Genomic DNA, 57,671 nt, shown 5'->3' on the forward strand with positions numbered 1-57,671 from the left:
TGACCCCTGCCACAATCCCACTGTGGTCAATATCTTGTACTCTAATCTCAGATGCACTCATGCATCAAAAATACAATAACTCCATGCCAAAACCTGCGGAATATGGGTTATAGCTAATTTCCCGGATAGGGAAAAGCCAAGGCGATCGCTTTCTTGGTAACTGCATACTACAAAGGATTTTACAAGGGTAGGATTACACAAATTTGGTAATTCTGGGCACACAGATGAAATCAACACCGTCTCAGTGTGGAACAACACATTTTCGGGTTATTTGTTGTTTGCCAGTATACTTAAAATGAAAAATAAGCAAATTTCCGCTAAGGTTTTCACGGCACTGGCGATAGTGGCAACGATTGGTATTTCTGCAATGCCGAGGTCTCAAGCCGTATCTCAGCCACCTATCACTCCAATCTCCACCTTAACTGCTCAAGCACCCACCAACACTTGGCAAAATGTGCGACCGATTCGCAGCGTAGAGGCACATTCAGGGAGCGTAGGAGCGATCGCGATCGCTGGCAATGGACAGGTAATGGCGAGTGGAAGCGATGATGGCACAATCAAAGTATGGAATCCGCAAACGGGCCAGCTAATTCGCGCCCTAACAGGGCATACTGACACCATTTGGGGGCTGGCGATTAGCCCGAATGGACAAACCCTCGCCAGCAGTAGCGCCACCAATGATGGATCGCTAAAACTATGGAATTTAAAAACTGGCAAGGTAATTCGGACTATCAAGCGGGATTTATATGTTAAATCTCTCGCCTTTAGCCCAGATGGAGAACGCCTTGCAATTGGTAGCTGGAACCCGACTGCGCGAAACGCAGAGATTGAAGTGTGGAATGCACGCACGGGTAAATCAATCTATAGCTTCCAGGGATCTCCTCAGTCGAATTTAATGGTCGCCTTCAGCCCGGATGGAAAAACTCTCGTCAGTGGGAATGAAGACAGTACCATCCAAATATGGGATCTTAGGACAGGCAAACCCATTCGCACCCTCAATAATGGAGAGGCTGTCAGAGCGATCGCTTTTGGTCAGGATAACAAAACCCTCATCAGCGAAAGTTATAACCAAATCGTCAAAATCTGGAATCTGCAAACCGGCGAACTCATCTCTACACCGATTAAAGATTCAGGCACCGTTTTTGTGAATGCTGTGGCTTTGCATCCGAATGGTCGGGTACTGGCGAGTGCATTAGGCGGATTAGAGGGCACTCTAAACTTATTTGATTTGCAAACTGGCAATGTAATCAATCCTCTTATCGGGTCTTTTAACGTCGTCTCCTCACTCGCTTTCGCCCCAAACGGTCAGACTCTTATTAGTGGGAATTTTGACGGAACAATTACCTTCTGGGAACCCCAGTAATTATATTTTTTCACCTTTACCAGTATGAAGATTGGAATCCCTCTAGACTTCAGGATATTTATTCTTGAGGCCGCAAAATCTAACTTCCCAGATGGCTACTTCTTTCTTCTCAATTCATGGGAGGCGGAGGGATCAAAATGTAAGCAAATCACGTTAGATCCCTCCTCCCCCAATAAATGGCTACCGTCTACACACAAGTCTTCTAATGTTTCTTCACAATGTTTTGATCCCCCCAACCCCCCTTAAAAAGGGGGGAAATCCAATCAAAGTCCCCCTTTTTACTAGCGTAGCGGCGCTCTCTTCGTGGGGATGCAAGGGGGATCGGACAGCGTTTCGCATTCTGTACGAGATATGTGTACACGGTAGCCAATAAATGGGGGAGAGAAACTCCCTATCTTTGCATTTGCTGTTCCAACAGTTTTTGCGCCCTTGGCTTGTAAATTAAGTAAAACAACGCCTCAATGTAACGCAGTAAATCCTCGCGGTTTTCCTTAGAGGTATAATTCCAGAAACCGTAAATCCGAGCTAAAGATAGCAGTTTGGTTGTGTGAATCTTCCACGTATAGGTACTATAAACTCGGTCGATAGCTCGCGTGGAAATTTCATACCAGTAGTTAGGATTCTGGTCGCACTTAGAAACAAACTCCAGAATTTTTTCTGCCATCTCTTCAAGATTCGTTGGGTTAATATAGAACCCATTAAACTTATCCTGAATAATCTCTAAGGGACCACCAAACTGAGTCGCGAATGTCGGTAAACCAGAAATCATCGCCTCCAAAATTGTCAAACCAAAAGCTTCAAACAGCGCTGGTTGAACAAAGACACCTTGGCGATCGGCAATTACACGATAAATTTCACCGGAATCAGTTTTAGAAAGGCGTACACCCAGCCAGCGAATTTTGCCTTGTAGATTGTACTGTTCAATGATTTGGTAAAGCTTGACAATTTCATCTTTTTCTTCGTTATCGGTTGATTCCTCAACGCGCAACTTCCCGGCAACTAAAATTAAGTTGCAATGTTCTTGTAACGCTTCGTTTTTACCAAAACACTCAGCCAAGCCGGTGAGGTTTTTAATTCGGTCAAGACGTGCCATTGAGAAGAGGGGACGCTTGCTGGGGTCGTCCAATTTCCCAAATATCTGAGATGGATCTTCGAGGGTAAAGAGCATCTCATCGATCCGGGCGCGATCGCTCGGTGTGCGCTCTTCGGTACGCGAATAGGGAAAATAAGCTTTCTCATTTACTCCCGGCGGCACCACGTTGAATTTGGGGCTAAACAGCTCAACTCCACTCACGACATGGTACAAATCCGGCATTGTGAAACACTTATAAGATTCATACTGTCCTACACTATCCGGTGTTCCGACAATTTCTTGATAAGTGCTGCTAATGATGAAATTCGCCGCATTCATTGCAATTAAATCAGCGGTGAATTGCAGAGAGAAATGATACTTGTCTTCCAAGTCGTTCCAGTAGAGGTTACTGAAAAGATATTTAGATTTTTCTAAAGCGTGGGCAATGTTGCACTGAGTCACCTTCAAGCGACGTGCCAGTAAAAATGCTACCAAATTACCGTCAGAATAATTTCCGACAATTAAGTCGGGCTTCCCTTGAAATTCTGCCAGTAGTTCTTTTTCCGAATCCAAGGCATAACTTTCTAGATAAGGCCAAAACTCAAATCGCGAGATCCAGTTTTGAGTCACAGTGGGATTAAACTCGCGCAAAGGCACCCGCAAAATCCAGGCATTTTCTGTACCGTGGACTTTTTCTAAGCGTTGGTTACACAAAGTGCCATCGCTATTAGGAATTAGGCGAGAAAGAATAATCACCTTCGGCTCAACACCCAAGATATCCAACCCAGCTAGCGAGAGGTCTTCTTGCATTTGCTGTTCGAGACTCTTGGCTTGGTCGAGGACGTAAACGACCTGTCCACCAGTATCTGGACGTCCTAAAACGCCTTCTTGCCCAAACCAACCGTGGGGAGAGACTAGGACAATCCGGAAGACCATTGGAATCCGGGAAAGAAAGGCTTCTAGAGTCTGGTGATCGGGGGAGTCAAGGAGTTCATCAAGAATTTCCAAGGTTTCCCGCACCCGTCCGGCGGTGTTCCCCCACCCAGGCTCAAAGCCCATTGCTTGCAAATCATACCGAAATTCATCGTAGCTTTGCTCTGAAGGACGGTTGCCTAAAAATGTCAAAGCTTGCTTAACCCGGTTAGAAAGTTCCTGCTGCGATTGAATTCGCCCGTTGATCAGCAGTTGTAGATTGTTGTAGGAGTGAACGCTTAAAAATTGAAACAAGCTCTCCAGCCATTGTCCGGGGTCTTGAAAGAGTTTGCTCGATAAATAACGGTTGAGATATTGCACCCCCTTCCCAATATTTTTAGGATCGCGAATGGTCGGGGTATAGTCGTAAAACGGCTGAAAATCAAGTTCTAAGATGTCGCCTTCTTGGGGATGGAAGCGATTCACCAGGCGATCGCGTACATCCAACAGTTCTTGTACCGTCATTGGTTCGACAAGCAAATCTTCCGTCAACCGATAGATTTCTTGAGAAGCAATGGTTGGGCGGACGATCAAACAGATGTTTCCATCCTCTCGAATAATTTCTTGAGTGTAGTAAATTAATTTTCCTAAATGGGAGGATTGATCAAAATGTTCAGGCTTCTGGTGATTCGTACAATATTCGGAAAAAGCGTTGAGAATGTCGTTTCTCAGTAAATATGCTTTATCTTGTTGACGTAACTCACTAACAAATTGGCGCAGATCGATTTTTTCATCACTCTGTAAAACAGCCTGAATCAGATCGGACATGACAACTCCCTAAATTAATTCAATTACATTCACAAAGACTAAATTACAAAATGTTTTTACTGGTGACGCCCTTCGGAAGGTGGAAGGAGTAAGTTGCAAGGCAAAATTAATCCGCCATTCATCTTTCTTAAGAGTGAATCGGCTAGGTTATGCCTAGCCTAACTTCTTTTGACGCCCTTGTGTATCACAAAGCGTAAATTTCTCCGTATTTTTGCTGAATATAACGAATGAAGGGATTAATGCTCAAACAATTGCCAGTGACACGCTCGATAATTTCAGCGGCGGTATACTTCTGTCCATGCTGGTAAATATTCTCTCTCAGCCAATTATGTAGAGTGCTGAACTTCCCTTGCTCTATTTCGGCAGGAATTTGGGGATTCGCTTTGAGTGCAGCTTCAAAAAACTGGGCGCTCATCATGTTGCCAAGAGTGTATCCCTGAAACATTCCGCCGATGTTGCCAGTGTACCAATGGACATCCTGCATGACCCCAACACTGTCGCTAGAGGGGACAACACCCAAGTCTGATTTGTAGCGTTCGTTCCAAGCTTCCGGGAGATCGCGCACTGCCAGCTTGCCTTCGAGTAGCGCCAATTCCAAGTCAAAGCGAATCATGACGTGCAGGTTGTAGGTGACTTCGTCGGCATCGGTGCGGATGAGCGATCGCTCGACTTTATTAATCCCTCGGTAGAATGTCTCCAGCGGTACATTACTGAGTTGATTTGGGAAAGCTGCTTGCAGTTGCGGATAGCAGAATTTCCAGAAGTTGCGGCTGCGTCCCACCTGATTTTCCCACAGCCGTGATTGGCTTTCATGCACGCCCGATGAGGTGCCACTGGCTAAAGGCGTCCCTTCATATTCTGGGTTAATTCCTTGCTCATACAAGGCGTGTCCCATCTCGTGAATGGTGCTAAACAGTGCCTCATTTAGATCGTTCTCTCTGACGCGGGTAGTAATTCGCACATCCCCAATCGAGAAATTGGTCATAAATGGGTGCAGTGTTTTATCTTGCCGTCCCCGTTGAAAGTCATACCCAATCTGTTCGATGACCTTTAAGCTAAATGCTAGCTGTTCGGCTTCTGGGAAGGTTTGGTGTAAGCAAGTATCATCGGCAATCGGTTGGGAAGCGATCGCATTTACAATTGGAACCAGTTCTTGACGGAGTTCCGCAAAGAGCGATCGCACGGTTGAAGCCTTCATCCCATAATCGGCACCGTCAATCAGCGGATCTGCAATATGCTCGTAGCTAGAGAAAAAGCTGGCATAGTCGCGGCACAGATCCAGCGTTTTTTCCAGATAAGGCTGCACAGCGGCAAAGTTATTTTCCGGACGCGCTTTTGCCCAAGCACCATAAGACTGAGTTCGGTGGAGAGACATTTTTGCCATAAAATCTGCTGGCACCCGCACCGCGCGGTCGTAGCTGCGTCTGGTGACACGAATGAGGCTGGCTTCATCAGAGTCATAAGACAAACTTTCCTCATAGGGGCGCAAATCTTCCAACAGTTGCGCGATCGCTGGATCGCTAAACTTAGTATGAGCAATTTGCCGCAGAGTTGCCATCTGCCGCCCTCTCGCCGCTGCACCCCCAGGAGGCATATAGGTTGCTTGATCCCAGTAGAGTAAGGACGACGCTGCATTAATGTCGTCGATTTCGGTGAGGCGGGTTTTGAGTTCTTGAAGTTTGGGGTGAGTCTTGTCCAGAGTCTGCATGATTCGCTGTTGATACTCGTTTCCTATAGTGTGGCGCAGGACGAGCAAATATCAGTCTAACCACTGTTCGCGATATGTCACTTTCCCCAGCTTGCTCAAGAGCAAAAGTGACGACCGTTTCCCTCAGTCGGATACTTCTATTTCTCATGCGTTCAATCGCTTGCTGCATTGAAACTAGATACCCTTCCCGCTTGGCACGCAGCAAAATGCCGATGGAATCTGTTAGAGAAAGACCGCTTAATCTAGAAATCCGCCTACGAACAACTGTGTCGATGCAGACGGTTTGGATACCTTCATTCGTTGCCAATTGAATGACAGCTTAGAGCAATACGATAACTGTAGTGTTCAGCTAAGCAGAGATGTCTGCTGCTGTCGTCCGCTTGGCACATTTATGACGCTAGGATGCGCCAAGAAGAAGATAGTGGGGTGTCTTTGGACGACTTTGAGGAAATGGTGAATTAACTACTGAGGCGAACAGGTAATCCTAGAAAACAAGCTGTGGCGGTTGGAGAATGCACCTGTAATCAAACCCAAAGTAGACGATATAGGATACTTAACGTCCTTCACATGGTCGGAGATAGCGGCAAGACCTTATACAGTAAAAGCAATTGGTAGCGATCGCTAAAGAATACCGCGCTCCAATAGATGTAGGTAGGGTGGAGGGGTCTGTCTCCAACCCTACATTGAAAGGGAATGAGCAATAAAACTGGATCAAAACCTGGGTGCTTCCAGCATCGCCTCAAACAAATCCCGATCGCGAACCGCGTCAAAATCTGGGTCGTATTTCGCCATTTCCAGATATTTTTCCGGACTCAGACGAATCGCTTGTTGCAAGTTATGGACTGTCTGCTCGACATTACCCAGCAAAGCATAGTAGCAAGCTTTGTTATACCAAGCGGTGGGGTATTCAGACTGAAGTTCTAACGCCTTATCGCAAGCAGCGATCGCTTCTTCGTAGCGAGCTAATTTCCCTAGCGCGATCGCCTGGTTAAACCAAGCTTTGTGGTATTCCGAATTAATTTCCAGACTTCTCTGGAAACTGGAAATTGCCTTCTCATAAAGACCGCAGTCATTTAGGGTAATGCCCCGGTTGTACCAAGCATTGCAGGAATCTGGTTTAAACTCAATCGCTCGGTCATAGCTGTGAATCGCCTGTTCGTAATGATTGAGTTGGGCAAGAGCATTGCCTCGGTTGTACCATGCCCAGTAGGCGTCTGGACGCAGCTTCAGGGTACGGTCAAAGCTGGCAACCGCTTTTTCATATAAACCCCAGTCAATCAAGGTAATGCCCCGGTTGTGCCACGCAGCGGAAGCATCCGGGTTAAATTCAATGGCGCGATCAAAGCTATTAAGCGCCTGTTCGTAGCGACATAATTTCCCCAGCGCAATCCCCCGGTTGAACCAAACCCAAGAAGCATCGGGTTGAATTAACAAGGCGTTGTCGAAACTGGCGATCGCTTCTTCGTGGCGACCTAAATTTCCTAGGGCAAAACCCCGCTGCGATAGGGCATCGGGGTAATTGGGTTCGCACTTGAGGGCGTTGTCTAAACAAGCGATCGCCGCTTCATATTTTGCCGACTGAAGCTGGCGTAGTCCTTGCTGGAAAAAGAATTCTGCTTCGAGAGTAATAGTGTGACCCATAGAATTTTGCATCTGGCTTTAGGAGTATCTTGTATTTAAGATTCCCAAAACAATAACATAACTCAACATCAAGACGGTAAATCCCTTCCTAAAATAGATCCACAGCAAGAACAATAAATTCCAGATAACTGCTGTGTAAGGCATTCAGCCGCTGTAGGCAATAAAAAATTTCTTTGAGCAGTTGGTACGGTAATCCTTATTTAACCTCTGTCTAAGCCACTTGGTGCCAAGGGAGGGGTAATAAATATCCTCTTCTAGAAAAAATTGACTCCACTTCCCTCTCTCTTAGGGCAGGATTAGGAACCCTGGGCAGGGGTTATCCCATTTTAGATTTGGGATTTCAGATTCTGGATGACACCAGTCTTGTCAGTAGACACTTCCAACAATTTATTTGTGCCGACCTTTAAGTGAAATGGTATTTAGGCGGATCTTTTCTCAGAAGGATTGCGCCGGTATTACGTAATTCTTCTGAGAAAAGAATGCTGCCAAATCTGAAGCCTGACTCATCGAATCCCCCAGCTAGACATGGGATGATCTCATCTAAAAGAATCCATCGACAACTAACATGACTGAACAGATAGGTAGAACCTACCGCATCGAACGCGATTCAATGGGCGATCGCCAAATCTTAGATAACGTTTACTACGGGATTCAGACGCTACGGGCGATTGAAAATTTCCCGATTAGCGGAATTAAGCCGTTACCCACTTATATTGATGCTTGCGTGCTGATTAAGAAAGCAGCAGCGATCGCAAATGGGGAACTTGGCTGCATTCCCCAAGAAATCAGTCAGGTGATTGTCCAGGCGACGGATGAAGTGCTTTCCGGGAAGTTTCGCGATCAGTTTGTCGTGGATGTCTACCAGGCGGGTGCGGGGACTTCGCACCACATGAATATCAACGAAGTGTTGGCTAATCGGGCGCTGGAACTGCTGGGCGATCAAAAAGGCAATTACAAGCGCGTCAGTCCCAACGATCATGTTAATTACGGTCAATCGACGAACGATGTAATTCCCACGGCGATTCGGATTGGGGCGCTGGTGGCGCTGGAGAGGACGCTGTACCCAGCTTTATCCGATGCGATCGCTACTTTGGATAACAAGGCTGAGGAATTTCAGGATGTCGTCAAATCTGGAAGAACCCATCTGCAAGACGCCGTACCTGTACGGCTGGGTGAAAACTTCCGCGCTTGGGGGCAAATTCTCGCAGAACACATGATTCGCATCGAGAGGGCGTCTGAAGATTTAATGGCGCTGGGCTTGGGTGGAAGTGCGGCGGGAACTGGGTTAAATACTCATCCTCAATATTGCGATCGCGTTGCCCAATTATTATCAGAATTAATCGATCAGCCCTTGCGCCCAGCCCCTCATCTGATGGCGGCAATGCAGAGTATGGCACCTTTTGTCAGCGTTTCCGGTAGCCTGCGGAACTTAGCGCAGGATTGTGTCAAGATATCCCATGACTTACGGCTGATGGATTCGGGGCCAAAAACAGGTTTAAAGGAAATTCAGCTACCGCCAGTACAGCCTGGATCGTCGATTATGCCAGGGAAATATAACCCAGTGATGGCAGAGATGACTTCGATGGTGTGTTTTCAGGTAATGGGGTACGATTCGGCAATCGCTTTAGCCGCCCAAGCGGGACAGCTAGAGTTAAATGTGATGATGCCGCTGATTGCCTATAACTTGATTCACAGTATTGAAATTTTGGGCAATACCTTAAGCGCACTGACGCAGCGTTGTTTGGAGGGAATTACCGCCAACCGCGATCGCTGTCTTGCCTATGCAGAAGGAAGCCTCGCCCTCGTCACCGCCCTCAATCCCCACATCGGCTATCTCAATGCGGCTGCTGTTGCCAAAGAATCTCTCGAAACTGGCAAATCCTTGCGGCAAATTGTCCTAGAACGAGGGTTGATGAGTTCCGAAGAACTAGCCAAAGTCTTAGACTTGGAAGAAATGAGTGCGATGTCAGGGGTGCAGCGTCCGGAGTTGTAGATACACCAAAATTTGCATCTATCCAAAACTCAAAACTCAAAACTTTCTAACCAGGAGTCTCTTTCAATGCATAGTCATGATGGTTTGACCCAGTTGACTTTTCACTATATTGATGGGCACACAGAATCTTTTACCGTCTATGAATCAGTAGAGGAAGGCTTAGAAACGAAGCAGGAAATTCGGCAAGAAATCCGTCGGCTTTTAGATAAATCCTGGTGGATTCTCCACTTACCTGAAGAAACGGTTTTTATTAACACCTCCAATATTGCCAAAGTTGAGGTAAAGCCCCCGATTCCCCACCTCCAGGGAGAAGATGTCTTCTCGAATGCCCAGCGGGTAACTGCCTTGACTCGTGGCAGCAATCGCTGAGAATTTGAGGTTTTAGATTAGGAATTGCCAGGTCTTCATAGAGAATTGGAGACTGGCAATTCTCGCTTTAATTGATTCAAAATTCTTGTCTTGACTCAATCCTTAATCCCAAATATAGAATATGAAACCTTCCGTTAGTTTAATTCGTGCGAATTCCTACAATCGGCAATTATTGCGAGAATCGGTGGAAAGTTTGCTGGAACCGTTGGGAGGAATCAAAGCTTTTGTCAAAGCAGGCGATCGCGTTCTCCTTAAGCCCAATTTACTCACTGGTGGGCATCCGAGTAAAGAATGCGTCACCCGTCCCGAACTGGTTCACTGTGTTGCCAAACTGGTACAAGAAGCCGGTGGAAAGCCTTTCCTGGGAGACAGTCCCGCGTTTGGCAGCGCGATGGGTGTGGCAAAGGCAAATGGTTATCTTCCCCTCATGGAAGAACTCAATTTGCCGCTAGTGGAATTTACAGGGAAGCGTTACGAAACCGTTAGCGAAGGGTTCAACCATCTGTTGTTGTGCAAAGAAGCAATGGATGCAGATGTAGTAATCAACCTGCCTAAACTGAAATCCCACTGTCAGCTAACGATGACAATGGGGGTCAAAAACTTATTCGGTTGCGTACCGGGAAAAATGAAAGCCTGGTGGCACATGGAAGCGGGGAAAGATAGTGCCCGATTTGGGGAAATGTTAGTAGAAACTGCAAGGGCAATTAATCCTACCCTAACGATTTTAGATGCAATTATCGGGCATGAAGGGAACGGCCCTAGCGGTGGCGAACCTCGCTTCCTAGGAATTTTAGCGGCATCGGCTGATGTATTTGCCCTGGATCGGGCGATTGTGGAAATTCTCAATGTAGATCCTCTCAACGTCCCTACTATGGCGGCTTCGATGAGGTTAGGACTATGCACAAATGTGGAGGAAATTGACTTTCCCCAACTGCATCCGGATGATCTAAAGGTGCTGGATTGGCAACTTCCTACTAACATGATGCCTATCGACTTTGCAATGCCTCGCGTGATTAAGTCTACGTTTAGGCATCTTTATATCCGGTTTATCAAGGAACCGATGAATGCTTACGCAGGACGGTAAGAGTTTATCGATAAAAAAACTTGGTTTTTATCAAAACTGGGTTTGGAAAGCTATCAAATAAACAACTTTGAGGCAGATTCGGTAAATTCTGTTACAGTAGGATACAAAATCATCAGCGTAATCTATTATCTACCCTCCGATTGCTTAGGAAGACCGCCCTGACTCATGCTAGAGGCGGTTTTTTTCTGTCTGCCAAATGATGGAGTGTTAGCAGCGCTGCGCGGACGGTATATTTTTAAAAACGAGTCTGATGTGTTTTCTAGATTAAAGATCGAAATAACGCCGGAACCGAGGATCTAAATGGTTGGTTTTGCGCTGGTTACAGGGGAGACAGAGGGTTTGTAGGTTGCTAATGTCATTGGAACCGCCACGAGAGAGCGGTATGATGTGGTCAATCGTGAGGTTTGCTTCTAGTGCCGTTTTGCCGCAACTTTGGCACTGACAGCGATCGCGCTGGAATACATACTTCCTCACTTCTGGCGGGATGCGAATTCTGGGCGTTTTAGTCATAAAATGCTCTTGTAAACACGATCCCACGCTGCAATGACTTCAGAGAATCAAACAACTACAGGCGCTGATGCGATTGATGTAGCGATCGCGCAGGGAATTGATTTTGACGGTTCCCCAATTCCGACACCCAAACTAGAATTATACACAAAAGTAATGGGGCTGGAAGCTGGACGGCAGCGCAGCGGTGTATCCAATACTATGCGTTCTAGAATTGTTCGCATCGGCGCTAAGCATATTTCCCAAGAAGAACTCAACCAGATGTTGCTTGATGCCGACTTTGCACCACTGAAAGATAAAGAAATTGCTTTTTACTATAGCGGAAAGTAGTCTTAGTAATTTTAAACTTCCCCTAGATTAATGAAACTCTAGGGGATTTTTTTATAAATTTTATTGCTTATTTTCTTGGTGTCTTATCTTACGGATCTCATCGAGTGGTGACCCGGTTTGGAGTATTTCTGATTCATCACTTGCTGGTTCTTCTGAAATTTCTGGCTCATCAGCTATAAACTCTACAGTGAGTTTCAGCTTAATTTTTCCTTTTTGCCAGCCCTTCGCACCAATTCTTAGAATTTCACAATCTTTACCTTCTTGAAACCACTTCCTATTAGCCTTATATGCGGCACCTCTATTGGGAACTTCATACATATGTGCATCTGTTATTCCATAGGCTTCTAGCGATTCAATTATTGCCTCTGCTACTTTTTCTATTGACGATGCGAATCCAGGCTTTACTTTACCAATTTTGTAAAGTCCAGACCCGAATGATATAACATCATTGTCGTCGCAATTTTCCAGATAAGAGTCATATTCCATGTCACTTTCTATCCTTGGAATGTTATTATGAATAATTTTACAGTTTGCCTTCCCCTATCCTGCCTTGATCAAGTTGAATACAGGATAGCCCTCTTCTGTCACTCTCCGAAAACATTTGCCATTTCTGAACTCTAGAGCCTTTGTATACGAAGCGATCGCTAGGTTTTTTCTAACAACAAATACAGCTACCAACTTTTTCTAATAGGATAGCTTGTATTGATTGACTGATAAGGCTTCTGGAGATTGCCTTCCCGGAGAGTGACAGAAGAGGGATAGGGGGAAGGCAGTTGCCGAAGCACCTGCAAACTGTTGGCAAATTAGTAATAATAACTCTAAAACTTCGTTCCATCCAAGTCTGCACCAGCTAGGTCTATACCGCTTAAAATTGCACCAATCAAGGTTGCTCCACTAAGGTTCGCACTACTGAAATCTGCTCGATTAAGGTCTGCACTGCTTAGGTTTGCTTTACTTAGGTTTGCATTACTTAAATCTGCTTGGCTAAGAACCGATCCGCTCAAATTAGCCTTACTCATATCTGCTCCATTAAGCTCAGCTTTTGTTAGATTTGCACCGTTGAGAATTGCTTTACTCAAATTTGCATTATCTAGATGTGCCTCGCTTAGATTAGCCCCAGATAAGTCGGCTCCACTCAAGTTAGCACCACCTAAATTCGCACCCTTTAAATTTGCATGGCTGAGTTTTGCCTTACTTAAATCCGCATAATTTAAATCTGCTTCACTAAGATTAGCTCCGTTCATATTTGCCCAACTAAGATTAGCTGAAGCCAAGTTAGAATTAGCAAAATTAATTTCAGTTAAATCAATTTTACTGAAGTCTGCATCACTTAAATCTTTGGAGCTAAAATCTCTTTGTCCTGAATTGTACTTTTTTTTAACTTCATCAGCTTCCATATCATTCTCTCTTCTTAGTAGTACATAATTTTACTGTTATCTCTTTCTCAGGCTCCAGTGTGGAAAACTCCAGCCTCTCGCTCAGCTTGGACTGGAGGCTGGAACCTCCTAAATTGTTCCCAGGCTCAAGCTGGGAACAATTTAGGTTGACAGGTATCAGATAGGGTCATTTTAACCTAGCTCGAATTCTTCTGGCTCACGTAGAGGTGTAAAATCAGCAATGACAGGCAGTTGACGAGCGTACAATCCTATTGCCTGCAAACAACTGTTGATACTTTTAACCGCAGAGTTATAAGCAGAATTTTTTTGCTCAACTGTACTTTTTCGCCGACGATTATTAGCAATTTTATCCTCAACTTCTTGTTCTAGTGTTTGCTCTAAATAAGCACGAGCTTGAGTGTAATGCTGCAACATTTCATCAGCTTTATGGGCTGCCATTGTCAATAAATTAGTCGTAAAAATTTGATTAACGGTTACCGGAAAACCGATACTAATTGCAGCCTTCACTTTTGGCTCAAAAGCTAACTTCAACAACTGACGAATTGCAGGTTCTGCTGCTACCATACTTTACAATCGTAGCTTTGGGAAGTTCGCAACAACGTTTGCCGGAATTGATAGATTGAGAACGTAACCCTACAATGCCGCTAATTCTTTTCGCATAGATAAAGGCGAATATCCTAATTCAAAAGCTTTTGAACTATCTAAAGACACATCCGCTGGTCTTGGCGCAGCCATTTTTACATCTTCTTGTCGGCAAGATTTAAGCCCAGCTCCGGGAAGTTGCAGCACTTCAACTAATAATCGTCCAAACTCATAGCGCGATATCCGCTCTTTTCCGCCCAAATGGATGCGTCCGTTTACTTTTTCTAATGCTAATAAAAGTCCTCGTGCTGCCGTTGTTCCGCTAACTGGCGTTCGGAATTCATCGATGAATAAACTTAGCTCTTTTTCCTCTCTCAATATTTGGATAAAGGGCTGCATGAAACTTGTAGCCGTAGGCGTTGCCATCCCAAACATTAAAGGCATTCGGCAAACAGCGGTCATAGGATAACGCTCCAACATCCCTTCCTCCGCCATCACTTTTTGCTCTCCATAAACATTGACAGGAGACACGGGATCTGTTTCCCGATAGGGAGGGTTTAAACCATCGAAAACTAAATCAGTTGAAGTGAAAACGCAAGGAATCGAAGCATCCGCACACAGCCCAGCAATATTACCTGATGCAGTAACATTTATGGGGAAAGATTCATCAGGATATTTCTGGCAAAAATTAGGTTGCGATCGCGCGGCGGTATGAATCACTCCATCTGGCTGAATTTCTTGGAACAGATGCTTGAGTTCCTGAAAATCTTTTAAGTCAACTTTCAGCAAATTTACGCCAGGAATCGCTAGAGAATGAGAAAAATAAGTTCCATAAACGTCCCATTCTTGTTGTGCTAACTGGCAAAGATGCCATCCTAAAAAACCGCTGGCACCTGTAACTAAGAGTTTTTTCATCAGAAATTCCCCAAACCTCTCAGATAAGCCCGCAGACTTCAGCTAGGGGCTAAGTAAACTAATCCTGCCGCCGCTGGCGAAAATCTCCTGAAGCTGTAACAGCAGCCAAAGTCCGCCAAAGCTGCACCTTTGAGAGTGACGGCTGCTAACTCAAAACAAAAGTATCGTAACTCATCCCTTAAGATACTAAGGGCAGTTTTGTAGAACCTGACCCTAAGTGTATCGTTCATCACTTGTGAGTACGCGCTATGCAGTGGCTAAGCGAGCGATCGCTCATGGCAGTCCCGACAGTCACAGGCAGCGAGAATCAGGGAAATGTTGCTGAATTAGTCATTTTTCTGATCGTCTTGTTGTTGGTTGCCACGGGAGTTGCCTTACTATCTCGACGATTTCGGATTCCCTACATTACAGGGCTAGTGTTGGCAGGATTAGCGATTACTGAGCTTTTGCCAGGTCGCATCCGTCTCGATTCCTCCTTGATTTTTAATCTTTTTTTGCCGATTCTACTCTTTGAATCGGCAATTAATACCGATATCAGTCGCCTACGCAGCACGTTTAAACCCATTGCCTTGCTAGCAGGCGTGGGCTTTCCCCTCTGCGCTGCCATCACCTCAGTCTTGCTGAAACTAGAACTGGGGTTAGAGTGGGTGCCTGCCTTGCTAGTTGGGGTCATTTTGTCAATTACGGATACCGCCTTGGTGATTGCGGTTTTCAAGGAAGTATCTGTTCCCCACCGACTGATTACCCTCGTAGAAGGTGAAAGCTTAGTCAACGATGATGTGGCGCTGGTTTTATTTAGCCTGATCTTGACTGCAAATTCAACCGGATCGTTAACGCCCCTCGATGTCGTACAGGCATTTTTGTTCGTGATTGTCGGCGGAATCTTAGTTGGCTTAGCTTTGGGCTATCTCAGTATTGGTTTATTTAGCCAAGCAGACGATCCTCTCAGCGTGATTTTACTCACGGTTGCCGTCGCGCTGGGAGCTTTCCAATTAGGCGAATTTTTCCACGTATCCGGCGTGGTTGCCGTCGTGGTGGCAGGACTGATTGTGGGCAACCTGGGGGTTTCTCGCAGTACCTCTGCTTCCACTCAAGTCACCTTGTTTAGTTTCTGGGAATTTGCCGGGTTTGGTGTCAATACCTTTATTTTCTTACTCATCGGCTTAGAGATTAATCTCATCACCCTTTGGCAGACGCTTCCAGCCGTTCTTCTCGCACTGATTGCCTACCAAGTCGGGAGGGCGCTCACCGTTTATCCACTCTTGGACTTGGTGCGTTTTTTTGATAAACCCATTCCTTTGAAATGGCGGCACGTTCTCTTTCTGGGCAATATTAAAGGCTCGCTTTCAACCGCCTTAGCGTTAAGCTTACCGGCTAATTTGCCAGGGCGAGATAAGTTGGTTGTCATTGTCTTAGGGATTGTGCTGCTATCGTTGGTGGGACAGGGAGTAAGTTTACCTGGATTTGTAAGACGTTTAAAACTCGATCAGCATTCAAAATCACGGCAGCAGATCGAAGAATTGCAAGCTCAATTAATGACTGCCAAAGCAGCGCAGGATGAATTAGAGAGTCTTCTGAAATCAGGAGTTTTACCCAAATCAATCTACGAAGAGATGCGAGCCGCTTATCAGGTGCGAGTGGCAGCTTCTGAAAGAACCTTGCGGGAGATATATAATCAGCGTCCCGAAGATGCTGCTGATGAAAGTAGCGATCGCCTAAAATTAGACCCGATTCGTCGGCAATTACTATTGGCAGAAAAGCAGGTACTCAATGACGCCCTCCGCAGGCGAATTCTCTCAGAAGAAGTAGTGCAAGAACGCATCAAAACCATTAACGAGCAACTTCTAAGTTTGGAAGATGACTAGAACACAACCCTAGGAAATCAATCACCTGATGTAACTTTTCCGATTTCGTGACGACTAGCACGGTTGCTCCCGCCTCTAGCACTGTCTTTCCATTGGGAATGACGAGATCAGTTTGAGAATGGGATTGATAGCCAATAATTAAAGAACCACTGGGAAACCGGGAATCCTGAGCGACTTGGGACACGGTATGCCCCGCAATGTCAGACTCCGGTGGCACTTTGAGTTTGAAGACTTCTACCTGACCCTGCTCAAAATGCATCATCGATTCTACTTGGGGATATTCGACAGCATTCACCATTGTGGTCACGGCTAAGTCAACCGTACTGATGACATGATGCGCTCCAGCAATTCGATAAGGTTCGGCAAAATCACTTTGGCGCATCCGAGTCACGATATGGGAGACGCCATAGTGCTTGGCAAGTGTCACCATTGCCAAATTTAAAGCATCATTGCGGAGGGCAGCAACAACCGCATCTGCCTTACGAATTCCTGCTTCCATTAGCACTTGTGTACTGACGGCACTGCCTTCAAAAGCCATCGCTCCGACTTGTTCGCGAGCATAGCCGCAGGCGGTGGGATTGGTATCGATGACGGCAACCGTGTGTCCCAATTCTACTAATTGTTGGGCTAAGTTCAGCCCGACCAGTCCTGCTCCACCAATCAATACGTACATGACTCACCTCTGTTGCAGGTATTTACGTCTGACCCTCAAAATCTACAGTGTAGTTGCTGGCGATGAGAGCCGTAAATTATCCAATAAATTATCCAAATTGTTACTCAGGGCGATCGCTTCTTTGAATTAGAACCGCAAAGGATAACGGAGCAACCGTGTCAAAAATAAGCACGTTAGCCAGTTGAAATTTTTAATCTGAAAAACTTTCCTTGTCATTCTTGAGCAGGCACCTGCCAAATCTTAATGCTGCCATCATGACTGCCACTGGCTAAAGTTTGTCCATCGGGATTGAAAGCGAAGGAATTTACTTGGCTGTCATCTCCGGCTAGGGTGCTTTTGAGTTCGCCAGTGCGGGGATTCCACAGCTGAATCGTATTGTCCAAACTGCCGCTGGCGATTGTCTGTCCCTTGGGGCTGAAAGCAACGGAATTAATTAAAGTGGCATTTCCCTTCAAAGTAGCGATCGCTTCCCCGTTGCGATGATTCCACAGCTTGATGGTGCCGTCATTACTGCCACTAGCGAGGAGTTTTCCATCGGGACTGAAGGCGACGGAATTCACCCAGTCAGAATGCCCTTCTAGGGTGCGGATGCGGATGCCCGTACGCGGATTCCATAGCTGGATGGAGCGATCGGCGCTACCACTCGCTAAGGTTTGTCCATCCGGGCTAAAGGTAACGCAATTCACAGCATCTAAATTCCCTGTCAGGGTGTGGGTGAGTTCCCCATTACTAAGCTGCCAAAGCTTGATTGTCTTGTCTAAACCAGCACTGGCTAAAGTTTTGCCATCGGGACTGATGGCAATGGATAAAACTGAGGTGGAATCCCCGCTAAGGGTGTGGATGAGTTCCCCGTTACTGAGTTGCCATATCTTGATAGTGCCGTCATAACTGCCACTGGCGACAAGTTTTTTATCCCGACTAATGGCAACGGCATGAATGGGTTTGATATGTCCTTCTAAGGTACGGATGCGGATACCTTTGGGTAAATTCCACAACTTGATAGTGCCATCTTCACCGCCACTGGCAAGAATCTGCCCATCGGTACTGATGGCGATCGCTTGCACATAGTTAGAATGCCCTGTAAGCGTGTTGAGCGGTTGGCCTGACTGGGATGCTGTAGTTAATGTAGATGCTAAGGTTAAATCCTCAGTTAAATCCTCCCCTTTTACAGGGTTGGCAGAAGATTCGAGCGAACTGCATCCAGTCAAAGTCGTCACTGCACCCAAAGCGATCACCACGAAAAATTTTCCGAACTTTGATGGATGTGTCATAGATAGTCACCGCAGAAAACATCACGTCTATCCAGGATGGATACAATATAAATTTGGAGCTGTCATCATCCAGTCGGATGAGCATATCTGGTTATGTCCCTGCCTGTTGTCGCTATTATCGGTCGCCCAAATGTGGGCAAATCTACTCTTGTCAATCGCTTGGCAGGTGTACAAGACGCCATTGTGCATGATGAACCTGGAGTCACGCGCGATCGCACCTATCGTTCTGCCTTCTGGGAAGACCGGGAGTTTGTCATCGTCGATACCGGCGGCTTGGTGTTTAATGATGACACCGAGTTTTTACCCCTGATTCGGGAACAGGCAATGTTGGCACTCTCAGAAGCGAGTGCAGCAATCTTTGTCGTCGATGGTCAAAGTGGGTTAACAGCAGCGGATGAAACGATCGCCGACTGGTTGCGTCAACAACCCGTGCCCGTCCTGCTAGCTGTCAATAAATGCGAATCCTCCGAACAAGGTCTCACCCAAGCAATTGAGTTTTGGGAACTGGGATTGGGCGAACCCTTCCCCGTCTCAGGCATTCATGGGAGTGGCACCGGCGAATTGCTCGATGCCCTGATTACCTATATCGTGCCAGCGGAAGAAATTCCCCAAACTGAAGAAATTAAAGTCGCCATTGTGGGACGCCCCAATGTCGGTAAATCCAGCTTGTTGAACGCCTTTGTCGGCGAAAACCGTTCTATCGTTAGCCCCATCTCTGGCACGACTCGCGATGCTATCGATATGCTTGTAGAACGCAACGGCAAAACTTACCGATTGATTGATACCGCTGGGATTCGCAAAAAGAAAAACGTTGAATACGGCCCAGAATTTTTTGGAATTAATCGCGCCTTTAAAGCGATTCGTCGTGCCGACGTAGTTTTATTAGTCATCGACGCAGTCGATGGCATCACCGAACAAGACCAAAAACTGGCTGGGCGGATTGATGAAGAAGGTCGCGCTTGTGTAATCGTCATCAATAAGTGGGATGCTGTTGAGAAGGATTCCTACACCATCTATGAGTTTGAACGCAACTTTAAAGGACGGTTGAACTTTATCGATTGGGCAGAAACGATTTTTGTCAGCGCTCAAACAGGTCAGCGGGTGGAAAAAATTCTGGATTTAGTGAATACAGCCGCCGAACAACACAAACGCCGCGTCACGACTGCTGTAATTAATGAAGTGCTACAAGAAGCAATTTCTTGGGTTTCCCCGCCCACGACCCGCCAAGGGCGTCAGGGCAAGATTTATTACGGCACCCAAGTGAGCAGCCAACCCCCAGCGATCGCGCTATTTGTCAACGACCCCAAACGATTCAATGACAACTATCGCCGCTACATCGAAGGTCAATTCCGAAAACAGTTGGGTTTTACTGGAACTCCAGTGCGCTTATTCTGGAGAGGGAAAAAAGTCCGCGAGATGGAAGCGGGCAGTCGTAGTAACCGAGCCACTCGCGTTTAATCAATTAAAAATTAAAAATGTAAAATAAATTTTTGCATTTTTAATTTTTAATGTTTAATTTTTAATTTTCTATGGATTTACTGCGATCGCTACCGCTGGGGCTGTACCTTGAACAACCAATCACTTGGCTGCATCACCTCGACCCCAGGGTGAAAATAGCTTGGTTGATGAGCTTTCTCATTGCTCCAGTCCTGGCAAATCCCATCTGGCGCATCGCCCTGGCGGTGCTGCTAGTTGCTATTACTTTGACGGCGGCGATTCCATTGCGCGTGTGGAAGCAACAAATGGGTTGGCTGTTAATGCTGTGCTTTTTTGTCTTCATCCTGAGCATGGTTGCCCCCGATGGACTTGGATCGGACTCTCAGCCCCGTCTCCCAGCCGATGAGATATCTTTTCAACAACCCCCCCCTACTCCGAAACCAGGAGTTGTTAAAGAATCCGCTTCAACTCAAAAACCAAAGGCGACAAAACCAGTCCCGACTGAAAACCCTTCAAAATACCGCTACGTCCTATTTAATCAAGGGCCAGTCAAAATTACTCGCAAGTCCTTGGATCTTGCAATTAACGTCAGTACCTTACTATTTACCTTAATTTACAGCACCAACCTGTTTTTGCTGACCACAGCTCCAGAGGAAATTACTGCGGGGATCGAGAGTTTGATGCGACCGCTGCGAGCATTCAAATTTCCCGTGACAGAAGTTGCTCTAACCTTAACTTTATCGCTGCGCTTTATTCCTCTGGTTTTAGAAGAAGTGCAGAATTTAGTTCGTTCCGTGCGGACACGGGCAATCAACTGGAAAAAATTGGGCATCCGAAAAAGCCTGCAACTTTGGTTGATGGTCGCCGAACGGTTGCTCGAAAATCTCCTTTTAAGAGCCGAGCAAATTGCGAGCGCTATGAAGGTTCGCGGCTTTACCAGTCCCGATCGCCATCGCGTTCAATGGCACCAGTTGCGTCTCAAGAAGAGCGACTGGGCGGGGCTAGTGAGTTTAGTTGTACTTTGGGGGGCACGGCTGATCTGGGGATGGGAGACTTAAAAATTAAAAATTAATATGAAACCTTGGTTTTGGCGATCGCTTCCTCTTCAACATCGAACTGGCTCAGAAGTATTCGCCGCTCTGTTTCTGGACGCCGGTAAAATTGCCACCCTACTCGAAAGCCCCTACAATCCGCTCCTTCAACACTCACCTGAAGCCAAGAATGCGATCGCCAGATATTCGATTTGTGCCGGTGCGCCGCGCTTTATAGATGGCGTGCAGGCAGTATGGACTCCACCCGTTGGCGAGATCCTCCCCTTCCTAAGTCGCTTGCGGCAACGTTCTGCCTTCAGGGATGAGTCTCTACAGCCCTCAGACCTGCCTTTCACTGGCGGCTGGCTAGGATGGCTGGGTTATGACCTGGCTTGGGAGATTGAGCAGCTACCCCATTTAAACTCTGACCCCCTACCATTCCCGGTTGCTTATTGGTATGAACCGGCATCCTTTGCCGTCCTCGATCACTGGGAACAAACCCTATGGCTAGCCGCTAGCGATGAAGCCGAACTCGATTCCTTGCAAAACCTGCTAGAAAGCCGAACGCAGGACGAAGTCGTAGAAGAGCCAGTAGAGTCTTCAATCCAAAATCAAAAATCCCCTCATTTCCATTTTTGGACGCCCCAAACTGATTACGAAGATGCGGTGCGGCAAGCGAAAAAGTATATCCAAGCTGGAGATATCTTTCAAGCAAATCTTTCCCTACGCTTTGAAAGCCGTGTAACTGCCCGTCCTTGGGCAATTTATCAAGCGTTACACCAAATCAATCCTTCTCCCTTTGCTAGCTATTGGCAGACCCCGTGGGGGGCACTCATCAGCTGTTCTCCAGAAAGATTGGTTCAGATGCAAAGAGATGGAGATGCGAAATTTTGTGTCTCTACGCGACCGATTGCAGGAACGCGATCGCGCGGCAGCACCCCCGCCCTCGACGAGCATCTGGCGCAAGACTTGATTGCCAATTCCAAAGAAAGAGCGGAACACATTATGTTGGTGGATTTAGAGCGGAACGACTTGGGGCGTGTGTGCGAGTGGGGTTCTGTAGAAGTCAACGAACTTTTCACCGTTGAGCGCTACAGCCATGTCATGCACCTCGTGAGCAACGTCATCGGCAAAATTCGCCCAAACTACGACGCTGTTGACCTGATTCGCGCCTTCTTCCCCGGCGGTACTATCACTGGCTGTCCGAAAGTCCGTTGCATGGAAATCATTGAAGAACTCGAACCCGTGCGTCGCAATTTGTTCTATGGTTCCTGTGGCTTTCTCGATTGGCGCGGGCACCTAGATTTAAATATCCTGATCCGCACCCTCCTCTATCCCAATCATGCCGATGCAGCGATGATTTATGGGCAAGTCGGGGCGGGAATCGTTGCCGATAGCGATCCAGAGCGAGAATGGCATGAGTCTCTACACAAAGCTCAAGCTCTCCTGGCAGCCCTGGGAAGTTTTAATGTTATTAGTGATTAGTTCTGGGTCATCAGTCAAGTGCCATTGGCGAGTGGCTGTCAGGCAGGGTTTTGAAGAGCCACTCTTATGAGCAACTAGCAACAGAATGATTCGGCTGGGAACGGATATTGTTTATATGCCTCGGATTAAAGCCGCTGTTGAACGCTTTGGCGATCGCTTCTTGCAGCGCGTCTATACTTTTGATGAACAACAAGATTGCGGCTACACTCAGGATGATAGCAGTCGCCTCTCTATCAACCAGCTAGCAGGGCGCTGGGCGGCAAAAGAAGCCGTTGCTAAAGCACTGGGAACTGGATGGCGGGGAGTCAGCTACACCGATATTGAAATTCGACGTTTACCTACAGGTGCGCCGCAAGTGTTTCTCCATCATTCAGCCGCCGCCCAGACAGCAGGCTGGGGAGATTGTCAGTGGCAACTAAGCATCAGCCATGATGGCGATTATTCAGTAGCCACCGCTATCCTCGTTTGCTCACCCTGAAAAACGTCGCCAATTCCCAAACATTCTCTCTGAGGTGCCCGAATACAAGCTATCATCTGCATAGTTTGAACTAGAGTGAAACATCTTGGGTTTCAACAGAGAGCGGCTGGCGTGAGTCGCACTGCCGCTTAAACTCTTCGACTTTTCCCAATCCCTCCCTTAGGGATGGGCATTCTTCGCGTGGATGTTAATGAGCAGCGAAACCTATTTAAATCACCCTACATTTGGCTTACTTTACAGAGTATGTCTGCTTGAGGACAGCCAGGAACTATTTACGACCCTTTATGCCCAACGTCTCTTCTTTTTGGTGAATACCAGTCCTACGGGCATCACGTTTGAACCGATTACCCGCAGTGATGGTCGCCTCATGGTGGAAAACCGTTTGCGGATGCTCCGTCGCAACGGTCAAATGGAGGAGTACACCCAACTTCAGGCTATTCATAAGCGAACATTTCAATAGGGGTAAGCGATTAAAAATTAAAAAATCCTTTTTAATGCAAGCATTTTTAATTTTTGCTTCCCTGCCTATTTTCAAGTGAAGTTAAATGACTGGAGCGATCGCCCAACGCCTTTCTGAAATTCGTCAGCAACTGCCGGAATCTGTCCGCCTCATCGCCGTCACGAAACAGGTTTCCCCTGAAGCCATGCGCGAAGCTTATGCAGCGGGAGTAAGGGATTTCGGTGAAAGTCGCATCTCTGAAGCTGAACTCAAACAAGCGCAACTGCAAGATTTACCAGACATCACCTGGCACCTGATTGGACACCTCCAGAGTAATAAAGCTCGAAAAGCCCTAGAACAATTTCAGTGGATTCACTCGATAGATAGTTTAAAATTAGCCCAACGATTAAACGAACTGGCGCTTGAGCTGTCGCGCTCGCCCTTCATCTGCCTCCAAGTGAAACTGCTGCCAGATCCCAATAAGTACGGGTGGACAGTTCCTCAACTGCTTGCCGATTTACCAGCCCTGAATGAGTGCTACAATCTGCAAATTCAAGGTTTGATGACAATCCCGCCTTTCGATCTCAAGGCTTCTGAAATCCTGTCAGTTTTCGATAGAACCCGCAAACTAGCCGATGAGATCAGACAGCAAAACTGGTCAAATATTCAAATGCAGCAGCTATCAATGGGAATGTCAGGTGATTACCCACTAGCTGTGCAATCTGGGGCAACAATGATACGTTTGGGGCGAATTCTTTTTGGAGAACGGGCATCCTGAAAAGCCCCACTCCGCTTACAGATGTCAACATCTATTCCGAATAGATGAGTAGGGTAATTAAGAGGCATCGGATATTATATTGCCAGCACGACTATATGATTGTTATTGTCGTTTCCTTAAACTAGGACTGCTGCCTCAAGGGTGCCCTGCGATCCCAGCCCCAAAGTCTAACCTTAAATCGTGATGGAGCGTGAACTGTGAATAATATTTTTTCTAAGCTACGAGATTTCGTGGGCCTCAATGAGCCAGCTCACTACGAGTATGACGAGTACGAAGAAGCCGAGGGAGAAGAGTACCAAAATCTCTATCAAGAACAGCATCCTCAACCGACGACAGCAGAAGAAGAACGTCGCCAGAGCCGTCGGGCGCGGACAAGCACACCTGTTGCACGAGAAATAGAAATGGGGACAACAATGAATAATGTAATTGGGATGCCCGGTTCGGTGAATGGTATTTCAGAAGTGGTTGTGATGGAGCCACGTTCTTTTGAAGAAATGCCCCAAGCGATTCAAGCTTTGCGCGAGCGGAAGTCAGTCGTGCTAAACCTGACGATTATGGACCCAGATCAGGCGCAACGGGCTGTAGACTTTGTTGCCGGTGGCACTTATGCGATCGATGGGCACCAAGAGCGAATCGGCGAAAGTATCTTTCTGTTTACACCGAGCTGTGTTCAAGTCAGTACCCAGACTGGCGTGGTTCACGAAGTGCCTCAACCACAAGTCCGGATTCCCCGTCCCTCTGCCCCTTCCCCAGCTTGGTCAAACGAACCGACCCGGATGGCGCAGTAAAATTTCTGAATCGAGACGCTTGTTAGCGGTCAATGGTCAGTCGTAACGACGAAAAACAACTGACCGCCGACAACTGACTTTTCATGCTGATAGGGATTGGGGGACGAGGTTGGCTACTAAATTCGGCATGATTGGTGGCGGGGTAATGGGAGAAGCTCTATTATCCCGCCTGATGCAAAAACAGCTTTATGCCACAGAAGAAGTCTTGGTGAGTGAGCCGCAAAGAGAGCGGCGAGACTTTTTGGCGCAGCAGTACGGCATCCAGGTGACGGCAGAGAATCGGGCGGTAGCGGCGGCAAAGGAGGTGCTGTTACTGGCGATTAAACCTCAAGTGTTTGCAGCGGTGGCGGCAGACTTGGAGAAGGAAATTTCTGCCCAAGCGTCGCCGCCGGTGGTGATTTCGATTATGGCGGGTGTTTCTTTGAGTCAACTGGAAGCAGCTTTTCCCCAAGCTCCAGTGATTCGGGCGATGCCGAACACCCCAGCGACGGTAGGGGCCGGAATGAGTGCGATCGCGCTGGGTCAGTACGCTACCCAGCAGCACCTAGAACAGGCAAAGGAGATCTTCCAGGCGGTGGGAGAGGTCGTTGAGGTGCCAGAATCCTTAATGGATGCGGTGACAGGACTTTCGGGTTCGGGTCCCGCCTATGTGGCGCTGATGGTGGAAGCACTTGCAGATGGTGGGGTGGCGTCTGGATTGCCAAGAGCGATCGCGTCTTCGTTAGCCCTACAAACTGTCTTGGGGACTGCCCATCTGTTGCACGAATCGGGAATGCATCCCGCTCAACTCAAAGACCGCGTGACTAGCCCTGGAGGTACAACTATCGCTGGGATTGCCCAGTTAGAGCGGGCTGGTTTCCGCTCAGCTTTGATTGAAGCAGTGGTGGCGGCTTCTCAGCGCTCTCAGGAGCTGGGTCGTTGATAGGTAGTCTTGATGGGCAAGTAAATGTTTTATTCCTGCTGCCAGAAGTAAAATGATTTATTAACAATACTTTATGTGGCAAAAATGGGCGAATAGAGTCTTTATTTTTAGCCTTTTACTGATACTAGCTGTTACACTCTTTCCTTATGATTTTGCCTTTAAAGAGAATGCTAGTAAAATAAACTATCGCTTTCTCACTTCAGAATTTTTTAAATTAAGAAATTTTTACGACTTAATCATTAACGTTTTATTATTTTTCCCCTTTGGTTTTACCTTTTCCTGTTTGACACAGCGAAAAAGATTTCCAGAATTAAAGACACTTGGTTTCACCTTATTAATTTCTTTTTGTTTAAGTTTTATAATCGAGGTTTTGCAATTATTTATCCCTTCCCGAAGTTCCTCCCTATTTGATATTGGTTCCAGTATTTTAGGTGCTTTTATCGGCTTTCTATGCTTTCGTGTGGGGAAAGAGAAAATCCAGGAAGCAACCTTAAATCTTGTTAGAAGCAATAAGAGCTTTCTTTCAATCAAAAAGTTAACGGCTGCTTTTATTGGATATATTCTATTAATTTTTATAATGACCCTTGTTTGGCAAGATGCTGGAAACCTCAGCGGTTGGAATCAAACTTTCCCGCTGAGTCTTGGCAACGAACCAACAGGAACTAGACCTTGGAAAGGCTATATTTCCGAGCTATATATCGCGAATAAAGCAGTTTCAGACCAAGAAGCAGAGTCCGCCTTTTCCTCGGAAGTTCCATTTTCTGCAATCAAAAAAGACCTAGTAGCTGTATATCAATTGACAGGTACAGGCAGTTATCCCGATTTAACGGGGCACCTTCCAGATTTATCTTGGCGAGAAAACTCTCCAACCACTCAGGATCAAAGGGGTGTTTCTCTCGATTCCAATCATTGGCTAGAGACAAAAAGCTCTGTAGCTTTGATTACACAAAAGATTGCCGCAACTTCTGAATTTACGCTAGGTGCCGTTGTCGCTACTGCTGACACAATGCAGCATGGTCCTGCCCGGATTATTTCACTTTCAGCAGATGATGAAAACCGCAATTTTACCCTTGGACAAAAGGGAGCAAATTTGGTGTTTCGAGTGCGAACTCCAGCCACTGGCAAAAACGCCACAAGTTATCAACTAAATGTTCCAGATGTTTTTGGAGACACCAACAATCATCAGCTGCTTCTCACCTATAAAGGGTCAATTCTTCAAATTTACATAGATGGAGTAAAACAACCCTACTCCCTGAAACTGATTCCAGAAGTGATGACTTTTCAGCTATTACCTTTTGATGCTAATAGTATCAATCTAGGAATCTACAAGATTTTGTATTATGGATTAATCTTTATCCCTCTGGGTTTATGTTTAGCACTCATTCGTGCCAAAGCCAGGGGAAAAGTTATTTTTTATGCCTTGTTGCTTTGTGGAGGGATTTTAGTCCCCGCTTTAATATTGGAAGTCATGTTAGCAACTGGAACCCAGCGAGCAATTAGGCTAGAGAATCTACTTTTTAGCATGGCACTTGCTGTTAGCACCATGCTAATCGTGAAAAGGTGGGCTGAATCTTGGTTACGAGGCGAGATAGCAGCATAAAAACGAGCAGAGACGCGAAATGGCATTGAGTACCAGAACGCTTACGCATCTCTACTCTTAGGAATTTTGTTCGGGTTCTGTTGATAATTTTTGACCGATTTGGGGTTCGGTACCGGCAAGTAAACGCTCAATGTTGCTGCGGTGTCGCCAGACGACGTAGACACCGCCAGCGATCGCAAATAGTAGATAAGGTAACGGCTGCTGAAAAATCAGCATTAAAATAGAAACCGCGATCGCACCCGCAATCGAGCCGAGAGAGACAATTCGAGAAACGGCGACAACCACGCCAAACACTACCGCCGTTCCCAACGCTACAGGTAAGGACATGGCGAATAAAACGCCTAGGCTCGTGGCAACTGATTTCCCACCCGTGAAGTTCAACCAGACAGATTTACTGTGACCGATGCTGGCAGCGAAGCCGGTGCCAGCGACTAACCAAGATTGCCAGGTGGCAGGCAGGACAAGAGTTGGCGCAAAGGTTGGTGCAAAGATATACAAAGCATAAACCAAAGCGATCGCGCCGACTCCTTTAAACAGATCGATCAGTAACACCCCGATGGCTGGCCCTTTTCCCAAGGTTCTGAGAACATTAGTGGCACCCGTAGAACCAGATCCCTGCTCTCGAATATCAATCCCTTTGAGCCAGCGTCCTGCCAAATAACCCGTAGGAATCGAGCCTAAGAGGTAGGCTGCGATTAACAATGCCCCACTTAAAGCCAGTTGTAGACCCATCTAACGCCTCTTGCTTGTAGCTCAATTAGTCTGTCGCTAATATCTCATATCAGCGGACATCTGCTGAGGATCGGGTGCAAAAGCTAACCACAAGGGAAATTGCAGCAGCGATAGATTAATCTGATCTTCTGTCTCATCAATGATAATCAGCGGCATCTGGCGTTCCTTGACGAGACGCTCTGCCTTTTGCACAACTGCTTCTGAAGATTCAAACAAAACAATTCCCTGTTCTGGCCCAAAATCAGAGCGGGAAATCCCCAGACAGTCTTGCAAACCCCGCCGCCATTCGCCAAGTCGTTCTGGGGAGTTGGCGAGAATCAGGGCGCGAACGCGATCGCCATACAGTGTGCTTAATACCGAGATGACGGAAGAAGAAATCAGGATATTTTGCAGGCGACTGCCCATCGTCCGCAAAGCGCCTCTTCCCCCTTGCGTGAAAAACCAGTTCGCGACTCGCTCCGCATGAACTGGCTCAAAGGTACGACGCAATTGCCAGGGCGGGCCATAATAGTCAGGTCGCGTCCGGTACTGGTCTAAAATACTGCGAATTTGTTTTGCAGTTGATTGAAAGCTCTGTTCTGTAAATTTGGGGTTTACAGGCGATGCAGCCTTCGACTCTTCCACGACTGGAACTGCCTTTGGGGGTTCTGGTTCCTTCTGGAGTTGCAATTCTTCTGCTGCTACCACCAAATCTTGTAAGCTACCGACCAAATAATCTTTAAAGCCTTGCACCCGAATGGCTAATTCTTGGGAGGTACCAGCAAAGGTTCTTCGCATTTCCTCTCGGATGCGTTCCCGTCGTCGTTCCAGCTGTTCAACGGAAATTTGTAGTGTTTGTCTGCGTTGTTCCAGCTCGTTCAAAGACTCCTGCACCAGGCGATTTAAAGCCGCTTGAGTTTGGGCCATCTGGTCTTGCAGGATTTTATTATGAGAAGCTTGCAGGGCGGCAATTTCCTGAATTAATGCCTCTTCCTGCTGTTGTAAATCAGCCACCCGTTGCTCTAAAACAGAGACGGAATTTTCCACCGCTAAAGTAACATTTGGCTCCTCAGGCTCCTCAGAATTCTCTGATTCCTCAACAACGGAGACTAAAGTTACATTTAGCTCCTCAGGCTCCTCAGAATTCTCTGATTCCTCAACAACGGCGGCAATTTCCGCTTCTGAATCATCAAATGCCTCCACAACAGCGGCAATTTGTAATGCTACAAGATTGTCTGAGGCTGGATCGGCAGTTACAGTTTCCTCTTCTGGCGCTTCTAAATTGTCCGATGCTTCAACAACTGGCTGTTGCTTTTGTTCTTGCTCTTGTTCTTGTTCTTGGGTTTGAGGTTCGTCTGAATTCATCTAACAATTAACAATTAACAACTAACAATTAACTACTCATCTGTAGGGACGCGCATCTGGGTATCCCTACGCACTTGCTTTTGGACAGCGTTGCTCCAGGCAAGTTTTTAGCATTTTGGGATCGAAGAGAACCGGCAAAAAGTGAATGCTTTTGACTTCTTTGAAGTAAAACAGAATCGGCACTGGAGTCCAGAATATCTGCCAATTTTGCCATTCCTGATAAGGAAAACGCCGAATTAAGCTTTGGGAGCGATAAACATCTAATGCTGTTTCGGTGAATTGTAGGCGAATCGTTGCCGCCTGAAACAGTAGGAACAACCCAAATGCAGCGATCGCTAAACTCACCCAAGGTTGAACGAATAACAGCCCAATCGAAGCCGCCACTAACACCAAAGGAATTGCGTAGCTGGGTGCCAGTTCAACAGTTTGTGACGGTAAAGAAGACGTAGTAGTAGTCACAGGCATAAACCCGATATTGTAAACTATCGTACTAGACCTACCCACTTTCTTAGCGTTCAAGCTGAAGTGGGGCGGCAGTTCAAATCCTGATTCGAGATTCAAGCTCAGGATTGCAACTTTATTTATTTTAAAGGTTTTCCGCCTCAGACCCCTTTAAGTACGGCACTGCCCGTTCCCTGAAACATCAACCACGATAAGAAAAAGTTAGAAATAAAGATAGCTAACAAAGCTGTGACGACTGCTGTGGTGGTCGATTGTCCAACACCTTTTGCTCCCCCAGTGGTTGTTAAGCCCCAACTGCAACCAATTACGGCAATCAGCGCCCCAAAGAAAAATGCCTTAATTAAGGCACTACACAAATCCCAGACTTGCAGGAAATTTCGGGCAGACTCTAAAAATACATTTGGGGCAATTCCGTAGAGATTTCTGGCAATGAGCAATCCCCCTGCCATGCCAGTGAGGATAGACAAAATGGTTAAAACTGGCAGCATTAAGCAGCAGGCGATCGCGCGGGGAATCACTAGGTAATCAATCGGGTCGGTTTTCAGCATATAGAGGGCGTCTATTTGCTCGGTGACGCGCATCGTGCCAATTTCAGCGGCAAACGCCGAACCGACTCGTCCCGCCAAAATTACGGCAGTCAGGACAGGGCCAAGTTCGCGGCATAAAGAAAGGGCTAGGACTCCGCCCACAGCACTGCCCGCACCCAAGTTGACAAATTCTCGCGCCACTTGAATGGTGAATACCATGCCGACAAAACCGGCTGTGACTAGAGCAATCAAGAGCGATTCTGGGCCAACCATCGCCATTTGGTCGAGGGTGTTGCGCCGATGGATTTTTTTTGTCAGGAGGTGAACCACCACCTGCCCACCCAACAAAATCGCCGCCAGCAACCGCTGACCCCATAACTCTAAGCTGGAACCGGAAGAAGTCTCGCTCAAGGTTGCCCTGCTGACTCAATGACTGTATAAAGCATAGATGTGTAAAGCATAGCTGATGAGCGGCGAGCTACAAGAATCTCTTTTGTACTATATTATGTTGTGCTGATTTGTGTTGTGACTCAGCATTCTAGGGCTACCGTACACACACAAGTGACTTATTTCGCCCAACAATTTTGCTTAACAGAATTCCCAGACCGAACCCCTAGCCCCGTAGAAAAAGCTACCGCATACACACAAGCCTGCCTTGTCAAGGGTTTCGTCGCTTCTAAGGGACTCCTCTAGAAGCAATATAAGGGACTCCTCTAGAAGGACTGAATGAATTTCTGAGATATGTTTACGGACTTTAAACAAGATTTTTAAGGTTTATTTAAGATTTCTGACAGATCGGGATAGTGTGAGCGATCGCTTCTATTGTATATAGAGGTTGTAAAGTATCCTTCCCGATTCCACGCTCGGCAGTTCATTCACACTCACAGTTTCATGAACATTTTCCCTAACTATTTCCGTTCCCTAATCCTGACGAGTTTTCTCAGCTTCACTGCCCCGATACTCCTGTTCGCGAGTGTGTTGGCAAGCCTGTCCATACTGGGTTACATTCCCCTCCTCGAAGCAGTCAGTCAGTGTGGCAGAGCGGTAATTTTGGAGTTTCTCACCGTCTTCGGCAGCGGATGTTCCATCGAAGGTCTCTTAGTAATTGGCTTGACCTGTAGCGTTGCCGGAGCCATGTTTGACACCTACGCTTTTTATCGTTACCAAAATTTACGTGGAAATTAATCTTCCGCGATCGCTTTCGTCGTTGCCAAATCCCTAAGCATCAACAAGGCATCAACAAGAGTTCTGTTGCGCGATCGCAGTTCTGACAGAATTTGTTAGAGAATGCCGTCTGCACCCAAGTTAGGTAAGATTGTGCCCCTAAAAGCGAGGCACAACCGCAAAAGACTTACTTCAAGATTCCAGCGACCACAATTTCGCTTCACGTGTGTCGGATCTGGTCGTAAATCTTCAAATATTCCGCCCCTGGATTTTTCCACGAGTAGTCATACTCCATACCCTGAAGGACAAGCTGGCGAAACTCTTCGGGATGGTTGTACCACAGCTTAAAAGCCCGCTCCATTGCTGACTCAAACGCAGGCTCATCACTGTGATCGAACACAAAGCCATTCCGTTTTTCCGGAGGCTTCGTTTGGTCGTAGTCTCGGTCAAATACAGTATTTACCAGTCCGCCGACTGCCCGCACAACTGGCACCGTGCCGTACTTTAAGCCAATCATCTGAGTCAGTCCGCAGGGTTCGTAGTTGCTAGGGACGATAATCATATCCGCCCCTGCATAGATCAGGTGGGATAACTCTTCATTAAAGCCAAGTTCTAGATGAACGTCAGGATTATCGTTCAAAAAGCCTTTTTCGTGCTGGAAATGGGCATTAATTCCCGGTTCCGTTGCCGAACCCAACAGTACAAATTGCGCCCCATTGTTAAGCGCATAGTACATAGCATGATGAACGAGATGAACGCCTTTTTGAGCGTCTAAGCGACCGATGTAGGCAACGATGGGTTTATCAACGTCGCGGAGCAAAAGTCTCTCCCGGAGAGCTTTTTTAGTCTCGGCTTTCCCTTCTAAGTTCTCTTTGCTGTAGTGAGCCGGTATATAGCGATCGCTTTCGGGATTCCAAAAATCATGATCGATGCCGTTGAGTACGCCAGTAAATTTATCCTGGTGCAGATGTAAGGTATGACCTAAACCAGAGCCAATCTCGGTGCAGCGGGCTTCCCAAGCATGATGGGGCGAAACGGTCGTCACAGCGTTGGCGTAAACAATCCCCCCTTTCATAAAGTTCAAGGCAAAAGGGTTGAAGTTATCTTGCAGGCGATCGTAAGTGAAGTAGTAAGATTCGTTATTCAGCCCGGTTGCCCACAGGGTCTCTTGACCGCCCATCCCTTGGTGTTTGAAATTGTGAATGGTGTAGCAAACCCGCTGAAGACCCATCTCATACTTGTAATTCTCGAAGAGCATGACTGGAATTAAGCCGGTCTGCCAGTCATGGCAATGAATGATATCGGGTCGCTTGTTGCTTTGAAGGAGAAATTCTAAAGCGGCTTTGCTGAAGAACGCAAACCGCATATTGTCGTCGTTGCACCCGTAATAACAGCCTCGATTGAAGAAATTATCTTCAGAGTGGGGTTCGATAAAGAAACACACCCGCCCGTGTACCCAACCACAATAAACAGAACAGTGGACTTTACCGCCATACCAGGGCACCCACAAGTCGCGGTAAGCATCGTGGAGTCCCCAGATGTGGTCGTACCTCATGCAATCGTACTTAGGCAGAATCAGCTCGACGCAATTTCCCTGATTTTCTAGCTCCCGACTCAGCCCGTAAACGACATCTCCCAAACCACCAGCTTTGATGACCGGAGCGCATTCAGAGGCAATTTGTACGATGTACATCCTTACTCCTCCTGAGATAGAAATCTATTTTCTTAATTTCACAAAAGTATATATACACCTCAGCAATAACGACCCCGTCATTCGGTATAAACAACAGAACTGTCATGGGAAGATAAGCGAGCGCATAGCGTATGCCACTCTTAGTGGCTTTTCGCGCCTTTGTCCGTTCGAGTTATGCAGATCGCCTGGTAGTTCAGATTCTATTCAAGGTGGACTAGGCGATCGCAAACTCGGTCAGCGATCGCTTACTCGGATGTTGAAATCCTAAAACAATATCCTCATGGGGAACCCCTGCTTCTAGCAAGTCATTTACAATTCCCTGCTTTGTCCAATCTTCCTCAACCCAAATCTTCTCATCTCGAATTCGCAAGTAAACCATTACTCCTTGAACTCTGCACTTGCCATCCCAACCAATGTGAAACCAAAAGTAATGATCTCGAACCTCATCAAATGCCAAGCATTCCTCGACGCCATCTTTAGGCGCATTAGATGCCCACTCAGAGTATTCTGTTAAGATTTTTTTGATTAAATTGCGATAGTAATTTAGTCTTTACATCGAACTATTATCTTTTTTTAGATATTTACAACCACAGTGAAAAACTGTTGCCTTCAACTACATTTCAAATATGTTTATTTCAGAATTTCTCTGCTTTTATATTATAATTTGTTACCAAGTATTTGCAATCAATTTTTGATAGGCTAAATTAGTTAGCTTCACTTGTTTTATACACGGTTAAGGAGGATGAATCTTGCAAGAAAACACGAATAACATAAGAAATACGAAAGCCGAATCATTTCGCACAACATTAATTATTTTCGGTTGTAGCTTACTATTTTTTGCTTTTTTGACTACGATAAGCCTTATTAAGAGAAATGAACCTATTGGTTCCTGGTTTCCACATCCAATTCAATACCCCTATAGTTTTTCAATGACCCTTTTTGTTGCTCTTTCCTGTAGTGCTGCTACTATATGGACTTTGAGATATGGAAAACAAGATATTAACCTAGCACTGGTGATGCCAAGCATATTAGTAGGATGTTTATTAGATTTGTATCTAATAACACATATTGATATGGCTTTTGCCATACTTGTATTACCTTTTTGGTGGATTGTTATAATTTTTCTTATTCTTGGGATAGTTGGAGTAAGTGTATTAATTTCTAAGGTGATTTTTCCTTTATTTCATAAATATCCTAACTTTTCATTATTTCAAGCTTTCCTGCTATCGACAGTAGCTACCCTTGGGATACCTCTATATCCTTTGTTAAAAGGTGTCCCAATTTTATTTTCTTTCTTATTCCTTTACCTATCTTGTTCGGTAACAAAACATAAGCCACCTTCTCTTTTTCGGAGAACTACTTATTTAATTTTAACTATAACAATAATTTTAATGCCATACTTCTTTGCTGTAATTACTAAGCATACACCAGGATTAATTGTTCCAGCTTCGGTTCGTAATGATTGGGGACATAAGAGCTTAGGATATTTTTATGAGGATGTTGTAGATAGACTTAAGAACTGCCAAAAACTAAAAGCTCATATTGGAGTAATCCGAGCAACAGCCCTTGCCGAAGGTGAACAATCATCAACCTGGGATATTGGTGCGGGAGGTGATTTTGCTCAGTTGACTGTTGAGGTAGTAGGTGAAAAAGGTACTGCCATTGTTAAAAGTTGTTATTTTCAAGGGTGTCTTCCATCAGCTTTCAAACAACCATTTGATTCAGGAGCTTTGATATATACAAAATCAGGTGTAAAAAACTTAGCCTTGGGGGATATATGTCCTTAATCAACTACCTCATGTGAAATGAGTTCGGTTTATTTAATATGCATAAGCCCTAAAGCTAGACTTTAGACTAAGACAAATTAACAGCATTTTTTCATTAAACTTTACTCTCCTTTTAGGATTAGGGTGGAGAGGCGATCACTTATTCTGGCAAAAATTTAGAATTTAAAACTTCTGTGGATGTGTAGGGACATAATTGCGGAAATGTCTCTAATGGCAGTTCAGTTTCAGCACTTGCCTGTTCAACTGCATCTAAATAACATTTAACAAACACTTCTTCAAGATAAGGCTTGAGGCTAGGAGAATCTTTGAGAGCTTCACGAATGCGTCTGCGATGTTCAACGATACTACCTTTCCAGCTACCGCTTCTAAATTCTGGCTGAAATTGCCATTTAAGTAAGTGAGTCAGGACAATAATAAGATTACTCTTTAGACTCCGGCGCTCACTTCGTCCCATGTCCTCGATTTCTTCAATTAGATTTTCCCATTCGATATTAGGGTAGTCTCCAACCCGCAACTTTTCTACAGTAGTTTGAATCCATTTCAGGTAGTCTGTCTCGTACAAACTCTGTCGGTTAGTTTCTAGCTCTCTTGTCATAACCATTTCCTCTTAAAGTCCCGAACTAGCTGACACAAGACTTCTCCCAATGGATTGTCAGTAATATTGTAGCGATCGCTCTCACCCAATCAAATTATAAGCAGCGAGGAAAGCGCGATCGCATCCTTACTGAATGAGAATTACTGCCTCTTCCGCCTTAGTATTTAGAGCTTTTTTCAATTCTTGACCAACTTTCCCAATCAATTTGTCAAAAGCTTCCTGATTCTCTGTTAGTTGTTGTCTAAAAACCTTCTCTAACTCAGGTTTCATTTGCTCGCAAGTAGAGTCGATCTTGCTATCGCTCAGAAGCAGAGAACGAGTCCAACTTGGAACATCTACCTTTGTCTTAATTGCTTCTTGAGTTTTGCTGCGAGTGATCTCCACTCCTGCGGCAAGAACTGAGGCACCATAGATTAGCACGATGGGCCAGGTCAAATGTCCAGTTAAAATTAGAGCAATAATGCTCCCGACAGTCCCTCCACCAATCACCACATTGACAATAAACCCCACCGTTTCGGCAAGAATCGTGTCTCCAATCGATAGGTCTGGACTAACCACATCGGGGTCGATACTTTCCTCAAACCTTAAGCTACTTCTGGGTATCTGAAACTTTTGACAAATGGGGTCGGTTTCTTCAGCTAATTCGGGTTGGATCTTACTGTTAAACCAAGTGGCACATTGAGTATTGACAATTTGTCGAGCGCCAGGACTTTCAATCCACTGCTCCGCCTGCTTTTTCATAGACTCTTCCAAATCAGCCAAAGTGCGTATTTTGTTGTTTTGCCAGTTTTTTAAACTTGGTTGAATTGTGCTTTCAATCAAGCCTTCTGATAGTGGCTTACTCAACAGTTCGATTAACTCTGGAATATGTTTTTTGACCAAGTCTTTTAACTTCTTGGAATCAAATAGTGTATTGACCTCTTCTTTAAAAGCAGCAGCACGCAGATCCCATCTTCCTACCCGTGCTAGACCTAAGGCAATACAGCGTTCGGGTTCTGGATCGGGGCGAACTTGAGTGTCAGGTTCCGGGAAGATTTCCTCGCAAATCTGGCGCGTAAATTTCATCCGGGATGCACCACCAGTCATCAGCAAAAGTTGGGGTACAAAACCTTGTTTTTCAAGCCTTTCTTTCGCCTCGTTCACTGATTCCCGGAACGAATGAAGCCAACTCTTGCCACCCAATTCTGGCAAAGGTTGATTCAAGATTTCATCCATAACCCCTTTATTCACTTGAGGCACAAAGTAAATCTGTTCGTTGATCGACTCAAAGCCGCGTGCAAAGGATTGAGGATTGCTATATACCTGTTCGTTAGAAAAGTAATCTTCCTTGGCTTTGCGGCAAGCAAGTTCGCAACGCGCTTGGTGATGAGGATATGCCTCAAATACTCGTTCCAGTAACGCTTTTTCCTCATGGTTAGCGAGAGTCTGGGCAAAAATTGCTTTATCAATTAGAGAAGCTCCCAGAGCATTACTTCCGAAATCTATCGGGATTTCGTGCAAACTTTTAACCAGAGTAAAATCTGTAGTCGAAGAGCCAATATCAACAATTAGCACCGACGATTTAAGTTTGTCATAAGAAAGCTTCCCGGCTTCCTTAGCTTGCATGAAAGCCGCCCGCGACTCTGGGACAACGCTGACTAAAGGAATACCAGATTCCTTGAGTAACTTTTGGTATTCTTCTCGTTCATCAACAGACCATCCTGAAGGGCATCCGACGTAAAATTGGCTAGTTTCTCCACCTTCAATTTGTTTACTTTCTTTCAAAAGGCGGTAGTAAGTTTCTAGAAACTTGCTAATTGTTTCCCGATAAGTTGGGTCAGTATTGGGTTTTTGTTTGAAAGCGATTTTGAGCTGAGTAACGCCAGCTTGGATTAATGCTTGTTCTCCAATCAGATAACCGATATCGGGATGCCAAGCTAGTGCTGTGATTTGAACCTTTTTATTATTAACTTCAAGCATCCCTGGAGGCTCGATACTCTCCACTCTCGCCTGAGCGACAGCGGTTTCACCGTGCCCCAGATCGAATCCGATAGTTTCTAAAACTTCCATTTTTATACTTTCCGCTAATCAACCAGGTACAAATTTCCGAATAATTCCCCTATTTTTAAGGAGGGCTAGGGGGACTTCTATTGTTCGTTGAGATTTTTGATCCCCCAAACCCCCTTGGAGAGGGGCTACGAAACAAGGAAAATACTGTCTAAATGAAGACTTTACGACTACACACAGCTACGATGACAAGACATCTTACTCTCTAGCCTCAGAGTATGCTGGCTCAATCACTCGACCGCGTCGGAGCAAGCGATCGCCTTTAAACAAAGCGGGAGTGATCGTGACATACTCTTTGGCGGCAGGATCGATACTTGGCTCGAAATCAAAATACTCGCGATGCGTATCGTCCCCTTGGTAAATCTGCACCCGAATTCCCTGCTCCATTAAAATCTGTGGCAGCAGTTTGGTGAGTTGAAGCGACATCTGGGGTTTCTCCAGAATTGACGCACCCATAAGTCTCTGAAGCAGATTCAACAGTTCTGGTAGCTCTTCTATTCCACTAGCATCCAGCGGTTTTTTCACTTCCTGAGTCCGGGCGACTGCCAAATCAATGGTGTTCAGCGCATCGGTAAGGTTGTCCAGAAAGACTTGGCTATCGACGCGAACGATCGGCTGGGGCGCTTCTACAGGTTGAAGAGAAACTGAACGATTGGCGCGATCGCGTTTATCGATTTGGGACACTACTTCTAGTCCAACCAGCAGAGACACCAGCAAGATATCCATCCAAGCTCCTGGCGCATCTGAAGCCAAGGAGAATAGAGAATCTAAAATGCCTATGCAGATGAGTCCCTGTAGCACTTTCAGGATTATGGTTTTGGGAGAAACCCTTCTAACTGGGTTAGCACTCTGCTGAGGCTCTATCGCTGAAACTTTCGCCTCATTGGCAGCGGTAAGAGTCCCCAAGGACTGCCGCAAAGTGTCCAGGAATAAAGAAGCCAGACGTACCTGAGCGACGCTTAACTCGCCAACGTAACTGCTCTGAATATTATCGAGTCGCTTTTGAACCAGCTTAACGACCTGCTCCGGGCTAGTTGCCTTATCGATCTCTGTCTGAACTTCGCTGCGTTCTTTGGTAAAAAGTGTATATAGTGTTTTCATCGCAAATTAAGAATTCAGCGTTGCTAAAATATTGAACAATCGGTTATTTTACTAAAATTTTCTATAAATGCTAAAGCTAGTTTTACAAACTAACTTTTATAAAGCATTTTTTAGTTTAGAAAGCTTATCAATAGTTTTTTTAAAATGTCATTATTTTAATTTACTTAAAAAGGGACAAATTTAATCTAAAACTTTCTGTCCACCTTGATACTTTATCTATAATAACTCGGTAAGGGATATTGCTATTTTTCTTGCCGGTCAAAAGTCCTGAGAAGAGCTTCCTGTACGGTACTTAACTATAAAGATAACTTTTACGGCTGATTCCAACTTCTACCCTAAGGAACAGCGCGATCGCGCTCAGGAGACTTGGCGCAATTGAAGCATTCGCAAACCTTGACTTTTGAGCGTAAACAGAAAAGCTCCCCATTGATTTACTTAAAGAGGCTACTATCGCAATCCTATTTGAGTTGCGATAGTAGCCTCTTTAGATCCCCAAATTCTTAAATGAGCCGCGGATCTGGCATTCACGAATTATTGAGGACTGTTATTGTTAATTGGAACAGCAGGAGCGTTCAAAACCGGCAGTAGTTTAATGCCGTATTCTGCCTCAACAACGTCTTTTTTATAATCTAAACTCCAGATTTCCAAGGCACAATCATCATCTGGCTGAGTGGGTTTTATGTGGAGCTGAAGTTCTTTAGTTTCCGCGTTGTATTCGCACTGCACTTGCTGAACTGCCCCAATTTGTCTCCGGTCGAGAGCAACTGCCAATCTGAGCAAGGCACTCAACTGAGAAACGATCTGTCGGTGCTGTTTAGTCGGCAGATTTTGATAGTTCTCGTGCTTTTTCTTCGGCGCAGTCTTGCGGTGATAGCGGGCTAAATTCGCAATCACATCAATTTCGGCTTCCGTATAGCCTAAAAGTTCACCGTTGCGAATTAAGTAAAAAGAGTGTTTGTGGTGGGAAGAATGACTGACATGGTGTCCGCAATTGTGTAAAATTGCGGCTCCCCAAAGTAGTTCCCGTTCTTCTGAACCCCAGTGGTGGAGGATGCCTTGAGTTTGGTCAAATAAGCTAAGGACAAATTCTGCGACTCGCTGAGAGTATTCCAGATTAACGCCATATTTACGGGCGGTTTTGATTACATTACGTTCGCGTACAGAACTTTGGTAGCGCAGCTTGTCTTCGATTAAGCCATGAGCGAGCATCCAATCAACGATGACTCCTTCTCGGAGACTGCGTTCGCAGACTGTTAGCGATTCAACACCCAGCAGCGTCATCGCTTCTTGTAAAATAACCGCCCCAGCAACAATAATTTCTGACCGCCGTTCTGACATTCCGGGTATGGCGGCGCGTTCTAAGTAATTGAGCCTTCGCAAGCGATTAATTAAATCTCTAAGGTCATTGAGACTCAGCTGGTAGCCATTTAGCGAAAAGGGATTGGTACCCAGTTTTTCTCGCGCGTGCATTGTCACTAGCGTCTCAATCGTCCCGGACGTTCCCACTAAACGCGGCTGTTCACCCGGTTGGAGAACTGCCCGCAATTCATCAACGGCGCGTTCTATCTGTCCGCGCACATAAGCTTGTAGGTACTGAAATTCACCAATGCTGATGGGATCTGTAGTAATCAATTCTGCGGTTAGTCGGACGGCACCGACTTTAGTGCTGCTGAGCGATCGCGGTTCGTGGCTATCCCCTAAAATTAACTCGGTCGAACCGCCGCCAATGTCAATAATGATGTGGGGTTGGTTGTTTAATTCCATCCCCGACAGCACGCCTAAGTAAATTCTTCGGGCTTCTTCTTGACCGGAAATCAGGCTGACCAATAAGCCCAAGTCTGATTCTACTTGTTTTAAAAAGTCTCGCCCGTTGGGGGCTTCCCTGACCGCGCTGGTTGCCACGGCAATTATTTGTTCGGCGTTGAGACTTTTGGCAATTCCCTGGAAGCGGCGCAGAGCTGCGATCGCTCGTTCCATTGCCGCTGGTGTCAGATTGCCCGTCTTTTTATCGCGATCGCCCAGTCTCACCGTGTCTTTTTCTCTAGCAATAATCGAAAAAGCAGGCAGCTTTGGTTGAATTTGCACGACCACCATGTGCAGGGAATTTGTACCCAAGTCAATCGCAGCAAGAATCCGATCTCGATCCATGCTAGGAGTTGAAACACCCGCAGAATTATCTTTAGCGTTGGCAACTAAATTGACCATTTCGATGTATCCAGGGTTGCAGAACCAGCCGAGATTTGATGAATAAGGATATTCTATAGGGGATAAAGATGTGATTAATGATATTTCTGGATACTCATTTTTCTAGACCATGCTGACCCAGCAAGAACACAAAGAAACAGAACCTACCTGGCTGACGGTTGTCCGGCTTTTGAGATGGGATAAGCCAGCAGGACGCCTGATATTGATGATTCCGGCACTATGGGCGGTCTTTCTGGCAGCAGCAGGAAAGCCACCGTTGCCGCTGGTAGGCGTGATTGTACTGGGTACTTTAGCGACCAGTGCTGCCGGGTGCGTTGTCAATGATTTGTGGGATCGGGATATCGATCCGCAAGTAGAGAGAACGCGATCGCGTCCCCTCGCTTCTCGCGCTTTGTCGGTCAAAACCGGCATCGTCGTCGCCTTGATAGCGATGAGTTGCGCTGGGGTTCTCGCACTCTATCTCAATCCCCTCACGTTCGGGTTGTGCGTGGCGGCAGTTCCCGTGATTATTTTCTACCCTACCGCCAAGCGCGTCTTTCCAGTGCCTCAGCTAGTGCTGTCGATTGCTTGGGGTTTTGGCGTCCTGATTAGCTGGAGTGCTTTAACTGCCAAGCTAGAAGAACCCACCTGGATTTTATGGGGCGCGACGGTACTCTGGACACTCGGATTTGATACCGTTTATGCCATGTCAGATCGGGAAGATGACCGGCGGATTGGCATTAATTCCAGCGCTTTATTTTTTGGAAATTATGCGGCTGAAGCGGTTGGTGTCTTCTTTACTGGCACGGCTATTTTACTTGAATGGCTGGGAATTGTGATGGATCTAAACCTAAGCTTTTGGTTGGCTTTGAGTTTTGCAACGTTAGCTTGGATTTGGCAATATTCGCGACTCAGCCAAAAAGATATCCCGACGCCAGTATATGGGGAAACTTTTCGCCAAAATGTTTGGATTGGTTTTATTTTACTGGCTGGAATGATTGCTGGTTCTCTGTAGTTTTGAGTTTGTAGGGGCGACCACAAGGGTCGCCCTGGCAAGTTTGGGTTAATTGTGCCAAGCTTTGTAGAAATCTGGATAAGTCATATTTTGGCTACAATGCCAAATGATGCGATCGCAAGCTTCAAAGCGATAAAAACAGTTTTTGAAAACCTGTTCGTCTAGATAATCCTTTAAGGCTGTAACGACTTCCATTAATTGGCTGGTTTGGGAAATTCTCTTGAAGCTGTCAGCTAGACGCCGGAGGAAGTATTCATCTTCATTCTCATCCTGAACCGTTTGAATGAACTGGATGAGGGTTGCAACTGCCGTTTCATCGCTTGCATGAATTTCCCCTAAACTACAAGCTGCTTGCCTACGCCAATAAGTTTCCTCAGAAGTTTGAACGAGTTTAAGTAAGGTAGCGATCGCTATTTTATTACCTGGGTCAATTCGCCCTAAGCTTTCAGCCGCAGCCCAGATATTAGATTCATTCTGAGTGGTCTGGATTAAATGAATTAAGGCAGCTATCGCCTCTTCATTTCCTGCACCAATTCGTCCTAAGCAATCAATAGATTCCCAAAGCCAAGAATTAGGCTGATTTTGAATTAGATGAACCAAGGCATTAATCGCGAGATCATGACTAGGATCAATGCTCTCCAAGCTATCGGCTGCTCGCAGAGAAGGGTAATCTTTTGGAGAGGTTTGAACTAATTCAAATAGAGCATCGAGCGCGAGTTGATGGCGATCGCCAGTTCGTACTAGACTGTCAGATGCTCTCCAACGGATAGTTTCATCCTCGGTGGTTTCAAGTATCTGGGATAGAGTAGCGATCGCATCTGCATTACCTGGATCGATCTTCAATAAACTGGCAGCGGCACTACAACGGATCGCTACATCCTGAGTAGTTTCAAGTATCTGGGATAGAGCAGCAATGGCAGTTTGATTACCAATGGCAATTTTTCCCAAAGCCTCAACCACTTCCCAAGAGATGTAACGCTGATTTGGGTAAATAGTATCTGGACGAAACTGAACTTTCTGCATCAGTTGGATCAAAGCCGCGATCGCGCTTTCAGTGCCTGCGCCTATTTTCCCTAAATTCCTCGCTGCATACGCATGAATGAATTCATCATAATGGCGATTCTGTTGTTCAGGAATAAACCGATCTTCTGCGATCTGCATCAGCTGGATCAAGGCAGCGATCGCCATTTCATTACCTGCGCCAACTTCCCCTATCCCCTCAGCCGCATCTCGAAGTATCTGCACTTGGGCTGGAGTAGTCTGAGTCAGCTTCACTAGAGCCGGGATTAAGATGGGATTGCCTGGATCGATTTCGCTCAGGTTAAGAATGACCTTCAAGAGCGTCGATTCATTCTGTGTCACTTGCATCAGCAACACTAAGGCAGCGATCGCAGTTTTATTTCCCGGATCGAGTCTTCCCAATCGAACAGCCGCGTGTCGGAGAGTAAGCCGACTCTCAGTCGTATGCAATAGCTGGACAAAGGCAGCAATTACCCGTTCTCTGTCCGTCGTTTCCAGTTTTTTTCTTGCTGTTTCAGCCAGCAGATCGGGAAGTTTTTTCCAGTCTTGCTTTTCCTGGTTGAAATAGACATAGCTCCATTTGAGCAACTGTCCGACAATCGCATCCCCCAAGCTACACTCCTTGAAGTGAGCGATCGCATCTGCTGCTAGGAAATATGCGCGATATCGATAAAAATCTCCGCATCCGTCGTCAAAATCTATCAGAGCATTGATAAACTCTTCTTTTTGCTCCTTTGCCACATCCTTTTGACCAAACCAGTGCAGAATCTCTGCTTTCCACTGCGGCTCAAAGATGCGGTAAGTGCCTTCTTCTAGATTGTGAGAGTGGTGAAAGAAATAGTGCCAATCATGCATTGCCTCCTACCCACCAAAGATGTGGGACGAAAGAATTTAAGAGCTGCTACATCACTTTGCTATGAAGTTTGTTTGATATAGCCTAGTTGCAATAGTAACTTAAAATTTCACTTTGCGGGTTGGGCACTGCCTCTTACCGACAACGTTAAAGCTAATGGCGAAAAGCTAATCTGCATGAAAAAAATTATAATTGGTGTCATGGGACCAGGAGCAAACGCTACAGAAACCGACTTAGAAAATGCTTATGAACTCGGACAATTAATTGCCAAAGAGGGATGGGTTTTGCTGACTGGCGGCAGAAATGCTGGTGTGATGGAGGCGGCGAGTAAAGGGGCAAAACTTGCTAATGGTTTAACAATTGGGATTCTTCCCACTAACGATACCAGCGCGGTTTCTGATTCAGTAGATATTGCGATTTTTACGGATATGGGAAATGCGAGAAATAATATTAATGTTCTTTCTTCTGATGTTGTGATTGCTTGTGGCATGGGTGCGGGAACCGCTTCGGAAATTGCTCTGGCGTTGAAGAACCATAAAAAAGTGATTTTGTTAACGAATCATCCAGAAAGTAAAGCCTTTTTCCAAAGCTTGTCTGAAGACTCTATTTTGATTGCCAATACTCCAGCAGCGGCAATCGAAATGGTTAGAGGAGTTTTGAGCCACTATTAATTATCCCTTTGGATAGATGCAATCTAGAGAAATTAGTGGGAAGTATCGTTTAAATTGCCAGAAAGCGTTGATTTTGGCTGTCTCTTGACTTTTAAGGTACAATCCAGTGGTTAAGTTTTATATCGATCAGCGATCGAGGTTGCGATCGCGCGAGACTTTGATCCTTAAGAAGAAAAAACTTCTCCCTTAGTTTTAAGCTAGAAAGCAGTTAGTAGAGGATTGAACACAATGGCATTTGAATTACCCCCTTTACCTTACGCTCAAGACGCTTTAGAGTCGTCAGGTATGTCGGCGCGGACACTTGAGTTCCATTACGGCAAGCATCACGCTGCTTACGTGAACACTCTCAACAACCTGGTTAAGGACACGGAACTAGCCGACAAGTCCCTTGAAGAAATCATCAAGGCAACCTACAAAGCTTCAGACAAAGCTGCTATCTTCAACAACGCTGCTCAGGTGTGGAATCATACCTTCTATTGGAATGGCATCAAGCCAAATGGAGGCGGCAATCCAAGTGGCGAACTAGCGGAAAAAATTAACGCCAGTTTCGGTAGCCTCGACAAATTCAAAGAAGAGTTCAAAACTGCTGGCGGCACCCAATTCGGTAGCGGCTGGGCTTGGTTGATCAAGGATGGTGACACCCTGAAAGTAGCCAAGTCTCCGAACGCAGAAAACCCGATTGCTTACGGACAAACTCCCTTGCTAACGATGGATGTTTGGGAACACGCCTACTATCTGGATTACCAGAATAGCCGTCCAAACTTCATGCAGAACTATGTTGACCACTTGATCAACTGGGACTTTGTTGCCCAAAATTTATCGGCTGCTGCTTAAATAACTGCTGATGTTTAAGCTACGTCAAATTTAATCGTCTTGAAAACAGTCACCTTTTAAGTAGTGGCTGTTTTTTTATGATTATCTGTATTTGGTTGCCTTGCGGGAAGCGAAAGTAATTCAAAAAACTATATTTAAGCGTGATATTACGTAAGCAGCAAGTTGAGATTCCTTGCATACATAACCTTTGAACCGTTGTCCCTACCGATAACCTTATCCACAACACTGACCAACTTTGCCAGGCGGCTTCAACTAGGTTGTTATGCCGCTTGGAGCGGATTTCCTACTACCTTAAACGTTACTATAAATCAGTTTTGTCAAGTATAGCTTGACAAACAGGCGGGTGAATATGTAAAGTAATACTTGACAGAGAACAGACAAAGCCATGAAAAACCGACTGAAAGAACTTCGACAACTGCACCAGTGGTCACAATCTGACCTTGCTAGGGAATTAGGAGTCAGTCGTCAGGCTGTCAATGGTTTTGAATCTGGCAAGTTTGACCCCAGCCTAGATATGGCTTTTAAAATTGCTAGTCTGTTCAACGTTGCACTTGAAGACGTTTTCATCTACGAAGTAAAAAATTCTATGCAAACACTGGTTGAGCGATTCAAAAATTATTTTGGTTTCGAGTTTGGTTTCGAGAGGTTTACTGAAAAGGCAATCAACGCGATTAAGTTTGCACGAAATGAGGCAACACATTCGCAGAAATCACAAGTCGAGCCAGAACATCTGCTTGCTGGCTTGCTGGCTGATCCGACCACAACAAGTGCTCGTTTACTTCGAGCCAATGGCTGCCAAGCGGACATCGACACTCATGAAAATTCTTTTGAATCCCATGAGAATCCAAGATTTAGCCCACAGAGTAAGTTTGTTCTAGAGCTTGCCTTGCAAGTCGTTCGTCTTCAGGGTAATAAGTCTATTGGGACTGAACATCTCTTGTGGGGTTTAGTCCGTCTAGCAGAAACAGACAGGACTACTCTGAGTGACCTGTTTCAAAGATACGAAATTGATCTTAATGCTCTAAATAATCAACTAGCAGAAACGGTTTATAGCAATTCTCAGTTGCCTAGATGACACTGTAGGGACACGGCAATGCCGTGTCCCTACGAACATTCATCTTACACCCAGTTGAGAACCGCTATAAATTCAGGACAGAAACTGGCTGAGGCTACCTAGTTTCACACTTATTCATGGAATTGACATTCACTTTTTCAGGTGCAAGATATAAGTTTAAAGAAAGTAAAATTACCACCAGCTAATCATGGATAGTAAAGAACTAGCGCAATACATCGAAGCAACAGATAGCATCTCCAAGCCTTGGCTATTAGTGCAATTGCGGCTAAAGAAACTCCAAGAACGCCGCTCAACGATTTCCCCAGAGGAATATGCCAAAGAATTAGCAGATATTCATCAGGATTTAATGAATCTGGGTGAGTGGTGGCGAGGTAGAGAAGAGGAGGTATTTGGTTGAAAAAAGCTCATCGAATGACTATCGTCCGATAGGCATAGGCTTAGCGACCAGTCTTAGCGACCAGTGTTGGTGAAGTCTAAGGCAAAAGAAAGGCATAGCGATCGCTAACTGGAACTCGATCTCACTCTGCTTAACGCCTTTCTGTGGATAGGGTTGCGGTCGTCTAAGTCAAGATACGATGAATTTATAACACAGCCAGAATTAAGATGAGCGCATTTTAAAAATGAGTGGTAAAGCAATCAGCGCGAATCAGCAATCAATTCAGATTGAATTAACTGGTTGGAGTTGCAAGTAACCATGAATACCTGCCTGTCTGCCTCCCAGTAGAATATATGTCAAAAGCGAAAAAGACCGCGCCAACATCACATAATATTGACCTAAACCATCCGCAGTACTATTTCAACCGAGAACTCAGCTGGTTGGAATTTAACAATCGAGTTTTGCATGAAGCGATCGATCCTCGGACGCCGCTACTAGAACGCCTAAAATTCATGGGAATTTTCAGCGCCAACTTCGATGAATACTTTATGGTGCGCGTCGCTGCTCTTAAGCAACAGGTAGACGCAAAAGTAGACCTGCTGACGCCCGATGGTCGAACGCCGACCGAACAGCTAGAAGAGATTAGCTTGGCAGCGCGACCCCTGGTAACGCAACAGCATCAACACTTTGAGAAAGCATTGCGACCCTTGATGACCGCGCAAGGCATTCATCTTCTAGACTACGTGGATCTGAACCAGGAACAGCGGGCTTACCTGCAAAACTATTTTGAAGAGCAAATTTTCCCCGTTCTCACCCCCTTGGCTGTCGATCCCAGCCATCCTTTTCCTTATATGTCCAACCTCAGCCTGAATTTGGCTGTGGTAGTGAAAGACCCGGACACGGGTGAAGAACTGTTTGCCAGGGTGAAAGTCCCAAAAGTTTTACCTCGATTTTTGCCCTTACGGTTGGAGTCTAGGCTGGGAAGTCAATCGTCCGCCCTCGAAGAGGAACGATTCCGGAACGAACGACTGATTTGGATGGGTGTGCCTCTAGAACAGGTGATTGCCCATAATCTAGAGTCGCTGTTTCCGGGGATGAATATCCAGGAATATCACCCCTTCCGAATCACCCGCAATGCAGATTTGGAGGTAGAAGAAGATGAAGCCGACGATCTGATGCTGGCGATTGAGCAAGAACTGCGTAAGCGTCGAGTGGGTGGTTCGGCAGTCCGCATGGAAATTCAAGCTTCTATGCCCGAATCGGTGAAAAAGATGCTGCTGCGGGAACTGGGGCTATTGGAGCGGGATGTTTACGAGGTGGACGGGCTATTGGGTCTGGCAGATTTGATGTACTTCATGCAATTGCCACTCCCGGAACTGAAAGACCCGGCATGGACGCCAGGGATACCCCCACGCCTGCGACGGCTCAGCGAACCGGATCTGGATGAGGGAGAAGATATTTTCTCGGTCATTCGCACCGCAGATTTAATGGTTCACCATCCTTATCAATCTTTTGGGGGGACGGTACAGCGCTTCATCACCCAAGCGGCAATCGATCCAAATGTGCTGGCGATTAAAATGACCCTCTACCGAACATCGGGGGATTCGCCGATTCTGAATGCGCTGATTACAGCGGCTGAGCATGGCAAGCAGGTGGCGGTTCTAGTAGAGCTGAAAGCCCGTTTTGATGAAGAGAATAATATCAACTGGGCACGCAAGTTAGAACAAGCCGGGGTTCATGTGGTCTATGGCTTGGTAGGTTTAAAAACGCACACCAAAGTAGTTTTGGTGGTACGGCGGGAAGAAAACCAGATTCGCCGGTATGTCCACATTGGCACAGGTAACTATAATCCCAAAACCGCTCGGATTTATACAGATGTGGGGCTATTAAGCTGCCGCGAAGACTTGGGGGCGGATTTGACGGATTTGTTTAATTACTTGACGGGTTACTCGCGACAGCGGTCTTACCGCAAGCTGTTGGTGTCGCCAGTGAACTGCCGCGATCGCTTTCTGAGTTTGATCCGCCGCGAGATAGAACATTGCCATCATGGCAGAAGCGGTCGAATTGTCGCCAAAATGAATTCACTGACAGATCCCCAAATCATCGCGACGCTTTACGAAGCTAGCATCGCCGGAGTCAAAATCGATTTGATTATCCGGGGAATTTGCTGTCTGCGACCCGGTTTGGAAGGGGTGAGTGAAAATATCCAGGTAATCAGCATTGTCGGGCGCTTTCTAGAACACTCGCGGATTTTTTACTTTCAAAATGCTGGCAGTGAGGAAGTTTATATTGGCAGTGCAGATTGGATGCGCCGCAACTTAGATCGACGGGTAGAAGCGATCGCGCCAATAGAAGATCCCGAAATTTCTAAAGATTTACAAGAAATCTTAGGGATTATGCTTGCAGATAACCGTCAAGCTTGGGATTTACAACCCGATGGTCGTTACATCCAACGCCGTCTTGGTGACAAGGAAAGAGAACAAAGTGCCCAGAAAATTTTGATGGAGATGGCACAGCAATAAGGTAGTGGGGAATGAGCGTGTTGAGTTTTGAATTTTGAGTTTTGAATAAAAGAACTCTGTTTAATTCAAAACTCAACACTCATTACTTCAAACTTTTTCCCAATTATCCATAACCCCTAACATCGATTCCCCCTCCCCCCCTTGCCAACTGCTCCAGACCGTCCGACACTGGTTTTGGGAGTTGACTGGCAATCGAGAGGTTTGAAGTGAAAAAAGTTCTAAGCATCATTCTCGGAGGTGGCGCAGGCACCCGCCTTTACCCGCTGACCAAGCTGCGAGCTAAACCAGCCGTGCCTCTGGCAGGAAAGTATCGCCTGATCGATATTCCCGTCAGTAATTGCATTAACTCAGAGATTTACAAAATCTACGTCCTGACCCAATTCAACTCAGCTTCCCTCAACCGCCATATTGCCCGCGCCTACAGTTTCGCTGGGTTCACAGAAGGGTTTGTGGAGGTGCTAGCTGCCCAGCAAACGCCAGAAAACCCCAACTGGTTCCAAGGCACTGCCGATGCTGTCCGCCAGTATCTTTGGCTGTTGGATGAGTGGGACGTTGATGAGTACCTGATTTTGTCAGGAGATCATCTCTACCGCATGGACTATCGTCAGTTCGTGCAACGCCACCGCGACACTAATGCCGATATCACCCTCTCCGTTGTGCCAATGGATGAGCGACGAGCGTCTGATTTTGGCTTAATGAAAATTGATGACACCGGACGGGTGGTAGATTTCAGCGAAAAGCCTAAAGGCGATGCTCTGAGGGAAATGCAGGTCGATACGACGACGCTGGGATTAAGCCCGGAGCAAGCGAAGAAAAATCCCTACATCGCCTCAATGGGGATTTATGTCTTCAAAAAAGAGGTGCTGATGGAGCTGCTGCAAACTAACCAAGATCGAACCGATTTTGGGAAGGAGATTATTCCAGCTTCGGCGCAGGATTTTAACGTCCAAGCTTATTTATTTAATGACTACTGGGAAGATATTGGAACGATGGAGTCGTTCTACGAGGCGAACCTGGCTCTCACCAGGCAACCGCAGCCGCCTTTTAGTTTCTACGATGAGGAGGCTCCGATTTACACTCGCGCTCGTTACTTACCGCCCAGTAAGCTATTAGATTGCCAAATTACCGAGTCGATTATTGGGGAAGGCTGCATCCTGAAAGAATGCCGGATTGAGCATTCTGTTTTGGGAGTGCGATCGCGCATTGAATCGGGTTCCTTAATTGAAGACTCCCTCGTCATGGGTGCCGACTTATACCAACCCTTCGCCGAACGACAAGCTCACTGTGAAGACGGTAAAGTTCCCTTGGGCATTGGTTCAGATACCCGGATTCGCCGCGCCATCATCGACAAAAATGCTCACATTGGTTGCAATGTGCAAATCATCAACAAAGACAGAGTGGAAGAAGCTGAGCGCGAAAGCGAAGGCTTCTACATCCGTAGCGGCATTGTTGTGATCCTGAAAAATGCCGTGATTCCGGATGGAACCGTCATTTAGGGTAGAAATTAGTCCGGGGAATTACTAATTGGGAAAAAGTTTGAAGTAGAGACGCGATCTCGCGTTTGAATTTGGGTTTTGAATTAAAGAGAGTTCTTTAATTCAAAACTCAAAACTTAAAACTCGAATTACTAACTCCCAACACCGAAACATGACTCGATTAATTCTCCTAATTGGGTTGCCCGGTAGCGGCAAATCTTCTCTGGCAAAACAGCTCGTAGCAGAATGCCCTCAGCATCGGCTGATTGCCACAGACGCGATCCGGGAACAACTGTTTGGGGATGAAGCGATTCAAGGGTCGTGGCTGTTGGTGTGGAGCGAGGTACAGCGCCAATTAAGCCAAGCATTTAAGGAGAAAAGACAAGCAATTTTTGACGCGACGAATGCAGCTCGTAAACATCGACGGGAAGCGATCGCGACTTCTCGCGATCGCGGTTTTACCCACATTACCGGCTTGTGGCTGGATACGCCAGTGCAAGAATGTCTAGAAAGAAATCGATTAAGACTCCGCCAAGTTCCAGAAGAAGTTATTTTACAGATGCACCGCCAACTGGTAGACGCTCCGCCCACCCTTGCTGATGGACTCGATCGTTTAATCCGTTATTCAGCAGCAAGTACGGAAATCGCGATCGCACCAGTGCGGACAAACCGAACTTATATCCATTGACTGATTTGATACCCTATCTCTGAGAAGGTAAAAAATAAAACTTAAACTAAATTTTTAGACGAGAGGAGGCAGGTTGATGGCTGCGACCGATTTTAAAGACTATTACGCCATCCTGGGAGTCACTAAAACCGCTAGTGCCGATGAAATCAAAAAAGTCTACCGGCGATTGGCACGAAAGTACCACCCCGACATGAACCCGGGCAATAAAGAAGCTGAAGCTCGCTTCAAGGAAGTCAGCGAAGCCTACGAAGTGCTATCCGACCCAGAAAAACGTAAAAAGTACGATCAGTTCGGACAGTACTGGAAACAAGTCGGTGAAGGATCGTCGCCCTATCCAGGTGGAGTGAACGTCGATTTTGGCGGCTTTGACTTTAGTCAATACGGCAGTTTTGATGAATTTGTCAACGAGCTTCTGGGCGGCTTAGGGGGTGCCAGTGCCCGCTCTGGCAGTCGTGGGGGACGCCGCACGGCTTATCGTCCTTCCACAGGTTCCGCAGGGTATACAGACTTTGGCGGGTATTCTGGCTTCGATCCGCAAGCGGCAGGAGCCGCCGCCGATCGAGAAGCGGTCATCAAACTCAGCCTATCCGAGGCTTTCCAGGGCGTCCAGAAGCGTTTAGATTTAGGCAATGAAGCCATTGACGTTCGGATTCCCCCTGGCGCTAAACAAGGCAGTCGCATTCGCGTCAAAGGCAAAGGCTCCGTCAGCCCCTACACTCAGCAACGGGGTGACTTGTACTTAAGCGTGGAGCTGCTTCCCCACTCGTTCTTCCAATTTGATGGCGATAATCTGGTCTGCGAAGTGCCGGTAACGCCAGATGAAGCCGTGTTGGGGGCACCCGTGGAAGTGCCGACGCCGGATGGTTCTGTCACCGTCAACGTTCCCCCTGGCGTCCGTTCGGGACAATCTCTGCGGTTGCGCGGCAAAGGTTGGCCCAACCCGAAAGGCGGACGTTCTGACCAACTGGTGAAGATTTTGATTGTGACGCCGAAAGAGCTGAGTCCTACCGAACGAGAATATTACGAGAAAATCCGGGACAGCCGTACCTTCAATCCTCGCAGTAATTTACCGCAGGTACGGCTGTAGAGGTTTGAGCGTCTCCTCCAAACCCCACCCCCCTTGCTCTCCCACACTTGCTTTCTCGCAAAGGGGCAGGGGGGTTTCTTTTAAGGGGAAGGTCTGGTCGTTTCTGCCGATTCAGGGGAGGGAGTGGTCGTCTCAGACGGTGACGGGGAGGGAGCAGGAGGGTTTTCCACGCCGATATCCAGTTGATAATCAACGGGCTGGGAAGCTTCGGAAACAACGATGAATTCGTAGTAGCCTGATTGAGGCAGCGTTCCCGACCAAGTTTTTTCGGTGGAGTCTTCCAGGATTGCCGGAAACGTTGTGGTTGGGGGATAAACGGAAAGCCGCAATTTTGAACTACCGACAAAGTTAAGTGCCAATAATTGATCTTTTGCAAAGTTGCCGATGTAGGCTTTTCCTTCTCCTGGCTGGAGGGTGCCGCTGACTCGTTTGCCCACCGCCCCCGGAGCAAAGCGAATCGTTTCCAGCGCCTCTTTAGATTGCACTGCCTTGACTTTCTCCGCCGCGATCGCGTGCCAGATTTGACCGACCGGCTGATTTAGAAAATCTTTGCCCCGCTGTTCTGGAAATACTTGGAAAAATGCTACATCTGCCAGATCGTAGAGGGCGCGACTGCTCAGGCGTTGCTGGTTGACTTGCCCTTTCCAGCGATCGCGATCCGCCGCACCATAGCTTCCCAAACGCTGTCTCTCTGCGCCCGGTAATTTTGTCTGATCTAGCTTGTCGAGCAATTCAGTCGCGATCTTGTCCCATTGCTCTCGCAATTGCTCATTTTCTGACCCATTGCCTAGCGTGCGCCCTCGTTGATTGGGATTCTGAGTCCAGAAAACTTCATTCACCCAGTTGACATAGAAATTGTAGTTAACACCGAGACTCTGACGGCGATCGCGCAGCTGTTGCTTGCGTGCCTGTTCCTCAGGCGAGAACTGCGGCGAAGGATTCTCTTGATCGACTGGCGGCGAAGAACTGGGGGACGGTGTGGTGTCGGAGGTTTCTTCCCCCGGCTTCGACAGGGATTCTATCCAAAGATTGCCAGCCCACCAGCCGATTCCAGTCGCACCTGTAATCAGCAGCGACACGAGTAAAGTTTTTCCGACTAAGCCAAGAAAGGGGGATTGAGGCTTGGGGGTTGCCGTTTGCGGGTTGGAAATTTGCGGGTTGGAAATTTGCGGGTTGGACGTTTGCGGGTTAGAAATTGGCTGCGGTAATGGATTGGCAGCCGGGATGGGCTGGGGAGAATTGGGGATTGCCTGTGGGGGGTTGGCGATTGGCTGCGGAGGCGGGGGAACTTGGGCACGAGCCACTACCATTGTCGGTGCCATTGGGGGCTTGGTGGGCGGCTGAAGGGAAGGAAGATTGGGCGCTGGGGTAGGCGGGTGGGCAGAGGAGAGGCTCTCTAAAACAGCGCTGGCAGATTGATAGCGATCGCCCGGTCGTCGTGAAAGCATTTTATCCAACACTGCCCCCAGCAGGGGACTCAGGTTGACTTCCCGCCGCCAATTCCACGAAAGCGTTTCGTCGTCGATTAGCTCTTGCGGCTGTTTACCTGTGAGCAGCACCAACATTGTTGCCGCCAAAGCATATAAATCGCTATGAGGAAACACAATTCCTCGTTGCATCTGCTCATCGGGAGCATATCCGGGCTTCCCTAGCCGAGTATGGATGGTTGCTGTTTCCATCCCTGGTGTTTCGCTAAACTCCGACTCCACTGTGGCGGCGACTTCCTTGACGCCGCCAAAGTCAATCAAGATGGGCAATTGGTCAGAAGCTCGCAAAATCATGTTATCTGGGGAAATATCGCGGTGAATGACCCCCAGTGAATGGATATATTCTAGAACAGGTAAGATTTGCAGCAGGATCTGCCGTACCTCTGGTTCGCTAAATCGCGATCGCTGCGATTTCCGCATATCGAGCAAAGCGCGATAGGTGTGACCTTCCACATAGTCTTGTACTAAAAACAGGCGTCCGTTGCCTTGCTGGTTCACCCGAAATAACTCTCGAAAGTTGGGAATTTGTGGGTGTTTCAGCTTGTAAAGAACCCCGGCTTCTCGCTCAAACAGTTCGGAAGCTTTCTGCAAAGCGTAAGTACCTTGCACCTTGGGGGCAAATTCCTTTAAAACGCAGGGTTCGTTGAAGCGGTTGAGGTCTTCAGCCAGATAGGTGCGTCCAAAGCCACCATGCCCCAATTCGCGGACAATTCGATAGCGATCGCCCAGCGTCATCCCCGGCAAAATACTATTACTGACCACGGAAGGCAGCGGTTCGCCACAATGCTGGCAAAAGCGACCATCGATGGGATTCTCGTGTCCTTTGGTGCAATAGAGGGGCATGATTAACCTGGGGCAATTCTGTGGAAGATCCAGTAACGGTATAACAAATTGACCGAGATTCTACCAAGTAATGCGATTGATGAAAGCGATTGAAAGCGATCGCCTTCCCTACGTTAGCCTGATCTTAATAACAAAACTGAGAGGGAGGACAATGCTAGAAGAACAACGTCAACGGGTACTCACCGCTTTTCAATCGTTCCTCAATACTCCCCTCCAGTGGCGGCTGCAACAGTATCGCAGCACCTCCCCAGAAACCGCCACGATGCAATTATTTCACGAAGTTGCTGCGACTGTCCCCGCCTACCAAGCTTTTGTGAAGGAACAAGGTATCGATCCAGATTCGATACAAACTTTTGAAGATTTCCAAAAACTTCCCTTCATTACCAAAGAAAATTACCTGTTGCGTCACTCGCTTGCAGACTTGTGCCGCAATGGACAATTAGAAGCGTGCGATACGATTGCTGTTTCCTCCGGTTCAACCGGAAAGCCGACATTTTGGCCTCGTTTCCTCACGGATGAACTGCAAATCGCCATTCGCTTTGAACAGATATTTCATGATAGTTTTCAGGCTGATACCCGCCGCACCTTGGCTGTCATCTGCTTTAGCTTGGGGACTTGGGTTGGGGGAATCTACACAGCAAACTGCTGTCGGTATCTCGCTAGTAAAGGATACCCGATTACGGTGATTACTCCTGGCAATAATAAAGAAGAGATATTTCGAGTCGTGCAAGAACTGGGTTCTGCATTTGAGCAAGTGGTGCTGCTGGGATATCCGCCATTTCTAAAGGATGTCATTGATAGCGGCATCGCGCGGGGTGTGGAGTGGCAGCAATATCACATCAAAATGGTGTTTGCGGGAGAAGTCTTCAGCGAAGAATGGCGCAATCTTGTCGGAGAAAGAGTCGGTTCTCAAAATCCTTGTTATGATTCTGCTTCGCTTTATGGGACAGCCGATGCAGGCGTTTTGGGCAACGAAACCCCGCTGAGTATCCGCATCCGTCGGTTTCTGGCAGAACATCCAGATGCTGCTAAGGCATTATTTGGGGAATCTCGCTTGCCAACACTGGTACAGTATGACCCACTAAGTCGCTTTTTCGAGGTTCACGAGGGCACATTGCTGTTTTCCGGCGATAACGGAATTCCGCTGATCCGCTATCATATCTCCGATACGGGAGGCTTAATCCCTTACGATGAAATGCTCCAATTTTTAGCAGAATGGGACTTCGATCCAGTCGCGGCGTTGCAAGGTGAAAGTGCCATTCCTCATCCCGAAACCTCCGGCTTAGGGCTACCCGAACTCAATCCGGCGGCGCGGGCTACACAAAGAGGAATTCCTCCCTTACCGTTTGTTTATGTGTTTGGACGGTCTAATTTCACGGTTTCCTATTTCGGCGCAAATATTTACCCGGAAAATGTGACGGTGGGGTTAGAACAACCCACGATTCGAGAGTGGGTGACGGGTAAGTTTGTGATGCAGGTTCAGGAAGATGCAGATAAAAACCGCTTCCTGTCCGTGGTTGTGGAGTTAGCGCCCCAAGTGGAAGCCAGTAAGGACAAGCAGCAAGCGATCGCATCTTCGATTCTTTCCCAGCTACGACGCCTCAACAGCGAGTTTGCCAACTATGTCCCCCCAACCTACCAAATACCGCAAGTTACCTTAACTCCCAGCGGCGATCCAGAATATTTTCCGATTGGCGTGAAGCATCGCTACACCCGCAAATAATTCTATAATTGCGTGCCTAATTCGTGCATTGCCTGGATAATCGGTTTCAAACTTTCCCCTAAAGGGGTCAAAGAATATTCCACTTTTGGGGGAATCTGCGGATAAACTTGGCGATGGATTATTCCGTCTTCCTCCATCTCTCTGAGTTGCTGCGTGAGCATCTTTTGGGTGATTCCTTCCAGCCCTCTTTGCAGTTCCCCAAATCGTTTAACGCCTGACCATAGTTCTGCCACAATCAAAAGCTTCCAGCGTCCGCTAATTGCTTTTAAAGTAGTTTCGGCTGGACAAGTCTTCCTTTCGAGATTCTCGCTTTTAGCTTCCATAGTATCTTTTTGGGTACTATCTTACTTTAAAGTGCATACTTTACACTTTATGGTTACATTTTTTAAACTATAAATATACAAAAATAAGGCACCAAAGAAAGCCAAGGATAACAAAAATGAGTCAACCCGTTATTGTCGATACAAAACCTATCATTCTTGCGCTTGAACCGGGTACTTACTTTTGGTGCAGTTGCGGTCAATCTCAAAATCAACCTTATTGCGATGGTTCCCATCAAGGCACAGAATTTCTCCCTGTAAAGTTCGTACTCGAAGACAAAAAACAGGTAGCATTATGCCAGTGTAAATACACCAGTAAGTCACCGTTTTGTGACGGTTCGCACAGTAAACTTTAGTATTTTTCACTACAAAAGCGCAGGCTATCCAAATAAAGTTTACTTGCACAAACTGGCAATATATTCCATCTTCTTAACCTGCATAAGCAGACGAGATAAACCGCCTCTCTACAACCAGGATAACTCCAGGCTTTAGCCGCTGGAAATTTAAGTTAAATAGGAGCTAAAAATGATTGCAATTCGGAAAGCAGAAGAACGCGGACACGCCGACCACGGTTGGCTC

51 protein-coding genes and 2 pseudogenes (1 of these 53 running past the window's edge) are annotated in these 57,671 nt (G+C 46.5%); 29 read left to right on the forward strand and 24 right to left on the reverse strand.

The window, feature by feature from the left end:
* The first annotated feature begins 295 nt into the window (after nt 1-295).
* The gene (locus H6H02_RS16410; protein ID WP_190819810.1) at nt 296-1,363 is read left to right on the forward strand and encodes a WD40 repeat domain-containing protein; all 1,068 of its coding nucleotides are present in this window, start codon (nt 296-298) and stop codon (nt 1,361-1,363) included.
* A 391-nt stretch (nt 1,364-1,754) separates the two neighbouring features.
* On the opposite strand, the gene H6H02_RS16415 is transcribed toward H6H02_RS16410, so the two are convergent.
* The 4 genes from H6H02_RS16415 to H6H02_RS16430 all read right to left on the reverse strand — a co-directional run bounded on the left by H6H02_RS16415 (nt 1,755) and on the right by H6H02_RS16430 (nt 7,524).
* A complete protein-coding gene (locus H6H02_RS16415; protein ID WP_190819642.1) occupies nt 1,755-4,175 on the reverse strand; it encodes a sucrose synthase in 2,421 nt (806 codons plus the stop codon).
* 184 nt (nt 4,176-4,359) lie between these two features.
* Nucleotides 4,360-5,883 carry a carboxypeptidase M32 gene (locus H6H02_RS16420; RefSeq protein ID WP_190819644.1) on the reverse strand — a complete coding sequence of 508 codons (1,524 nt, stop codon included), beginning with the start codon at nt 5,881-5,883 and terminating at the stop codon, nt 4,360-4,362.
* Entirely contained in the window at nt 5,810-6,190 is a 381-nt protein-coding gene (locus H6H02_RS16425; RefSeq protein WP_199329267.1) for a DUF3368 domain-containing protein, read from the reverse strand. Before H6H02_RS16425 ends, H6H02_RS16420 begins: the two co-directional genes overlap by 74 nt.
* Before the next feature lie 404 nt (nt 6,191-6,594).
* Nucleotides 6,595-7,524 (reverse strand): tetratricopeptide repeat protein, encoded by a 930-nt coding sequence (locus H6H02_RS16430; RefSeq protein WP_199329277.1) that lies wholly within the window; start codon nt 7,522-7,524, stop codon nt 6,595-6,597.
* 565 nt (nt 7,525-8,089) lie between these two features.
* On the opposite strand from H6H02_RS16430, the gene H6H02_RS16435 reads away from it, so the two are divergent.
* From H6H02_RS16435 to H6H02_RS16445, 3 genes are all read left to right on the forward strand, one after another.
* Entirely contained in the window at nt 8,090-9,517 is a 1,428-nt protein-coding gene (locus H6H02_RS16435) for an aspartate ammonia-lyase (protein WP_190819648.1), read from the forward strand.
* Between the two features lie 66 nt (nt 9,518-9,583).
* On the forward strand, nt 9,584-9,886 hold the full coding sequence (locus H6H02_RS16440; protein ID WP_190819650.1) for a hypothetical protein: 303 nt from the start codon (nt 9,584-9,586) through the stop codon (nt 9,884-9,886).
* Nucleotides 9,887-10,007: 121 nt separating this feature from the next.
* Nucleotides 10,008-10,970 (forward strand): DUF362 domain-containing protein, encoded by a 963-nt coding sequence (locus H6H02_RS16445; protein WP_190819652.1) that lies wholly within the window; start codon nt 10,008-10,010, stop codon nt 10,968-10,970.
* 264 nt (nt 10,971-11,234) lie between these two features.
* Here H6H02_RS16445 and H6H02_RS16450 read toward each other — a convergent pair whose 3' ends face one another.
* Entirely contained in the window at nt 11,235-11,480 is a 246-nt protein-coding gene (locus H6H02_RS16450) for an HNH endonuclease (protein ID WP_190428030.1), read from the reverse strand.
* 33 nt (nt 11,481-11,513) lie between these two features.
* Here H6H02_RS16450 and H6H02_RS16455 point away from each other — a divergent pair, with 33 nt between their 5' ends.
* Nucleotides 11,514-11,807: a DUF4090 family protein gene (locus H6H02_RS16455; protein WP_190819655.1), complete on the forward strand. Its 294-nt coding sequence runs from the start codon at nt 11,514-11,516 to the stop codon at nt 11,805-11,807.
* Nucleotides 11,808-11,867: 60 nt separating this feature from the next.
* On the opposite strand, the gene H6H02_RS16460 is transcribed toward H6H02_RS16455, so the two are convergent.
* The 4 genes and pseudogenes from H6H02_RS16460 to H6H02_RS16475 all read right to left on the reverse strand — a co-directional run bounded on the left by H6H02_RS16460 (nt 11,868) and on the right by H6H02_RS16475 (nt 14,701).
* Entirely contained in the window at nt 11,868-12,293 is a 426-nt protein-coding gene (locus H6H02_RS16460; protein WP_190819657.1) for a KGK domain-containing protein, read from the reverse strand.
* Between the two features lie 332 nt (nt 12,294-12,625).
* Nucleotides 12,626-13,204: a pentapeptide repeat-containing protein gene (locus H6H02_RS16465; RefSeq protein WP_190819659.1), complete on the reverse strand. Its 579-nt coding sequence runs from the start codon at nt 13,202-13,204 to the stop codon at nt 12,626-12,628.
* Nucleotides 13,205-13,375: 171 nt separating this feature from the next.
* A pseudogene (locus tag H6H02_RS16470) lies at nt 13,376-13,833 on the reverse strand (dynamin family protein); the annotation flags it as partial.
* A gap of 4 nt (nt 13,834-13,837) precedes the next feature.
* A complete protein-coding gene (locus H6H02_RS16475) occupies nt 13,838-14,701 on the reverse strand; it encodes an NAD(P)-dependent oxidoreductase (protein ID WP_190819663.1) in 864 nt (287 codons plus the stop codon).
* 275 nt (nt 14,702-14,976) lie between these two features.
* Between H6H02_RS16475 and H6H02_RS16480 the strand changes: the two genes are divergently transcribed.
* Nucleotides 14,977-16,566 carry a Na+/H+ antiporter gene (locus tag H6H02_RS16480; RefSeq protein WP_347342624.1) on the forward strand — a complete coding sequence of 530 codons (1,590 nt, stop codon included), beginning with the start codon at nt 14,977-14,979 and terminating at the stop codon, nt 16,564-16,566.
* On the opposite strand, the gene H6H02_RS16485 is transcribed toward H6H02_RS16480, so the two are convergent.
* A complete protein-coding gene (locus H6H02_RS16485; protein ID WP_190819668.1) occupies nt 16,532-17,239 on the reverse strand; it encodes a TrkA family potassium uptake protein in 708 nt (235 codons plus the stop codon). The two genes, H6H02_RS16480 and H6H02_RS16485, sit on opposite strands and share 35 nt — an antisense overlap.
* Nucleotides 17,240-17,451: 212 nt before the next feature.
* Nucleotides 17,452-18,510 carry a WD40 repeat domain-containing protein gene (locus H6H02_RS16490; protein WP_190819670.1) on the reverse strand — a complete coding sequence of 353 codons (1,059 nt, stop codon included), beginning with the start codon at nt 18,508-18,510 and terminating at the stop codon, nt 17,452-17,454.
* Nucleotides 18,511-18,603: 93 nt separating this feature from the next.
* On the opposite strand from H6H02_RS16490, the gene der reads away from it, so the two are divergent.
* From der to H6H02_RS16535, 9 genes are all read left to right on the forward strand, one after another.
* Nucleotides 18,604-19,968, forward strand: a complete 1,365-nt coding sequence (gene der / locus H6H02_RS16495) for a ribosome biogenesis GTPase Der (protein ID WP_190819672.1) — start codon at nt 18,604-18,606, stop codon at nt 19,966-19,968.
* Nucleotides 19,969-20,039: 71 nt separating this feature from the next.
* On the forward strand, nt 20,040-21,005 hold the full coding sequence (locus H6H02_RS16500) for a CbiQ family ECF transporter T component (protein ID WP_190819674.1): 966 nt from the start codon (nt 20,040-20,042) through the stop codon (nt 21,003-21,005).
* Between the two features lie 15 nt (nt 21,006-21,020).
* Nucleotides 21,021-22,463 (forward strand): anthranilate synthase component I, encoded by a 1,443-nt coding sequence (locus H6H02_RS16505; RefSeq protein WP_190819676.1) that lies wholly within the window; start codon nt 21,021-21,023, stop codon nt 22,461-22,463.
* Nucleotides 22,464-22,548: 85 nt separating this feature from the next.
* A complete protein-coding gene (gene acpS, locus H6H02_RS16510) occupies nt 22,549-22,941 on the forward strand; it encodes a holo-ACP synthase (RefSeq protein WP_190819678.1) in 393 nt (130 codons plus the stop codon).
* Between the two features lie 190 nt (nt 22,942-23,131).
* On the forward strand, nt 23,132-23,401 hold the full coding sequence (pipX, locus tag H6H02_RS16515; RefSeq protein ID WP_190410751.1) for a transcriptional coactivator PipX: 270 nt from the start codon (nt 23,132-23,134) through the stop codon (nt 23,399-23,401).
* Between the two features lie 85 nt (nt 23,402-23,486).
* Nucleotides 23,487-24,158 carry a YggS family pyridoxal phosphate-dependent enzyme gene (locus H6H02_RS16520; protein ID WP_190525208.1) on the forward strand — a complete coding sequence of 224 codons (672 nt, stop codon included), beginning with the start codon at nt 23,487-23,489 and terminating at the stop codon, nt 24,156-24,158.
* Nucleotides 24,159-24,355: 197 nt separating this feature from the next.
* Nucleotides 24,356-24,946: a cell division protein SepF gene (locus H6H02_RS16525; RefSeq protein WP_190819680.1), complete on the forward strand. Its 591-nt coding sequence runs from the start codon at nt 24,356-24,358 to the stop codon at nt 24,944-24,946.
* Between the two features lie 109 nt (nt 24,947-25,055).
* The gene (gene proC / locus H6H02_RS16530) at nt 25,056-25,868 is read left to right on the forward strand and encodes a pyrroline-5-carboxylate reductase (protein WP_190819682.1); all 813 of its coding nucleotides are present in this window, start codon (nt 25,056-25,058) and stop codon (nt 25,866-25,868) included.
* A 73-nt stretch (nt 25,869-25,941) separates the two neighbouring features.
* Entirely contained in the window at nt 25,942-27,468 is a 1,527-nt protein-coding gene (locus tag H6H02_RS16535) for a VanZ family protein (protein ID WP_190819684.1), read from the forward strand.
* Nucleotides 27,469-27,525: 57 nt separating this feature from the next.
* Here the strand turns inward: H6H02_RS16535 and plsY are convergent, their stop codons facing one another.
* From plsY to H6H02_RS16555, 4 genes are all read right to left on the reverse strand, one after another.
* Complete coding sequence (gene plsY, locus H6H02_RS16540) at nt 27,526-28,200, reverse strand: glycerol-3-phosphate 1-O-acyltransferase PlsY (protein ID WP_190819686.1); 675 nt, start codon at nt 28,198-28,200, stop codon at nt 27,526-27,528.
* Nucleotides 28,201-28,236: 36 nt separating this feature from the next.
* On the reverse strand, nt 28,237-29,544 hold the full coding sequence (locus H6H02_RS16545; protein ID WP_190819689.1) for a DUF3086 domain-containing protein: 1,308 nt from the start codon (nt 29,542-29,544) through the stop codon (nt 28,237-28,239).
* Nucleotides 29,545-29,610: 66 nt separating this feature from the next.
* Nucleotides 29,611-30,009 carry a DUF3119 family protein gene (locus H6H02_RS16550; protein WP_190819814.1) on the reverse strand — a complete coding sequence of 133 codons (399 nt, stop codon included), beginning with the start codon at nt 30,007-30,009 and terminating at the stop codon, nt 29,611-29,613.
* Between the two features lie 137 nt (nt 30,010-30,146).
* Nucleotides 30,147-30,944, reverse strand: coding sequence for an MlaE family lipid ABC transporter permease subunit (locus H6H02_RS16555; RefSeq protein ID WP_190679097.1), 798 nt, complete (start codon nt 30,942-30,944; stop codon nt 30,147-30,149).
* A gap of 480 nt (nt 30,945-31,424) precedes the next feature.
* On the opposite strand from H6H02_RS16555, the gene H6H02_RS16560 reads away from it, so the two are divergent.
* Nucleotides 31,425-31,718, forward strand: a complete 294-nt coding sequence (locus tag H6H02_RS16560) for a hypothetical protein (RefSeq protein ID WP_190819691.1) — start codon at nt 31,425-31,427, stop codon at nt 31,716-31,718.
* 199 nt (nt 31,719-31,917) lie between these two features.
* On the opposite strand, the gene glgA is transcribed toward H6H02_RS16560, so the two are convergent.
* Both glgA and H6H02_RS16570 read right to left on the reverse strand, forming a co-directional pair.
* Nucleotides 31,918-33,390, reverse strand: a complete 1,473-nt coding sequence (gene glgA, locus H6H02_RS16565; protein WP_190819692.1) for a glycogen synthase GlgA — start codon at nt 33,388-33,390, stop codon at nt 31,918-31,920.
* A 214-nt stretch (nt 33,391-33,604) separates the two neighbouring features.
* Nucleotides 33,605-33,946 (reverse strand): annotated as a pseudogene (locus H6H02_RS16570) (XisI protein).
* Nucleotides 33,947-34,139: 193 nt separating this feature from the next.
* Between H6H02_RS16570 and H6H02_RS16575 the strand changes: the two are divergent.
* Complete coding sequence (locus H6H02_RS16575) at nt 34,140-35,177, forward strand: hypothetical protein (RefSeq protein ID WP_190819694.1); 1,038 nt, start codon at nt 34,140-34,142, stop codon at nt 35,175-35,177.
* 139 nt (nt 35,178-35,316) lie between these two features.
* Here the strand turns inward: H6H02_RS16575 and H6H02_RS16580 are convergent, their stop codons facing one another.
* From H6H02_RS16580 to H6H02_RS16595, 4 genes are all read right to left on the reverse strand, one after another.
* Complete coding sequence (locus H6H02_RS16580) at nt 35,317-35,772, reverse strand: DUF29 domain-containing protein (protein ID WP_190819696.1); 456 nt, start codon at nt 35,770-35,772, stop codon at nt 35,317-35,319.
* 126 nt (nt 35,773-35,898) lie between these two features.
* Nucleotides 35,899-37,821, reverse strand: coding sequence for a plasmid segregation protein ParM domain-containing protein (locus H6H02_RS16585; RefSeq protein ID WP_190819698.1), 1,923 nt, complete (start codon nt 37,819-37,821; stop codon nt 35,899-35,901).
* Between the two features lie 195 nt (nt 37,822-38,016).
* The gene (locus H6H02_RS16590) at nt 38,017-38,919 is read right to left on the reverse strand and encodes a hypothetical protein (protein ID WP_190819701.1); all 903 of its coding nucleotides are present in this window, start codon (nt 38,917-38,919) and stop codon (nt 38,017-38,019) included.
* A gap of 531 nt (nt 38,920-39,450) precedes the next feature.
* Entirely contained in the window at nt 39,451-41,124 is a 1,674-nt protein-coding gene (locus H6H02_RS16595) for a Ppx/GppA phosphatase family protein (RefSeq protein WP_190819703.1), read from the reverse strand.
* A gap of 109 nt (nt 41,125-41,233) precedes the next feature.
* On the opposite strand from H6H02_RS16595, the gene H6H02_RS16600 reads away from it, so the two are divergent.
* On the forward strand, nt 41,234-42,118 hold the full coding sequence (locus tag H6H02_RS16600) for a 4-hydroxybenzoate solanesyltransferase (RefSeq protein WP_190819705.1): 885 nt from the start codon (nt 41,234-41,236) through the stop codon (nt 42,116-42,118).
* Between the two features lie 48 nt (nt 42,119-42,166).
* On the opposite strand, the gene H6H02_RS16605 is transcribed toward H6H02_RS16600, so the two are convergent.
* Nucleotides 42,167-43,993, reverse strand: a complete 1,827-nt coding sequence (locus H6H02_RS16605) for a HEAT repeat domain-containing protein (RefSeq protein WP_190819708.1) — start codon at nt 43,991-43,993, stop codon at nt 42,167-42,169.
* 174 nt (nt 43,994-44,167) lie between these two features.
* On the opposite strand from H6H02_RS16605, the gene H6H02_RS16610 reads away from it, so the two are divergent.
* The 8 genes from H6H02_RS16610 to H6H02_RS16645 all read left to right on the forward strand — a co-directional run bounded on the left by H6H02_RS16610 (nt 44,168) and on the right by H6H02_RS16645 (nt 52,719).
* A complete protein-coding gene (locus tag H6H02_RS16610; protein WP_190819710.1) occupies nt 44,168-44,662 on the forward strand; it encodes a TIGR00725 family protein in 495 nt (164 codons plus the stop codon).
* Between the two features lie 228 nt (nt 44,663-44,890).
* Entirely contained in the window at nt 44,891-45,496 is a 606-nt protein-coding gene (locus tag H6H02_RS16615; RefSeq protein ID WP_190819713.1) for a superoxide dismutase, read from the forward strand.
* A gap of 385 nt (nt 45,497-45,881) precedes the next feature.
* Nucleotides 45,882-46,571, forward strand: a complete 690-nt coding sequence (locus H6H02_RS16620; RefSeq protein ID WP_190819715.1) for a helix-turn-helix transcriptional regulator — start codon at nt 45,882-45,884, stop codon at nt 46,569-46,571.
* Between the two features lie 187 nt (nt 46,572-46,758).
* Nucleotides 46,759-46,968, forward strand: coding sequence for a hypothetical protein (locus tag H6H02_RS16625; protein ID WP_190819717.1), 210 nt, complete (start codon nt 46,759-46,761; stop codon nt 46,966-46,968).
* A gap of 332 nt (nt 46,969-47,300) precedes the next feature.
* Nucleotides 47,301-49,469, forward strand: a complete 2,169-nt coding sequence (gene ppk1, locus H6H02_RS16630) for a polyphosphate kinase 1 (RefSeq protein ID WP_190819719.1) — start codon at nt 47,301-47,303, stop codon at nt 49,467-49,469.
* A gap of 206 nt (nt 49,470-49,675) precedes the next feature.
* Nucleotides 49,676-50,965: a glucose-1-phosphate adenylyltransferase gene (locus tag H6H02_RS16635; protein WP_190819721.1), complete on the forward strand. Its 1,290-nt coding sequence runs from the start codon at nt 49,676-49,678 to the stop codon at nt 50,963-50,965.
* Nucleotides 50,966-51,116: 151 nt separating this feature from the next.
* The gene (locus H6H02_RS16640; RefSeq protein WP_190819723.1) at nt 51,117-51,632 is read left to right on the forward strand and encodes an AAA family ATPase; all 516 of its coding nucleotides are present in this window, start codon (nt 51,117-51,119) and stop codon (nt 51,630-51,632) included.
* A gap of 76 nt (nt 51,633-51,708) precedes the next feature.
* Nucleotides 51,709-52,719 carry a DnaJ C-terminal domain-containing protein gene (locus H6H02_RS16645; RefSeq protein ID WP_190819725.1) on the forward strand — a complete coding sequence of 337 codons (1,011 nt, stop codon included), beginning with the start codon at nt 51,709-51,711 and terminating at the stop codon, nt 52,717-52,719.
* Nucleotides 52,720-52,799: 80 nt separating this feature from the next.
* Here H6H02_RS16645 and H6H02_RS16650 read toward each other — a convergent pair whose 3' ends face one another.
* A complete protein-coding gene (locus H6H02_RS16650) occupies nt 52,800-55,049 on the reverse strand; it encodes a serine/threonine-protein kinase (protein ID WP_199329269.1) in 2,250 nt (749 codons plus the stop codon).
* Nucleotides 55,050-55,200: 151 nt separating this feature from the next.
* Between H6H02_RS16650 and H6H02_RS16655 the strand changes: the two genes are divergently transcribed.
* Nucleotides 55,201-56,772: a phenylacetate--CoA ligase family protein gene (locus H6H02_RS16655; RefSeq protein ID WP_190819818.1), complete on the forward strand. Its 1,572-nt coding sequence runs from the start codon at nt 55,201-55,203 to the stop codon at nt 56,770-56,772.
* Between the two features lie 2 nt (nt 56,773-56,774).
* Here the strand turns inward: H6H02_RS16655 and H6H02_RS16660 are convergent, their stop codons facing one another.
* Nucleotides 56,775-57,095: a helix-turn-helix domain-containing protein gene (locus H6H02_RS16660; protein ID WP_190819727.1), complete on the reverse strand. Its 321-nt coding sequence runs from the start codon at nt 57,093-57,095 to the stop codon at nt 56,775-56,777.
* Nucleotides 57,096-57,211: 116 nt separating this feature from the next.
* Between H6H02_RS16660 and H6H02_RS16665 the strand changes: the two genes are divergently transcribed.
* Together H6H02_RS16665 and H6H02_RS16670 are read left to right on the forward strand one after the other, a co-directional pair.
* The gene (locus H6H02_RS16665) at nt 57,212-57,448 is read left to right on the forward strand and encodes a CDGSH iron-sulfur domain-containing protein (RefSeq protein ID WP_190819729.1); all 237 of its coding nucleotides are present in this window, start codon (nt 57,212-57,214) and stop codon (nt 57,446-57,448) included.
* A 169-nt stretch (nt 57,449-57,617) separates the two neighbouring features.
* Nucleotides 57,618-57,671 carry the start of a pirin family protein gene (locus H6H02_RS16670; protein WP_190819731.1) on the forward strand. It continues 645 nt past the right edge of the window, so 54 of the gene's 699 nt are visible here — the first part of the coding sequence; it begins with the start codon at nt 57,618-57,620; its stop codon lies beyond the right edge, outside the window.

It is taken from the genome of Coleofasciculus sp. FACHB-1120 (assembly GCF_014698845.1).
Lineage (GTDB): Bacteria > Cyanobacteriota > Cyanobacteriia > Cyanobacteriales > FACHB-T130 > FACHB-T130.

Bases quoted from the DNA above. Each gene is read 5' to 3' on its own strand.
- acpS (WP_190819678.1), top strand. From the start codon at position 22,549: ATGATTCGGCTGGGAACGGATATTGTTTATATGCCTCGGATTAAAGCC.
- H6H02_RS16460 (WP_190819657.1), bottom strand. From the start codon at position 12,293: ATGGAATATGACTCTTATCTGGAAAATTGCGACGACAATGATGTTATA.
- H6H02_RS16420 (WP_190819644.1), bottom strand. From the start codon at position 5,883: ATGCAGACTCTGGACAAGACTCACCCCAAACTTCAAGAACTCAAAACC.
- H6H02_RS16535 (WP_190819684.1), top strand. From the start codon at position 25,942: ATGTGGCAAAAATGGGCGAATAGAGTCTTTATTTTTAGCCTTTTACTG.
- H6H02_RS16650 (WP_199329269.1), bottom strand. From the start codon at position 55,049: ATGCCCCTCTATTGCACCAAAGGACACGAGAATCCCATCGATGGTCGC.
- H6H02_RS16445 (WP_190819652.1), top strand. From the start codon at position 10,008: ATGAAACCTTCCGTTAGTTTAATTCGTGCGAATTCCTACAATCGGCAA.
- H6H02_RS16475 (WP_190819663.1), bottom strand. From the start codon at position 14,701: ATGAAAAAACTCTTAGTTACAGGTGCCAGCGGTTTTTTAGGATGGCAT.
- H6H02_RS16550 (WP_190819814.1), bottom strand. From the start codon at position 30,009: ATGCCTGTGACTACTACTACGTCTTCTTTACCGTCACAAACTGTTGAA.
- H6H02_RS16595 (WP_190819703.1), bottom strand. From the start codon at position 41,124: ATGGTCAATTTAGTTGCCAACGCTAAAGATAATTCTGCGGGTGTTTCA.
- H6H02_RS16430 (WP_199329277.1), bottom strand. From the start codon at position 7,524: ATGGGTCACACTATTACTCTCGAAGCAGAATTCTTTTTCCAGCAAGGA.
- H6H02_RS16625 (WP_190819717.1), top strand. From the start codon at position 46,759: ATGGATAGTAAAGAACTAGCGCAATACATCGAAGCAACAGATAGCATC.
- H6H02_RS16520 (WP_190525208.1), top strand. From the start codon at position 23,487: ATGACTGGAGCGATCGCCCAACGCCTTTCTGAAATTCGTCAGCAACTG.
- H6H02_RS16590 (WP_190819701.1), bottom strand. From the start codon at position 38,919: ATGAAAACACTATATACACTTTTTACCAAAGAACGCAGCGAAGTTCAG.
- H6H02_RS16450 (WP_190428030.1), bottom strand. From the start codon at position 11,480: ATGACTAAAACGCCCAGAATTCGCATCCCGCCAGAAGTGAGGAAGTAT.
- H6H02_RS16440 (WP_190819650.1), top strand. From the start codon at position 9,584: ATGCATAGTCATGATGGTTTGACCCAGTTGACTTTTCACTATATTGAT.
- H6H02_RS16490 (WP_190819670.1), bottom strand. From the start codon at position 18,510: ATGACACATCCATCAAAGTTCGGAAAATTTTTCGTGGTGATCGCTTTG.
- H6H02_RS16610 (WP_190819710.1), top strand. From the start codon at position 44,168: ATGAAAAAAATTATAATTGGTGTCATGGGACCAGGAGCAAACGCTACA.
- H6H02_RS16665 (WP_190819729.1), top strand. From the start codon at position 57,212: ATGAGTCAACCCGTTATTGTCGATACAAAACCTATCATTCTTGCGCTT.
- H6H02_RS16585 (WP_190819698.1), bottom strand. From the start codon at position 37,821: ATGGAAGTTTTAGAAACTATCGGATTCGATCTGGGGCACGGTGAAACC.
- H6H02_RS16640 (WP_190819723.1), top strand. From the start codon at position 51,117: ATGACTCGATTAATTCTCCTAATTGGGTTGCCCGGTAGCGGCAAATCT.
- H6H02_RS16620 (WP_190819715.1), top strand. From the start codon at position 45,882: ATGAAAAACCGACTGAAAGAACTTCGACAACTGCACCAGTGGTCACAA.
- H6H02_RS16480 (WP_347342624.1), top strand. From the start codon at position 14,977: ATGGCAGTCCCGACAGTCACAGGCAGCGAGAATCAGGGAAATGTTGCT.
- H6H02_RS16435 (WP_190819648.1), top strand. From the start codon at position 8,090: ATGACTGAACAGATAGGTAGAACCTACCGCATCGAACGCGATTCAATG.
- glgA (WP_190819692.1), bottom strand. From the start codon at position 33,390: ATGTACATCGTACAAATTGCCTCTGAATGCGCTCCGGTCATCAAAGCT.
- H6H02_RS16660 (WP_190819727.1), bottom strand. From the start codon at position 57,095: ATGGAAGCTAAAAGCGAGAATCTCGAAAGGAAGACTTGTCCAGCCGAA.
- H6H02_RS16600 (WP_190819705.1), top strand. From the start codon at position 41,234: ATGCTGACCCAGCAAGAACACAAAGAAACAGAACCTACCTGGCTGACG.
- plsY (WP_190819686.1), bottom strand. From the start codon at position 28,200: ATGGGTCTACAACTGGCTTTAAGTGGGGCATTGTTAATCGCAGCCTAC.
- H6H02_RS16560 (WP_190819691.1), top strand. From the start codon at position 31,425: ATGAACATTTTCCCTAACTATTTCCGTTCCCTAATCCTGACGAGTTTT.
- H6H02_RS16645 (WP_190819725.1), top strand. From the start codon at position 51,709: ATGGCTGCGACCGATTTTAAAGACTATTACGCCATCCTGGGAGTCACT.
- H6H02_RS16455 (WP_190819655.1), top strand. From the start codon at position 11,514: ATGACTTCAGAGAATCAAACAACTACAGGCGCTGATGCGATTGATGTA.
- H6H02_RS16485 (WP_190819668.1), bottom strand. From the start codon at position 17,239: ATGTACGTATTGATTGGTGGAGCAGGACTGGTCGGGCTGAACTTAGCC.
- ppk1 (WP_190819719.1), top strand. From the start codon at position 47,301: ATGTCAAAAGCGAAAAAGACCGCGCCAACATCACATAATATTGACCTA.
- H6H02_RS16465 (WP_190819659.1), bottom strand. From the start codon at position 13,204: ATGGAAGCTGATGAAGTTAAAAAAAAGTACAATTCAGGACAAAGAGAT.
- H6H02_RS16410 (WP_190819810.1), top strand. From the start codon at position 296: ATGAAAAATAAGCAAATTTCCGCTAAGGTTTTCACGGCACTGGCGATA.
- H6H02_RS16605 (WP_190819708.1), bottom strand. From the start codon at position 43,993: ATGCATGATTGGCACTATTTCTTTCACCACTCTCACAATCTAGAAGAA.
- H6H02_RS16505 (WP_190819676.1), top strand. From the start codon at position 21,021: ATGAAACCTTGGTTTTGGCGATCGCTTCCTCTTCAACATCGAACTGGC.
- der (WP_190819672.1), top strand. From the start codon at position 18,604: ATGTCCCTGCCTGTTGTCGCTATTATCGGTCGCCCAAATGTGGGCAAA.
- H6H02_RS16415 (WP_190819642.1), bottom strand. From the start codon at position 4,175: ATGTCCGATCTGATTCAGGCTGTTTTACAGAGTGATGAAAAAATCGAT.
- H6H02_RS16580 (WP_190819696.1), bottom strand. From the start codon at position 35,772: ATGACAAGAGAGCTAGAAACTAACCGACAGAGTTTGTACGAGACAGAC.
- pipX (WP_190410751.1), top strand. From the start codon at position 23,132: ATGAGCAGCGAAACCTATTTAAATCACCCTACATTTGGCTTACTTTAC.
- H6H02_RS16500 (WP_190819674.1), top strand. From the start codon at position 20,040: ATGGATTTACTGCGATCGCTACCGCTGGGGCTGTACCTTGAACAACCA.
- H6H02_RS16655 (WP_190819818.1), top strand. From the start codon at position 55,201: ATGCTAGAAGAACAACGTCAACGGGTACTCACCGCTTTTCAATCGTTC.
- H6H02_RS16615 (WP_190819713.1), top strand. From the start codon at position 44,891: ATGGCATTTGAATTACCCCCTTTACCTTACGCTCAAGACGCTTTAGAG.
- H6H02_RS16545 (WP_190819689.1), bottom strand. From the start codon at position 29,544: ATGAATTCAGACGAACCTCAAACCCAAGAACAAGAACAAGAGCAAGAA.